Source organism: Paracoccaceae bacterium (assembly GCA_033344815.1).
Lineage (GTDB): Bacteria > Pseudomonadota > Alphaproteobacteria > Rhodobacterales > Rhodobacteraceae > Roseobacter.
The window spans coordinates 2,133,712-2,190,585 of record JAWPMR010000001.1; the positions used below are offsets into that span (position 1 = coordinate 2,133,712).

Here is a 56,874-nt window from a genome sequence, read left to right on the forward strand (position 1 = left end):
GGTCAAACCCGTATTTCCAAAGGTAACTCAAACTGGAGAAGCCGGTTCCAAAGTCATCCATGGCAATTGCGACTCCCATTTCCTTGAGCGTATCAATCTGCATTTCGATAAATGGGCTGTCTTCCAGAAGTAAGGACTCCGTGATTTCAAGTTCCAGGCGGCTGGCCGGAAAATCGGACGCATTCAAAGCATCGCGCACTGTATTTACGAGTTCGCCGCTTGTGAACTGGTCCGTCGACAGGTTGATTGCTAATACTTTGTTATCATCCAAAGCCGCCATTTCACGCGTTGCCGTTTTTATGGTCCAAGCACCAATCTGTTCGATCAAACCCAACTCTTCGGCAAGAGGAATAAATGTGGTAGGAGGAATCGAAGTTCCGTCAGTATCTGCGAGCCTCAATAACGCCTCATAGCCAACCAGATTTTGATTACTACCATCAACAAGAGGTTGGTAATGGATAGAAAAATCGAAGTTTCGGGTAGCATCCCTTAGTCTTTTCTCCAAGGCATGCCGTCTGCGCAGCTCCTGCCCCATTTCCTCTCCATAAACCGCGAAATCGTTTCTGCCGGACGATTTCGCATGATAGAGCGCGAGGTCCGCGTTGCTAAGTGCTTTTTCAAGGGTCTCGCCAGCCTCGACTTTTGCCAAGCCCACACTTATTGAACCGGAAACTTTAGCGTTCCTTACTTCAACCTCAACGCTACATTCAGTCAGGATCTTGCGCATGCGATGAACGGCTGACTCCATGTCGATACCTTGGAACGCAACAACGAATTCGTCGCCGCCAAACCTTGCCAATACATCTTCACCACGGCTGTTTTTACGTATGATCTGAGACACATGAGCCAAAAATGCGTCACCCGCAGAATGGCCGTACGTATCATTGATCGACTTGAAACGATCCAAATCAAGATAGCATACAACCGACAAATTGCCTTGCCTTATCGCGCGCTCGGCCTGAATGACGAACTCACGTCGATTGAGCAGACCGGTAAGAGGATCAAAGTTCGCAAGAAACTCGGCGGTCTTGCGGGAGCGCTCAGCGAAGACACGCTGCAAACAAAAAGCCAGTCCCGGCACAGCAAAAACCAGTGCAAACAAGGCCATGAAAAAAAGACTGAGATCTCTGAAACTTTCTTCAAAATATGTACGCGTCGTCGTCTGATCGACATATACCTCAACTATTGCTCTGACGCTCCCATCAGAACCCATCAAGGGAATGTAGGCTTCCGCATAAAAGTCCGGGCGGTTTGGATTATTTGTACCGTCAAAAACGTCCACGACCGGAGCACCAGTTGAGGCCACCTGAAACGCTTCGAAATCTGCTAAGCTGGCGACCCCTGGAGGACTGGCCAGGTCGGCATCATCGGAGACCATAGAAAGTCGTCCGTCAGACGTGAAGAGTTTGAATCTGAAAATATCGCCAACTTCTCGGACTTCTTGGATCACCTGCTTTTGTTCGCGCGTCGGAATTCCGGTGACCGCAAGTTGCTCCAAATCTGGAATGCGGTTCGCCAGATACATACCCCAATTTTCAGCTTTGTTTGCCGCCTCTCTGACGACCCCGCGCTCTACCGCGTTGTTTATGCTATTCTCCGTAACCGCCCAAATTGCGGCCATTGCGAAAATAACTGGCACGCCAAATTTTATTGCCCGAAAAAATTGTCTCATCACCCATTCCTCACGCTCCAATTACTTGTTTGTCACGAGAGCTTTAAGAATTGATCAATTCTGGTGGTGGCGGTTATCGTTCTGCAAGACGATGCTGCATGTGCACATGAACTAATATCCAGGGCTGGACCTCCGCAGAAAGCCTAGTTCTGCTTTCTATTCAAACTCAAAACAACGGAGAACAGATAGGGCTACGCTCAAACACTGCCCGCGCGAGTCTTGCGGCTGTTCCTCAATCGTTTTCGTTTAAACGCAGACGTCACGTGGCCGTGGTCCCTCCCCCAAATACAAGCCACGACACATACTACCGTCATAGTGTAGGGCGTGAACATACAACACAGTCATTTGGCAGGCGTATTCTTGCGCCTTGTCGCACCCTTTTGTGTGGCAAACTACAAATTTGGCTATTTTCTCTGCACATTACTTGGCTCTGCACGCACAGAGGAATGGCCGTAAAGCCCTAAATCTCTCTGATTGGGTATATGGTTCCTTTTCTTGGGAACTTCCTTCAACGGTCTGCGGGACGCCGGGTATCAACCACATTTCAGGTTCACTGGAAAGGCATCTGCCTTGCAAACAGGCTCACCCAATCGGTCCTACTTCTCTAAACCGGCAACGCTGTTGTCTTGAAAACTGTGCGCAACGCAAAACTTGATTGCATCTGGCCCACCCCCGGCAAACGCGCCAGATATTGGCGGTGAATGCGCGCAAAGTCTTCTGTATTTTCCGCAACAACTTTTAAGAGGTAATCCGCACTGCCCGCCATGAGATGACATTCCAAAACATCCGGTATGCGACGCACTGCTTTTTCGAAGGCGTCAAGAACTTCATCCGCCTGCCCTTGCAGGGTAATCTCTACAAATACTGTCGTTGGGACAGACATTTTTCGCGCATCGAGGAGTGCAACATAATCGCTGATGTAACCGTCCTTTTCCAATCGCTGCACCCGTCGGTGACACGCGGAAGGGGATAAGTTCACGACTTCGCTCAGTTCGGCGTTTGGCATGCGTCCTTTGCGCTGAAGCGCCTTGAGAATCCGTTTATCAGTTGTATCCAAGCTCATATGCGCAATAATTTCCTGACTTTTCTCCGTATCACGACAGTATATTCCACATCTAGCCTATAAGGCGAGCTATCTTTGATACTTAATTGCACAATTAGTGCAGTATTCCTCGCCCGAACTTTTTGGTGGAGGAGACCCCCATGATTATCGGCTGCCCTACAGAGATCAAACCTCAGGAATTTCGCGTGGGCATCACACCCAATGCCGCACAGGAGGCGGTCAATCATGGTCATGACGTGGTTGTACAGTCAGGCGCTGGTGCTGGTGCAGGGTTCGAAGATGCAGATTACGTCGCCGCCGGTGCCCGTATGATCCAGACGGCCAAAGAGATTTTTGAGACCGCAGACATGATCATCAAAGTCAAAGAACCTCAGGCCGGCGAGCGTCAGATGCTGCGCGAAGGGCAGCTGCTGTTTACATACCTGCATCTTGCGCCCGACCCCGAACAGACGCGTGACCTTTTGGCATCAGGCGCAACCTGCATTGCATATGAAACCGTAACGGATGATCGCGGCGGATTGCCCTTGCTCGCGCCAATGTCTGAGGTCGCGGGTCGCCTTGCGCCTCAAGTCGGCGCCTGGACGCTACAAAAAGCCAACGGCGGGCGCGGTGTCCTGATGGGTGGCGTTCCGGGTGTTGGACCCGCCCGCGTCGTGGTGATTGGGGGCGGCGTGGTCGGCACGCATGCCGCCAAAATCGCCGCCGGGATGGGCGCAGACGTTACGGTTCTGGATCGCGCTCTGCCGCGCTTGCGCTATCTCGACGACGTTTTCGGGAAAACCTTCAAAACGTCCTATGCTTCGGCGGGCAATACCATCGAATTGGCTCAAGCGGCGGATATGATCATCGGTGCAGTCTTGATTCCGGGTGCGGCGGCACCAAAATTGATCAGTCGCGCGCAACTCAGCATGCTCAAACCCGGAGCCGCGCTGGTCGATGTTGCGATTGATCAAGGTGGATGTTTTGAAACCTCGAAAGCCACAACGCATCAGGACCCCATTTATGACGTGGACGGGATCATGCACTATTGTGTAGCCAACATGCCGGGTGCCGTTGCCCGCACGTCGACCATCGCCCTTGGCAATGCGACCATGCCTTTCATGTTGGCGCTGGCCGACAAGGGCTGGCGCCAGGCATGTTCCGACGATCCTCATCTCATGAACGGTCTGAACGTACATGCAGGTCAACTGACCTACTATGCCGTCGGCAAGGCTCTCGGGATCGACGTGATCTCACCAACTGTCGCAATCAAGGCTTAGACGGCACCATCCAACCCGCGCCCCTCAAAAAGGGGGCGCATCGTTTGAATTCTGGTGGCGGCGAACTCTGTAAACGCCGTCACCTTTCGCGTATTCCGCAAATCAGCATGGGTCAGGATCCAAATCGGCCGATACGGCAGCAACGCCACCCCGGCCAATCGCTCCATTTCAGGCTCAACATCGCCCAGAAAACAGGGCATCCGGGTTGCTCCGATGTTAGCTCTGACACCCGCCAAGGCCGCGTACATATCATCCACAGTCAGGGTCACGCGGCGATTAGGCCACGCTTCTTTCAATGCCTCCGGTGGGCCTGGCCAGTGCGCAAACCGTATCCAATCCAATGGAACGAGCGGATCCGCCCGAAGGCGAGCGGCCTGTTCCTTACCCACATATACAGCGGCCGATTGTTCCGTCACACGACGTCCTACCAGCGTATCACCGGGCGTCTCTGAAATACGAAACGCGACGTCAGCCTCACGCGCTGCAAGATTGAGTTGGCGATTTGCTGCGATGACTTTCAGGTCAATTTCGGGGTATTTTCCTTTGAAGTCCTTCAGCATCGGCGCCAGAACCCGCTCGACCATCAGTTGAGGTGCCGTGATCGTCAAAGCCCCACTTAATTGCTGATCCCTTGCGCCAAGGCTGCGGCTCAGTTCATGGCTCGCGACCTCCATTCGTTCAGCTATGCGCGCAGCTTCGCGCCCCGCATCCGTCGCGCGGTAACCGCCCGGGGCACGATCGAACAGCCTTGCGCCCATCGCCTGTTCTGCAGCCGCGATCCGGCGCGAAACAGTAGCATGGTTTACTTTCAATGCGCGCGCCGCACCACTCAACCCTCCGTGGCGCACGGTTTCCAAAACATATTTGAGATCGTTCCAATCCATCATGCTGAGCGTTATTGCACATGCATGTTGCAAGCATGAAGTGTTTTCGCACAGGTCCAGTGATCATATTTCCGTGTGACATCAATAGTTCAGGAGTACAGAAAAATGACCACCCATGCCGTCGCCACGTTGACTTTAAAAGACCCCGAAGCCCTTGCCGCCTATCGCGAAAAAGCCGGAGCAGCGCTCGCCCGTCACGGCGGCGCAATTCTCCAGGCCTCCACCGAGCTGACGCGTTTGGAAGGAGATCAGCCGCTGGCAGACGGCGTTGCAATTCTGACATTCCCGGATCGCGGTGCGGCGCAGTCTTGGATTGACGATCCTGATCTCGCTGAAACACATGCGCTTCGCACCAAAGGGGCCCGGACGTTGATCACACTTCTTTAATCACATGGGCCCGCAGCCCAAGGGGCGGCGGGCCTTCTGAAAACCTTTGGGCAGGTCAATCTGTGCGCTTCAGCGAATCCCGGATTTCCAAAAGGACGTCCAACTCAGACGGACCTTTAGGTTCCTCAGGCGCAGCTTCTGCCTCTTTTTCCGCGCCTTCTTTGATGCGGTTCACCATCTTGACCAACAGAAACACGACAAAAGCGACGATGGTGAAATTCATCACAGCCATGACGAACTTGCCTACCGCAAAAACAGGCACACCCGCTTCGGTGGCGGCCTCGATAGAAGGAAAGCTTTCTTCACCCAGTACGTAAAACCAGCCCGAGAAATCGATGCCACCGGTAAAAAGCGCGATGATCGGGTTTATCAGATCACCCACAAGAGAGGTGACAATGGCCGTGAACGCCGCCCCGATGATAATGCCGACGGCCATGTCCATCACATTGCCTTTGGCGATAAAATCCTTGAATTCTTTAATCATTATTGTCCCTCACTCTGTTTGTCGCGGGCATTTTCAATCCGTTCCTGCCCAATGTGCGTTTGTTAACACATTGCTGCGCGCAGACGAGGCTGTTTTTGCGGGGAAATCCGCCTATGTGTTACCCGTAATCTGAAAAAGGAGAAGCCTGATGGGCGACTTGTCAAACTTCAAAATAAACGACAAATGGCCAGCAAAAGACCCACAACTTCTGCAGCTTTACTCCTTTCCGACGCCAAATGGCGTGAAAGTGTCCATTGCGCTGGAAGAAATGGGCATTCGATATGAGGCTCATACTGTGACGCTGTCGGATGCGGATGTAAAAAGTCCAGAATTTCTGTCCCTGAACCCAAACAACAAAATTCCGGCGATTATTGATCCAAACGGTCCGGACGGGTCGCCCCTGAGCTTGTTTGAGAGTGGTGCAATCCTGCTGTATCTTGCGGAGAAATCCGGCAAGCTGATAGGGTCCAACGCGACCGAAAAAGCGCATATCACGCAATGGGTCATGTTCCAGATGGGCGGTCTGGGCCCGATGTTCGGCCAACTCGGCTTCTTTTACAAATTCGCCGGATCGCAGTGGGAAGACAAACGCCCGCAACAGCGCTATATCGATGAGGCCAAGCGCATGCTGAGCATGTTGGATGGTGTCTTGGATGGCAAAACATGGATTGCAGGCGAGTATTCCATCGCCGATATCGCGATCGCGCCCTGGCTTCGTGCCCTTGATTTTTACGGTGCAAAAGAGGCGGTCGGATTTGCAGATTATAAAAACGTTGCGGCCTATCTGGAGCGTTTCCTAACACGGCCAGCAGTTGAAAAAGGCCTGCAGATACCGCCCCGCGAGCCCGCCTGAAGCACTGGCACAGGGCGGCCAAATCGCCCTGTGCCTCTTCCAATTGCCAGTATAATTCAGGCGGCCAGAGATCGTCAGTGTTCTATCCGGGCAAACTGCCTGTCAAAACGTATTTAAGAATTTCGACAACCTGTGCTGGCTCCTGTGCGACAGCCAGAGCGGCGGCATCGACCTCTTTCAACGCGTGTGCGTGATCAGGGCCGTGCAAAATAATCAGTGATTTTCCCAAAGCTGACGCGTACCCCGCATCAAAAGCGGCGTTCCACTGCTTGTATTGATCGCCAAACCGCACGACCACAACATCGGCATCTGCAATCCCCTTGCGGGTGCGGATCGCATTGACCATGGCGCTTTTGTGATCATGCCAATATTTATTGTCTTCCGACCCTAAAATGGCAACGCCGCAATCATCGCTTGCGGCGTGATCTGTCACCGGGCTATCAAATGTCACATCCAGCGACGCTGCACCTGTCATTATCTGGTCGCGCCAATCGGTGTGAATCTCACCCGACAAGTATACTTTCAACGCCATTTTTCTCTCCTTCAGTCTGATCTGCTCAAACGCGCAATTCGCCGCCTGTGGCCTTGGCAATCTTGTCGATCACCTTTGCACTCACGGCTTCGATATCTTCGTCTTTCAGCGTTTGCGTGGTCGGTTGCATTCGCACGGTCAATGCGAGAGATTTCTTGCCCTGACCCAAATTACCACCGATGAATTCGTCAAAAATGCGCACCTCCGAGATCAGTGCCTTATCTGCGCCCATGGCAGCATTCACAAGCGTAAGTGCCTCAACGTGGACGTCCACAACAAAGGCAAAGTCCCGCTCAACCGCCTGCAAATCGCTGATCTCCAACGCGCCGCGGCTGGCACCGGTTTTGCGGGAGACCGGCACCTCGGCTGGCCAAAGCGTGAAGGCCATGACGGGTCCTTTGACATCCATTCCCTGCAACACACGCGGGTGTATTTCTCCAAACACGCCAAGAACTTTCTTGGGGCCCAAGCAAATCATACCATGGCGTCCCGGATGCCACCAATCAGCCGCACCCCGCAGGATCTGCACCTTTGCCGGTGCGCCCATTGCTGACAAGACGGCTTCTGCGTCCGCCTTGACGTCAAAAACATCCACGTCGCGCGATGTGCCATGCACATCTTTCGGGGCCGTGCGACCTACACGCACGCCACTGATCAAAAGATGTTCTTCGCCCGGCTCCCCCCCCTGAAAGGCGGCACCAACTTCAAACAACGCAAGATCTGCAAAACCCCGTGCCTGATTGCGTGCGGCAGCCTGCAACAACCCTGGCAAAAGCGCGGGACGCATATGACTCATGTCGCTGCTGATGGGGTTCTCAAGGCGCGTCGCATCATCGCCACCGCCAAAAAGGCTGGCCGATCGCTGGTCAATGAAGCTGTAGGAAACACATTCATTGTATCCAAGTGCGGCGCAGGTTCTTCGGGCATTGCCTTCGCGGCGCTGCATCGGTGACAGCACCGGCTTGGGCACACCCTCGGTTACAGGCGGCAAGGGTTTCCCCTCAAGTTTGGTCAGCGAGGCAATACGCGCCACTTCTTCGACCAGATCCGCCTCACCTTGAACGTCCGGACGCCAGCTTGGCACATGCGCCAGATTGCCTTCGAGAATGAAGCCCAGCGACGTCAGGGTCTGACGCTGCTCGCTTTCGGGGATGTCCATACCAACCAGAGACTGCACTTTTGCTGCATCCAATTTGTAGGCCCGGTCGGGATCAGGGACCTTACCCGCAACGATAACCTCAGATGCTTCACCGCCCGCATGATCCAGGATCATTTGGGTCGCGTGTTCGATGCCATACGGTGTCCATGCGGGGTCAATACCGCGTTCAAACCTGTAACGCGCGTCGGAGTTTATCTTGAGCGCACGTCCGGTATAGGCTGTCCGAACCGGATCGAAATATGCCGCTTCCAGGAACACAGATGTTGTTTCCTCAGTGCAGCCTGATCCCAACCCGCCCATGACGCCACCAATGCTCTCGACGCCGTCGGCATCTGAAATCAAGGTCATACCTTCGGCAAAAGTGTATTCTTTTTCGTCCAGCCCCATGAGGGTTTCACCGCCTTTGGCCCGGTGTACGCGCAAAGCGTGACCTGCGATCTTATCGACATCAAAGACATGCAATGGCCGGTTGCGGTCATAGGTGAAGAAATTGGTCACATCGACCAAAAATGAAATCGGACGCAATCCGATGGCCCGCAGGTAGTCCTGAAGCCACGCGGGTGAAGGCCCGTTTGTAACCCCGCGGATGACGCGACCATAAAAAACTGGGCATTGATCAAGCGTATCGCCCTCGATGGTAACGCTCACCGGGCAGGGAAATTCACCCGGAACTGCCGGAACATCGCGTTTTTTCAACGTTCCAAGCCCCCGCGCCGCCAGATCACGTGCAATGCCACGTACGCCGAGAGCGTCAGGTCGATTTGGTGTGATCGCGATCTCGATGACAGGATCAACTTTGGCAGGGTCATTTTTTGCCAGCCAGTCGACAAAGGATTGTCCAACTTCTCCAGAGGGCAATTCGATGATGCCGTCATGTTCATCGCTGAGTTCCATCTCACGCTCTGAGGCCATCATCCCAAAGCTTTCGATCCCGCGAATTTTTCCAACGCCGATTGTGGTGTCAATCCCGGGTACGTAGACGCCCGGTTTGGCGATAACCACTGTTATGCCGGTGCGTGCGTTTGGCGCGCCGCAAATGATCTGTTTTTCTCCCTCATCCGTGTCGACCTGACACACGCGCAGACGGTCGGCATCCGGGTGCTTTTCGGCAGATTTGACATATCCGATGGTAAAATCACGTAGTTTTGCGCCACGATCTTCGACAGCTTCGACTTCCAACCCGAGATCAGTCAGCGCATAGACAATTTCATCGAGTGTGGCGGTTGTGTCCAAATGGTCTTTCAACCAGGAGAGCGTGAATTTCATGAGGTATCACCGGCGTCAGTTCTGTTTCGCGCCCTGATAGCCCAAAGAGCGCAGGGGGGAAAGCCATAGGTGGCCCGAAGGCCCACCCTACGGATACGAATCTGCCTGCCCTAGCAATTCATCTATGCGCCGCGCAATCCAGCCATGCGGAATGAAGCAGCAGCCCCGGTAGATGTCCAGACTCACCCTCCCAGACGTGCAGTCCTCCCAGACGGACCACTTCAAAGACGGGAAGGGAACCTGCTGCAATTTTACGGACAATTGACCCGCGCCGCTACAACACCGGGCTGTCCAAATCCTTACTTGCAGCGGTTCCGTCAATTGGGTGCTGTTCGTACGTAATTTTTGGGCCTGTTTTCGGAAGTCGCTTCTAGGTATCCGAGGTGTTTGACGCCCCTGCGACGACAACGATGCGCCAAGCTGGTGGTGTGATCACCACGTTGTGGGAGGAGACGTCCATGGAAGATATTGGCGGGTGTTGTCAGATTAACCGGCCAGATTTGCCGACCATCGCATTTGCTCTTAGGCATATCGGATGAGCACACAATCAATCAGTTACAAGCGCCACCGGTTTCCACCAGCAATCATCACTTATGCGTTCTGGTTACATTGCCGTTTCAATCTCAGCTTCCACGAGATCGAGGGGATGTTTCTGGAACGAGGGATCAATGTTTCGTACGAATCCATTCAACGACGGATCGTGAAGCTTGGTCCATTTATCGTGCGTGGCTTGCGCCGCCGGCAACCTCGATCCTGCGATATTTGGCATCTGGACGAGGTTGTAGCGAAGATCAAAGACAGAAAGTACTGGCTGTCGCGCGACGTCGATCAGAACGGCGTTGTGTTGGATGAAATTCTCCAACGTAGGCGCGACGAGAAGGCGGCGAGGCGTCTGCTGTACCGATTGATGAAGAGGCAAAGGAGACACCAAAGCGCTTCATCACCGACAAGCTGTGATCCTACTGCGTGGCCAAGCGTGAAATTGTTCCAGGCGTCGAACATCGATCCGACAAAGATCTCAACAATCGAGCGGAGAACAGCCACTTGCCATTCCGAAAGCGGGAAAGGGCAATACAGGAATATCGCTCACCGGGAGGTTTGCAGCGGTTTGTATTGATCCCCTCAACCATCCGAAATTGCTTCTCAGTTCCAGCCCGCCGTCGTTCCGCCCTAACAATCAGTTATCACCGCCTCGAAGCATTTGACGCCTGGAAGGCCGTTACACGAGCAGCTTGATATACCAGCATCAGGCGTTCTCTTTGGGAACGCAGTTAATGTGACAACACGATTTCACGAACCCTCAGGTGTCAGAATTGCGATCACGGATCGCGTCGAGCCATTTATCTACAAGCAAGATCGGGACCAGCACGATCGTCCAGCCCGCTGCATTCAGAATTGTGAAAACAATCTTCATGTTGCGCGGCATGTCCGACAACCACATGAAAACATGAGCTACCAAGATAAAACACACCATCACGGCAACCAAAATCACCCGCGGCGCGATTCCTGTAGTTTTTTTCTGTCTGTTCATCGCCGACACGGTAGCACGTCGCACTATGCCCGTCGACGTCTAGCGGCTCAACCCGCCGTGCAGATTGGGTTGATCAAGGCTGGAAAATCCATAGTGACGCAACCAGCGCAGATCAGAGTCAAAGAAGGCCCGCAAATCCGGTACCCCGTATTTCAGCATAGCGATCCGATCGATTCCCATACCAAATGCAAACCCCTGCCAAAGGTCGGGATCAATACCCCCCGCCGTTAACACTTTGGGATGCACCATCCCCGAGCCCAGAATTTCCAGCCAATCATCGCCTTCACCGACTTTCAGCGTCCCGCCTTCCCATGAACAGCGGATATCGACCTCAGCAGAAGGTTCCGTGAAGGGAAAATGCGACGCGCGGAACCGCAAATCGACGCCGTCCACTTCGAAGTAGGATTTTACGAACTCCTCCAGTACCCATTTCAGGTGCGCCATAGAAATATCTTTGTCGATCGCCAGACCCTCTACCTGATGGAACATCGGCGTGTGGGTTTGATCGTAATCGGCACGGTAAACGCCGCCCGGGCAAATGATCCGCAGGGGCGCGCCCATCTTTTCCATCGATCGGATCTGGACCGGGCTGGTATGCGTACGCAACACATGAGGCGGGCGATTATCGCCTTCTGCGCGGTGCATGTAGAACGTGTCCATTTCGGCGCGCGCCGGATGATGACCCGGAATGTTCAGCGCATCAAAATTATACCAATCGGTGTCGATGCGCGGCCCTTCGGCGACCGAAAACCCCATCTGGGCAAAAATCGCCGTGACCTCTTCGCTGACCTGCGAAATCGGGTGGATCGTTCCTTGCGGGCGGTTCCGTCCGGGCAAAGTTACGTCCAGCCACTCGTCGCGCAACCGTGCATCCAATGCCGCATCCGCCAGGCCGGACTTCTTGGCACTGAGTGCTGAATTGATTTCCTCCTTGAGGGCGTTAAGCACCGGGCCAGCGACTTGCCGTTCTTCGGGGGTCATCTTGCCAAGCTCGCGCATCTTTAGCGCCACCTCACCTTTCTTGCCCACCGCCGCCAAGCGGATGGCCTCCAGTGTCGACTCATCCGCGGCATCCGCAATCTGGCCCAGGTATTTTTGCTTGAGATCGTCCATCTCTGCCTCACAGGTTCATGTTGAAGCGGTGCTAGCAGAATGGCAGATGAATGCAAGGCAGGCGCGCCCGTCTGGAGATCAAAAAGGATCCAAAAGGCGCGCTGGTGCGCGGGTGGTGACCTGATTTAACACCCCGTACCGACCCCAGTCATCAGCGAAAAATGTGGACCGAGCATTTTGCGTGGCGCACCACCCGAGAGGCTGTGGAGCCAAGAAAGAAATCCTCAATCCCCGGTCGATGAGATGCCAAAACGATGCAATCTATGTTATGTTCACTGGCATAATCGACGATGGTTTTCCCGGCATGCCCAGAGATCATCGCGATCGTTGCACCTGGCAATGCCTTGGCAGACTTTTCCAATGCCTGCGCTGCAGTCCTATGGGTTTTCTCCAGTATATCATGCGGAATTTCTGATGACGCATAGGCAGGTATTTCTTCGAGCACATGCATCACGATAAATTCGGCCCCTTCGCTGGCCAAGGCACGCGCGGCGGCATAAGAGGCCCCTGTATCATGTCCTTCATCAAAAAGCACCGGGACGAGAATTTTCTTATACATGGTCCTACCTCCAATATGTTTGCTTGGGCGACGTGCTGGACATCTTAGGATGATCGGGAAACCCCGGCTTTGCGCTATGTCAAGGCGAAGGCAACTTTGTTGGCACTGCCCTTATGGTGCTGCCATCCTGTGAAGTGGCCGCATGGAAACAATGGATCAACGCAGAACGGATCGCAAGAATTCCTGCGTGCGCGCCACCTTTGGTGCGCTGAAAATCTGATCTGGGTGGCCTTCCTCGACTATCACGCCACCGTCCATGAAACACACGCGATCCGCCAATTCGCGCGCAAAACCCATTTCATGCGTGGCCAGGACCATGGTCATGCCTGCGTGGCGCAATTGGCGTAGCACATTCAGAACCTCCCCGACCAGTTCGGGATCCAGCGCTGCGGTGATTTCGTCAAACAGCATGATCTCAGGACGCATGGCCAACGCGCGGATCACGGCGACCCGCTGTTGTTGCCCCCCAGAAAGTTGATCGGGGTATTTGTCCATATGGTCCGCCAGCCCAAATCGAGCAAACAGACCCTCAACGCGCGCACGCAAGGCGACGGCATCCTCCTGGAGCACACGACGCGGTGCAAGCAAGACGTTTTCCAGCGCGCTCATATGGGGAAACAGGTTGTAAGACTGAAACACGATCCCGATCCGCCGCCGCACCGGTCCCAGATCCAACCCCGGTTCGGAGATGTCTTGACCATCCAGTAATACGGCGCCGTCATCTATTGGTTCCAGCTGGTTGATACAGCGCAAAAGCGTCGATTTACCTGATCCAGAGGCTCCAATCAGACAAATCATTTCCCCCGCCTGAATTGTCATATCAACGCCGCGCAACACTTCGTTTTCGCCGAATGACTTACGCACGCCGCGCAGGACAAGCTTAGCTTCTGGCATTGCGATCCCGGTTCAAAAGGTAATCGGCATAACGGGTAGCGGGGACCGTCACCATCAGAAAAATAATGGCCGCAACAACATACGGGGTAAAATTCGCGAGCAAGCTCTTGTAAATGCCTGCCTGACGCAAGATCTCCACCGGGCCGATGAAACTCAACAGAGCCACGTCCTTTTGCAACGCCACTAACATGTTCATATTTGCAGGCACCACACGGCGGATCGCCTGAGGCAGGATCACATAGCGCATGGTGTCGCCGGCATTCAGGCCCAGACAGACTGCTGCATTGCGCTGGCTGCTGTGAATACTCTCGATGCCTGAACGCAGGACTTCGGCAACATAGGCCGAATAGGTCAGAACCAGTGCCACAGTGCCCCAGATATACGGACTGTTCCAGGGGCGCGGCAGGCCCAGACCCGGTACGCCAAACCCGATCAGATAGATGGTCAGAACAACCGGAATGCCGCGGAAAACATCCACGTAGACCGCGCCAAAAATCCGCAACGGGAACAAGGCGGGCGTTTGCGCACCACGCGCCAGCGCAATGGCAAGACCCAAGACCAGAATGATCGGTACCGACCACGCAAAGATCATCACGTCGACCAGAAATGCGCGCAGCAAGGTTGGGAAGGTTTGCGCAAAAACCGCACCGTCAAAGAAACTGGTCTTTACCTGCGGCCAACCGGGGGCCAGCGGCACCAACAGAACAATTGCCAAAATCACCGCCAAGGTGCTGATGCCAGCAACAATCAGCGAACGGCGTCGCTCCGCCGCCTCATATGCCTGTCTGCGGTTCATGTACGCCTTACTTTATCAGTGGTACGCCTGTCGCCTCTTGCAACCATTCCGCTTCAATACCAGCGAGCGAGCCTTCCTCCTTCAACGTGGCAAGGGCTGCATCGACACATTCTTTCAAAGGGTTACCTTCGCTCATCAACATGCCGAAATGATCCGGATTGTCGGTTTCATCGGCTGGAAACTGACCCAGCACTTGGCCTCCCTCGAGCACAACAGCGGAGAGATAAAGAGCCGTGGGCAGATCAAAAAGTGCCGCATCAACCTGCCCGGCCTTCATGGCTTCGACAACGTTTGCGGTATCATCATAGACCAGCGGGCTCGAGGTCGGCGCGATCTTTTCCATCACCACGGGCAAGGCTGTCGTAGTGGCAACAACACCCCATTTCAATTCTTTCAACGCCGCGAGGCTTGCCTCGAGCCCGTCGCCCCCACGCACCAGCACCGCCATTGGTGCCGTGTAGTAGGGTTCAGAAAAATCGACGACCTTTTCGCGGTCAGTTGTAATGGAAAACTGCTGCATGTTGAGATCAAAATCCTTGGCACCCGGCTGAATTGCCTGATCGAACGAGGTGCGCGTCCAGACCACATCGGCCGCGTCAAACCCCATTTCCATCGCCAGCGCATAGGCTACCGCTGGTTCAAATCCCTGTCCGGTTTCAGGCATGTCATCAATGGCCCAAGGGTAATACGCCGGATTGCCTGTCGCGATGGTCAGCTTGCCATCCGTCAGTGTTTTACCTGCGGCGCAGCTTTGTGCCGCCGCCCCACCTGCTATCAGGACAGTTCCTAAAGCGGCCGCTGCCAATTTCTTCCACATGGTCATCTCTCCCCGAGGTCGTTTGTTTTATGAGGTGAACTATCCCCGTTGAGCGGGCGGTAGGCAAGCCTGTATCGCGACGCCAGACCTTGGCGTTACTGCGCTTTCCAGCGGCGGTGCACCCAAAGCCATTGCGACATGTTCGCCCGCACCTGCGCTTCGAGGCTGTCGTTCAGAGCCTGCGTCATTTCCTCAGGCGTTGTGTGCGGAATTGGCGGTTCAACGATCATTTCAAAACTCAATCCATCCGGTTGACGAATGCCGTAGCAGGGCACGAGAAGCGCGTCATACCGCAGCGCCAGTTCTGCCGCCGAAAGCGCTGTATAGGCCGTATGGCCAAAAAACGTGAGCGGCGCACCAGACGTCATATGCTGGTCAATCAGCATGGCGATGGCATTCCCCGCTTTGAGAAACTTGAGCATTTCCCCCATACCGCGACGTCCGCGCAGAAACAGCGGCGTGCCTACCTGAGATATGCTTGATACGTAAAAATCGTTGAAGCCTTTATAATTCATGCTGCGATAGAGCCCGCCGACCTTGTGACCACGTTGAATCAGTTTTGAGCGGGCAATATCATAATTGCCAATATGACCGGACACGATGATGATTGGGCGACCCGTCTCGCGCGCAGTATCAACCGCGTCGATCCCGTCGCCTCTGATGGGCGTTTGCTCTGCGGTTGCCACCAGATTTTTAGGCGAAAATAACTCGCACAGCGTCCGCCCAATCTGATCCGGCACATCCCGCGTCATCTGCTCGACGTCTTTTTCGGACATGTCGGGAAAGATGAAATGCAAGTTATCGCGGATCCGATCACGATATCCGATCAGCGGCGCCACAAGGCGCGAAATTACCCACCCCCCGACCGGCACGCGCCTGCGATACGGCAAAAGCGTCAAAGACCGGATAATCCCGATGATAACGGCGCTCACAATCCGATCCTTCAGATCGACGTCTTCATCGCTATTTTGGATATTGGAACTGCTCGTGGCCATCAGGACTTCGCGTTTGTTCGATTGTGGCTTTGTAGCATTTAAATGCGCTTGCTCAATAGGTCAGGCACACCATCTTTGGGCAGCACGAGTCATTAGAAAACGAAAAACCGCCCCACACCCGGAGCGGCCTTCCTAATCTTGTTGCGCAAAGGAGTTTCAGGCTGCCAATGCGTCTTGAGCTTGCTTCACGATCGCGCCAAAAGCATCGGGCTCATGCACGGCCAGATCAGCCAATACTTTGCGGTCGACTTCGATACCGGCCAGGGTCAACCCATTGATAAAACGACTGTATGTCAGCGCGTCATCATGGCTGCGCACGGCAGCGTTGATCCGCTGGATCCAAAGGGCGCGGAAATTGCGCTTGCGATTCTTGCGGTCACGGGTCGCGTATTGATTGGCCTTGTCCACGGCCTGACGGGCAACCTTGAAGGTGCTCTTGCGGCGGCCGTAATAACCTTTGGCGGCCTTTATGACCTTCTTGTGACGGGCGTGGGTGACTGTACCACCTTTAACTCGGGACATATCAGCTCTCCTTAGCGGTCGTAGGGCATGAAGCCCTTGATGATCTTGGCATCGGGTGCAGACAACTCAGTTGTACCCCTTGCGTTACGGATAAATTTGCGGGTCCGCTTGATCATGCCGTGGCGTTTGCCAGCCTGTCCGCCGATGACCTTGCCAGTGGCCGTCACCTTGAAGCGCTTTTTGGCGCTCGATTTCGTCTTCATCTTGGGCATTTCCGTCTCCTATCGTTCAAGTCGGTTTCCAGCGCGACTCGGCATGCCACATGGGCCGGTCCCGCAATGAGAAGCCGCTAGTTAGGGGAAAGCATCTCATTTGACAAGAGGCGAATACCGGACCTAACACGGTGTTGCAACCAAGTAGAAATGTCACCGGTTCTGCAAAGCAGGAATGTCACCAAATGCGCTGAGGGAAGCAAAGCCTGACAGGGCGGAGACCTCAGCTATCGCAGTCCTGGCTGGCTTTGCGGTCTGCGATGCGCTTTTGGTCTGCAAGGCTGTTCCAGCCTGTATTCCGGCGCCCGTTCTTTTTGTAATTGTTCTTTGCGCTGACGGGTTTGACCTTTGGCGGAGACGCGGCTTTCTCCTGCTCTTTCTTGATGTGGGCCAGCACAGCGCTGAGATTCTTGTTCTCGGTGATTGCTGCGTGGGTGACACGCTGTTGGTTCGGATCGAAGATGCTGCAGGGCAGGGCAACGCCTTTGGCACGCACCTGGATGCGTGCATCCGGCATCTCGTAGACATCAACGTATGTGCCAACGAGGCCGCGTGTCAGATCGTTAACCTCCAGCCGGATACGTTTGCGGTCATACTTCAGCGTCAAATCCTTAGTGACATAGCGTTTGTCGCGGAGACAAAAGACTTCCACGAGGCGATCCGGCGCGATGTTCAAAGCACGATGCAGGTTGTCCGGCTTGGCGGGTGCCTTTGCAAACTTCGCGTTATAGCGTTCAACGAAGCCCACCAAGAATGCATTGCCATCTTCCATGTTGGAGATACCCGCAAGGCGCAGCTCCTTGACCAACCTGTCCTGCAACGTTCGGTTCGCGCGTTCGACACGCCCTTTGGCTTGGGATGAATTGGCGCAGATGATCTCGATGTTCAGCTCGGCCAAGGCACGCCCAAACTGAGTCATGCCCGTCATGTGTTCATTGGGTTTAGGAACCCTGAACACCGTGTGTTTGTCGCTGTAAAATGCAACCGGGCGACCGTGCTTCAGCAGGTAGCTTTCTAGGGCTTCAAAGTAGCTGAACGTGCTCTCCGACGTCACAAATAGCAGTTCCATCAACGTGCTGGTCGCATCATCGATGAAGACGAGCAGGGTGCAGGGGTCACCCCGATCCTCGAACCATCGGTGATCTGAGCCGTCGATCTGAATCAATTCTCCAAAGCACTCCCGGCGCAGTCTGGGCTGATGGAATGTGCGTCGTTGTTTGCGGGATAGCCAAATCCCGTCCTCGACCATCCATTTGCGCAATGTCTCGCGCGACATCTTGAGCCCATGATGTTCGGCCAGCATCTCAGCAGCCAATGTCGGCCCGAAATCCGCGTAGTCCTCTTTGATGAGGCTCAGAGCATAGTCCCGCTTGGCATGATGGATGCGATTATTCGGAGGTTTGCCACGCGCCTTATGCCGGATCGCCGATGCGCCATCCTGACGGTATCGCTTCAACAGCCGGAAAATCTGCCGACGCGTCAGGTCCAACATGTTCGCAGCGTTGTCGACGCTCAGACGACCATCATCGACCTGCGCCAGAACCTCTACACGGTTCAGTTCGCGCTCGCTCATAACCACCCATCCCATGTCTGCTCACCCTCAGTAAGTTTTGAGGGTAGAGTGACATTCCTGAATTGCTCATGGGTGACATTTTAGCTTTGCCGCTACACACGGGCGACCCGACAATCGGAGTTATGTATAGCTACCGAAATTCGAGAAACGTCGACTTTGAGCCCATCTTGCAGAATTTCTATAATCCAGAGAATGTCAGGATTCGACGCTGATAAGGAGTCCCCGATGGAAATTATGTGCTTAAACGGTTGGGGTGGAAAGCTACACGAAGACTTGCTGCCTTACATCCAAAGCGCCGCTCCCGAAATTCTATGCTTGCAAGAGGTCGTCCATAGTCCATCGTCAGAAAAAGATTGGCTGACATACCGTGATGGGGATCACATCCTGCCGCAGCGCGCAAATTTCTTCCGCGATGTGTCCAGAGCATTGCCCGATCATGTAGCTATTTTCTGTCCAGCCGCGCAGGGTGTTTTATGGGATAAAGACCAGTCGATCCCTTCACAATGGGGTTTAGCAACCTTTGTGCATAAGTCAGTTCCTATCATTGGTCAGGTTCAAGGCTTCGTCCACAAAACGTTCTCACCGGTTGGCTACGGAGATCACCCTCGATCTCGCAGCGCACATGGCGTGCGGGTGTACGATTACAATTCCAATCGTTCCATCAGTGTTACACATATGCATGGGCTGCGCGACTTAAGTGGAAAGATGGATACACCTGAACGTGCAGAGCAGGCACAACGATTACTTAATCTCTCGCAACGGGTATCAGAGCCAGAAGACTTGACGGTGATCTGTGGAGATTTCAATGTCGAGCCAGATAGTGAGACGCTTCGTATTCTAACAAATGCCGGTCTATCTGAACTGGTGATTGGACGCGGATTTACGAGCACACGAAATTCTCAATACAAAAAGGCGGGAAGGTTCGCCGATTATATGCTGATCAGTGATGCCGACGCGGTGCAGAGATTTGATGTGGTTTACGATCCGGAAGTTTCAGATCATTGTCCGCTCATTTTGAACATTTAGCTTAGGCAAACGATGAATTACCTGATCCCTCCGCAAGCACAGTCCGCGTCCCACCGGTTTTGACACCGTACAGCGAAAGTGAAGTTTGTATTTTACGGAATGGAACCAGATTGAATGACCGAATTGGCGACTTGAACTGTAGCGCAGCGACAGACATACTGCGAGCGCGAGGCCATGCCGAGTCAGCGAAATCAGAAAGGCGAATGGCGGGAAAGTCCGCACAACCGCCAGACAGGCTGTGCTCTATTCCGGATCAGAGTTGAAAATCAAACGCTCGTCACAAGGAGCGACACGCAAGATGTTGGTACTGCCTGGCACGTTGAAGGGCACGCCCGCAGTAACCACAATCATGTCATCTTTATCGGCATAGCCCTGCCGTGTCGCTGCGCGCGCTGATTGGACAACGGCCATCTTGAACCGATCCAGCGGGTCGACGATCACGCAATTGGTGCCCCAATAGAGCGTCAATTGCCGCGCCGTACGAGCCACCGACGTCATCGCAATAATCGGCACACGAGGCCGCTCGCGTGCGACCAGAGCCGCCGTCGTTCCGCTCTGGGAAAAACAGCAAATGGCCTTGATGTTGGTGGTTTCCGCTATTTCGCGGGCCGCGGAAACAATCCCATCCGCGATCGTGGCACCTTTGCTTTCGCGAGAGGCTTCGATGATCTGGGTGTAGGTCGGGTCCTGTTCCACTTCGGTCGCGACGTTGTTCATCGTCGTAACCGCCTCGATGGGATAGGATCCGGCGGCGGATTCCGCCGACAACATCACCGCATCCGCACCCTCATAGATCGCTGTGGCAACATCGGAAACCTCGGCGCGCGTCGGCATTGGGCTGTCGATCATGCTTTCCATCATCTGTGTGGCGACGATGACAGGTTTGGCCGCCGAGCGGCATTTACGCACGAGACGTTTCTGGATGGGTGGCACGTTCTGCACCGGCAATTCAACACCCAGATCGCCACGCGCCACCATGATGCCATCACTGACCTTCAGGATGTCGTCAAAATTTTTCACCGCTGCAGGTTTTTCAATCTTGGACAGAATCGCCGCTCGGCCATTGGCAAGGTCGGAAGCTTCCAACACATCCTCGGGGCGCTGCACAAAACTGAGCGCCAGCCAGTCCACGCCAAGATCGCACACAAAAGCAAGATCCTTGCGATCCTTGTCCGACAAGGCAGCCAGCGGCAAAACCACATCAGGAACATTCACGCCCTTGCGGTTTGAAATCACACCGCCAGCGATCACCGTGCAATCGGCAAAATCAGGACCGCAGGCATCCACTTTCAGCCGGATCTTCCCATCATTCACCAACAGGCTCGACCCGGGCTCAAGCGCTGCAAAAATCTCCGGATGCGGCAAGCAGACACGTGTGGCGTCCCCTTCGGCCTCATCAAGATCCATGCGAAACGCCGCGCCGTCTTCCAACATTTCCCCGTCTTCATTGGCGAATACGCCGACGCGAAGTTTCGGTCCCTGCAAGTCGGCCAGAATACAAATGCTGCCACCGCTCTCTTTTTCAATCTCACGTATGATGGCGTGCTTTTCACGGATTTCTTCGTGGCTGCCGTGGCTCATGTTGAGCCGGAACACATCTGCTCCAGCCGCATGCAGCGCCTGGATCATCTCACGGGTGTCCGAGGCCGGCCCTAGGGTGGCCACGATTTTGACGTTGCGGGTGCGTCTCATCTCAAATGTCGTCCTTATTGGCTTGTTACCGCTAACGGATTGCGCATCTTATGTCGCATGATGACTGCCAGAGCAACCACCGTCACCATGGTTAAATTCCATTACTCTTTGATGACACGGCATATGCACCCGGTGCAAGTAATGCCCGCGCGGTTGACATGCGCGCGCGGCACACCAATCTGGAAGTCATGTAAAAGGAGGCACCCATGCCCACACAGGAAGAGATCGAATTGCAAGCCGCCGCATTTCGCCGGTTGCAAAAACATCTGATGGAAGACCGCACGGACGTTCAAAACATAGATATGATGAACCTCGCCGGGTTTTGCCGCAATTGCCTGAGCCGTTGGTATGCCGAGGCTGCCGCTGAAAAAGGCATTCAGATTGGCAAGGACGAGGCGCGTGAACTTTTTTATGGGATGACAATGGAAACATGGAAAACCCAGTTTCAAACGGACGCCAGCGGGGATCAACAAAAGGCTTTCAAAAAAGCGTTCGCTGAAAATGTAGGCAAAGACTGAAGCTGGAAACCCGTTCTCTTTGGGTCCTTGCCCCAGCCTTGTGCACACAAAGGGAAAAATCAGGACGCTCCGGGGCCGGTCGGCATGTGGCCGCCCGGATCAAGGCGGAAGCCTGCCGTTTTCCCGCATGACGTGTTGACACATATGATCACTGTCTTAAGCCTGACCTCCGAAAAGTGGAGGTTTCTCAATGCGTTTCACAGTGTCTGCACTCCTTTTCCTGCTTCTGCTACTGCCGCATGCGGCGCTTTCGTCTACCTTGAATTTGTCTTTTGCGACCCCGGCTGGAACGTCAAAGACCCAGTTGCAGTTGCTGGCTGAGGCTGAGCGTTTTTGGGAAACATTGCTCCCGGGGTATCAGCCAGGGATCACGATCAATGATGTTGTCATCAACGTCTATGCCTTCGACATTGACGGTGAAGACGGTTTTGTCGCGTTTGGCAGGCCCAACGGCCTCGTAAAGCAGAGCGGTTACACTCTGCCCACGCGCGGGTCAGTTGATTTTGACACCGCCGACCTCAATCGCCTTGAAGCGTCCGGGACCCTCTTTGAGGTGCTTTTGCACGAGGTGGCCCATGTTTTGGGGTTCGGCACATTGTGGGAAGCCAACGGTGTCTATGAAATTGGCAGCGGCCAATACACCGGGACCAATGCCGTTAATGCGTATCGCGCGGAGTTTGATCCGGTCGCTGAATTCGTACCGGCCGAGTTGGATGGCGCGCCGGGAACACGCGATGCGCATTGGGACGAAACATGGGCCGGCGGGCCGAACGAGCTGATGACCGGATATGTTGAGCCACCTCTATTTCTGAGCGAGACAACAATCGCGTCCTTCCGAGACCTGGGTTATGAAACTCGTGCGGTGGTCACAGCCATCCCGCTCCCGTCCGGGATATGGTTGACCATTGGCGGATTCGGGTTGCTGATGGTGCCGCGGCTGACAAAACGCCGGCTTCGCACCGGTTGAGCATTCGCTCAACGCTCTTTGAGGCGATGGGGGAGACAAGACACCGCGCATAAGCATGGATCACACCTTTGTGGCAATGCCAGATATGATTGCCACTTCAAGTGGCACTTTGCGAAACACGTCTCCATCCTGCATCGAGCTGAGCACTCCCGATCCTCGGTCTGACCGTTCCTGCCATCATTCTGCGCGATACTTGGCGAAAAGGGCTGCGTCAGGGTCTTGTCTCCCCCCCGGCTCAACTCCAGAGCACGCAGCACTCTTTTGGCGCTGAAAACCTGTCGAGTCAGGCAAACGTGTAGAGAATGCGCCAATCCGCCATCAGCACGGCCCGCGCCGCACCTTCAACACGAACAGTCACACCAGTGAGCACCATCAGGGAACCATCTGGTCTGGACTCCAAAGACCGCAGAGTAAACGTTGCCAGCATCCGGGCACCCGCCGGCACCGGTCCGGTAAACCTGACCCGGTCAAAACCATAGTTGAGCGATGCAACCTGTCCCTCAATCTGGGGCACACCGCTGTAGGCCATGGCCGACAACATCGACAGCGTCAAAAACCCATGCGCCACCGTGCCATCAAATCCCGCAGCACTACCAACGGACGGATCCAGGTGGATGGCCTGCCAATCCTCGGTTACATCGGCAAAGGCATCAATGCGCGCCTGTGAGATTTCCACCCAATCGGAACGGCCAATTTCCTGCCCTTCCATCGCTTTCAGAGCAGACAGTGAAAGAGACGCAGGTACGGACACCGCGTCAGATCGCAGCTTTCAGGCTTTCCTCAAGGTATATCTCACGTAAACGCGGTGCCACGCGGCCGGGCACACCTTCTCCCAATGCCACCCCATCGATTTCAACGACCGGCATTACAAATGTGCTGGCGGAGGTGATAAACGCCTCATCCGCGTCCTTAGCCTCATCAATGGTGAAATTGCGCTCCTCAACTTCCATCTGCGCCTCTTGCGCAAACCGCAACACCGCGGCCCGGGTGATCCCATGCAGAATATCATTGCTCAGTGCCCGCGTGATGATCTTGTTGCCCTTGACGATATAGGCGTTGTTGCTGGTGCCCTCGGTCACGAACCCATCCTCGATCATCCAGGCATCATCGGCGCCGGCTTTCTTGGCCATCATCTTGCCCATTGACGGATAAAGCAGTTGCACCGTCTTGATGTCACGCCGTCCCCACCGAATGTCCTCAATACTGATGACTTTCATGCCTTTTTGCGCCGCCGGGCTGTTGGCAAGGCCGGGCTTGGACTGGGTAAACAACACGATCGTTGGATCGGTTGTCTCAGGGTCGGGGAAGACAAAATCACGATCTCCGGGTGCGCCACGCGTGATCTGAAGGTAAATCATGCCCTCATCAATCTCGTTCACCCGTACCAGCTCCCGGTGAACTTCAAGAAGGTCTTCCAGGCTGATCGGATTGCGCATGTCCAGCGCCTCCAGAGAGCGCTGCAATCGCACTGCGTGGCCGTCAAAATCAATCAGTTTCCCGCCCAGAACAGAGGTGACCTCATAGACGCCATCCGCCATCAGAAAGCCCCGGTCAAAGATTGAAACAGATGCCTCGTTTTCGGGCAGGTAGTCGCCATTCAGATAAACCGTGCGCATGTCATTCTCCTTCTGCGGGGTCCTTCCCCACACGTTCACAAACCCAGATATCCGGTGACGCCTATCCCCACAACCCGGCTTCGGGCGGGTGCACGCCCATTTCGTCGAAAACCAACGCGTTATCGCGGTCTTCGGCCAACAACAACGGCCCGTCCAGATCCGTCACACGTGCACCTTGCGCCAAAATCGTCGCCGGGGCCATGGCGAGACTGGAACCCACCATGCAGCCCACCATCACATCATATCCAAGCGCCAGACCCTCGCGCCGCAAGGCCAGCGCCTCTGTCAGCCCACCAGCCTTGTCCAGCTTGATGTTGATCATGTCGTATTTGCCCCTGAGACCCGGCAAGCTGGCGCGATCATGGCAGCTTTCATCAGCACAAACCGGCACCGGACGCTCCAGCCCGATCAGCGCATCATCCTCCCCGGCAGGCAGAGGTTGCTCAACCAATTGCACACCCAATCGTACCAAATGCGGCGCCAAATCGGCATAGATTTCCGCGCTCCAGCCTTCATTAGCGTCAATAATGATCCGCGATTTGGGCGCACCTGCACGAACCGCTTCAAGCCGGGGCATGTCATCCGGCGTGCCCAGCTTGATCTTTAACAAGGGCCGATGCGCATGTTCACGCGCCTGCATGCGCATCTTCTCAGGTGCATCCAACGACAGCGTATAAGCGGTGATTTCAGGCTGCGGCGCAGGCAGTCCGGCCAACTCCCACGCGCGTTTGCCTGCGCGTTTCGCCTCCAGATCCCACAGCGCACAATCCACAGCATTGCGCGCGGCCCCGGCAGGCAGCGCATCAAAAAGCGCTGGCCGCGTCAAATCTCCAGACAGGCTTTCAATCTGCGCCGTTACACTTTCCAACGTTTCATCATAGCGCGCATAGGGAACGCATTCGCCCCACCCCTCACAGGTGCCGTCCTTGATCCGAACGCTTAAAACCCTGGCCTCTGATCGCGACCCGCGACTGATCGTAAAGACCTGCGCAAGACGAAACACATCCCAGCTAACAGCGATTTCCATGCTCACCCTTTCTTTTGGCGACAAATACTCCCGCCGGAGGCTCCGACGCAAAAAACACCCGACACTCTAAAGATCAGCAAGCGCCTCCGCCAATCGCGCCGCACCGTGGCGAAAAGGATCAACCGTGGGCACACCAAGCCGTGCTTCAACCTCGGCACAATAATCCGTGGCCTCCTGCTCGCTCAGATGTTGCGTGTTGATCGACACACCAACGACCTTGCAATCAGGGTTTGCCACATGCGCAAACTGCAGCGCCGTATCGCGCACCGCTTCGATGCTGGGCAGTGGATACCCCGGCAAGCCGCGCATGTGTTTGCGCGTCGGCTCATGGCAAATGATCAGAGCGTCCGGCTGACCGCCATGGATCAACGCAAGTGTCACCCCGGAATAAGACACATGGAACAAGCTCCCCTGCCCCTCGATGATATCCCAGTGATCCTCTTCATTGTCCGGCGTCAGGTATTCAACGGCCCCTGCCATGAAATCCGCAATCACCGCATCCAGGGGCACGCCATGACCCGTGATCAAGATGCCGGTCTGGCCCGTGGCGCGGAACGTGCTTTTCATATCCTTCTCACGCATCGACGCATCCAGCGCCAAAGCGGTATACATCTTGCCCGCCGAACAATCGGTCCCCACGGCCAGAACGCGCTTTCCGGCCCGCTTGACACCGTTTGCAATCGGATAAGCGTCCGTGGGCACGCGCACGTCATGCAAGGTACCGCCATGCACCTGAGCCGCCGCCATCAGTTCAGATTCATCGCGCAACAGGTTATGCAACCCGCTGGCCAGATCAAACCCCATCTCCAACGCTTCCACCAGCACGCGACGCCATTCCTTGCTGATGTACCCGCCACGATTGGCCACGCCGATGACAACGGTTTTTGCCCCCGCGTCCCTGGCCTCTTGCAAGGACATGTCCTGCAATCCCACGTCCGCCTTGCAACCTTCCATGCGGAACTGGCCCACGGCGTTTTCAGGACGCCAGTCCTTGATGCCTTGCGCAACTTTTGCGGCCAATTGATCGGGCGCATCGCCCAGGAACAAAAGATATGGTGTTTCGATCATGGTATATCCCCCGAGTCGGTGTTTGCTCGCAATCTCGCGGAATTCTGGCGCAATGACATCTCGGAATCACATGTTTGACGTCTGAATTGAGAACTTTCTTCGAATAATTCGGGAAAAATGGCAATAATTAAGCGCATCTACACCATGCGCCGCAGAATGCTGCAACTGCAAAATCCCCTTGCGAGCACGCGCGCAATTTAATAACTGCTGAGGCGATCAGATCGACATTTTATTACACCGAGGTCCGCCATGAGTTTCAAGATCCAGCCCGCCGCCCCTGCCCGTCCAAACCGATGTCAGCTCTTCGGGCCCGGCTCACGCCCTGCGATTTTTGAAAAAATGGCCGCCTCGGCTGCGGATGTGATCAACCTTGACCTCGAAGACAGCGTGGCCCCCTCGGACAAGGACAGCGCACGCGCCAATGTCATCGCGGCGGTATCGGATGTCGACTGGGGCAATAAAACCCTGTCAGTCCGCATCAATGGGCTGGACACACCGTTCTGGTATCGCGACGTAGTTGATCTGTTGGAACAAGCCGGGGACCGGCTGGACCAGATCATGATCCCCAAGGTGGGCTGCGCAGGCGACATCTATGCCGTGGACGCGCTGGTCACATCCGTGGAGGCCGCAAAAGGGCGCGACAAGAAAATCAGCTTTGAGGTGATCATCGAATCCGCCGCTGGCATCGCCCATGTTGAAGAAATCGCAGCCAGTTCGCCACGATTGCAGGCGATGAGCCTCGGAGCCGCCGATTTCGCCGCCTCCATGGGCATGCAAACAACAGGCATCGGCGGGACACAGGAAAACTATTACATGCACTATCAGGGCCAGAAACACTGGTCCGATCCATGGCACTGGGCACAGGCAGCCATTGTCGCGGCCTGCCGCACCCATGGCGTTCTACCTGTTGACGGCCCGTTTGGTGACTTTTCCGATGATGATGGTTTCCGCGCGCAGGCGCGCCGTTCTGCGACCCTGGGTATGGTCGGCAAATGGGCGATCCACCCCAAACAGGTTGCCATCGCAAATGAGGTCTTCACCCCCTCAGACGCAGCCGTCGCCGAGGCCCGCGAAATCCTTGCAGCCATGGCAGACGCCAAGGCCAAAGGCGAAGGCGCGACGGTCTACAAGGGCCGCCTCGTCGACATTGCCTCCATCAAGCAGGCCGAGGTGATCGTGCGACAATCGGAAATGATCAACGGTTGACGCAAGTTTGATTTGGTTTTTGCGCCTGCGCATGTCTGGATCAGCGCGAAGGAGTCCGCCATGTACCGCATCTTTGCCACCATCCTTGCCGCAGTGTGGATCTCATCCGCCCAGGCGCAATATATTGACCTGCGCGAGGGTTGGGTGGTGATCCCCACACAAAAGACCCACGCCAACTTGCTGGCTGACCTGAAAAAAGCCGTAAAGTCGCATAAAATGGGCGTCGTGACGCAGGCAGGTCCAACCGATACGGCACGCAATCGCGGCATCACCATTCCCGAAAACCGCGTCGTGGGCGTGTTCAACAATGACTTCGCTGTCAAGATCCTGAACCTTTCCACTGCCGCAATGATCGAAGCGCCTGTCCGCTTCTACGTCACGGAAAACACCGACGGTACCGCAACCCTCTCCTATAAAACACCTGGATTTGTCTTTGCACCCTATCAGGATGAGGGCGGCGCAGCCCTTAAAGCCCTCACCGATGAACTCGACCAACGTTTTGAAACCATTGCCGATGCCGCGACGCGTTAGACTTCTTTTGGCCAAAAATACTCATATCCCGCCCTTAACTGCCCTCACGCCCGCTCATCTTTGGGCGAGCCCATGACCACATAGGACGTGATCGAAGTGACCTGTGGCAAGGCGCCCAGTTTGTCAGTGTGAAACATCTTGTAACTGGGCAAATCGGCGCATTCGATGCGCAACAGATACTCAATGGATCCGGTGATATTGTGACATTCCACCACCTCCGGCGCGCGCGAAATCGCCCGCTCGAAAGCTTCCTGCGAGGCCTTGGAATGATCACCCAACCCGACACCGATGTACGCGACAAACCCAATGCCCAAAGGAGTCGGATCCAACACCACGCGGTACCCTTTGATCACACCACTGCGTTCAAGCTCCTGCACCCGGCGCAGACAGGCCGAGGGCGACAGTCCCACGCGCTCCGCCAGTTCCAGATTGCTGACACGCCCATCGCGTTTCAGCTCACGCAATATTTGACCGCTTTTCTCATCAATGCTAGCCATAAGTTGCGAAATTACCGCACGCCCGCGCAAGAACGCAACTAAAAATCCGATAAACCGGCTGATGATTGCAACTATGACACTTGAAATCCTCTCCGCCTTGATCCTCTTTGCTTTCGTCAGCTCCGCCACTCCGGGGCCAAACAACCTGATGCTGATGGCCTCAGGCGCAAATTACGGTTTCATCCGCTCAATCCCACATATGCTGGGGATTTCCATCGGATTCACCGTCATGATCATCTTGGTCGGGGCGGGTCTGTCGCAGATCTTTGACAGTTACCCGATCAGCCACAGGATCCTGAAAATCATATCCGTGGGCTATCTGGCCTATCTCGCATGGAAAATAGCCACTGCTGCCGCGATCAAAAAGGACAGCGCGCAGGGCACACCGATGACCTTCCTTCAGGCCGCTGCTTTCCAATGGGTCAACCCCAAAGCCTGGGCGATGGCGCTGACCGCCCTGTCGGTCTATGCGCCGGGCCAGACCCTGGCCGCCTTTGCGTTGGTGGCTCTGGTATTTGGTCTTGTGAACCTGCCCTCGATCACACTCTGGACCATGATGGGCCAGCAAATGGCGCGTCTGCTGACTAATCCTTTTCGCTTGCAAATCTTCAACTGGAGCATGGCCGCGATGCTCATTGCGTCGCTTTATCCGGTGCTCTGGCCCGCCTGACACCCGTTGCAATGCCCTGCAATGCCCGCCATATAAAGGTCGAGCAACAAAAGACAGGCGCCCCATGACTCAATACATGGATTTCGAGAAACCGCTGGCTGAAATCGAAGGCAAAGCGGAAGAACTGCGTGCGCTGGCCCGCGCCAGTGAGGAAATGGACGTCACGGACGAGGCCGCCGCATTGGACGCCAAGGCCAGCACGATGCTGGTGGATCTTTACAAATCGCTGACGCCCTGGCGCAAATGTCAGGTCGCGCGTCACCCCGAGCGCCCGCATTGCCATGATTACATCAAGGCGCTCTTCACCGATTACACGCCCTTGGCCGGCGACCGTAACTTTGCCGATGATCATGCGGTGATGGGCGGATTGGCCCGGTTCAACGACCAGCCGGTCATTGTGATCGGTCATGAAAAGGGACATGATACCAAATCTCGCATCGAACGTAATTTCGGCATGGCGCGCCCCGAAGGATACCGCAAGGCAATCCGCCTGATGGACATTGCCCACCGTTTTAATCTGCCCGTGATCACGCTGGTGGACACGCCGGGCGCCTATCCCGGCAAGGGGGCTGAGGAACGCGGCCAGTCTGAGGCTATCGCGCGCGCCACTGAGAAATGCCTGCAGATCGGTGTACCACTGGTTTCGGTGATCATCGGCGAGGGCGGCTCAGGCGGCGCTGTCGCCTTTGCGACGGCCAACCGTGTGGCAATGCTGGAGCATTCGGTTTATTCGGTAATCAGCCCGGAGGGCTGTGCCTCGATCTTGTGGAAAGACGCCGAAAAGATGCGCGAAGCCGCAGAGGCGTTGCGCCTGACGGCGGATGATCTGAAACAACTGGGCGTCATTGACCGGATCATTCCCGAACCGACAGGCGGCGCGCACAGAAACGCAGGGCACGCCATTGCCGCCGTCGGGCGCGCAATCGAAGGTATGCTCAAGGATCTCAAGACCAAAGACGCGGCCGAGCTTGTCAAAGATCGCCGTACCAAATTCATCGAAATCGGAGCGAAAGGGCTCGCCGCCTGAGGTTCAGGACGCAGGTTTCAGCGTGATACTGAAACGGGGCCCGGGCGCGTCCAGTCGATCAAACCCGAGGGCAGGATATATTGCATGCACCAGGGTATTCTCCGGATGGGTGCCCACGGCGAGATATCGGCACCCTTGCTGCTCCGCAACTGTTTGACTGGCCTCAATCAACGCTTTGGCGACACCGGTTCTGCGCGCTTCCGGCACGACGTAAAGGTGATGCAGATCCATACCCCGCATCCCATACTGCACCCTTGCCAGGGGACAGAGCGCTGCATAGCCGACGCATGTCCCCCGCAATTCCGCCAGCAGGACCCGAACCCAGGGGTTTGGCCCAAGAATGTCACGCGCCAGTTCCTCGCGCGTGACGGTGGCCACATCGCCGTGATGCGTGGCCAGTTTCGCCACCATCCCTGCCACGACCGACAGGTCCGCCGCTGACGCAGGCCTGATTTGTCCACAGAATTTTAGTTTTTCTTTTTCCATTACAAATATTTACTCGTCAAAAACAAACGTGTGACCCCTACACCACGCGCTAAATACAACGTAAAATTGTGTCTAATTAAGGGCAACATTCTGTTAAAATTCTACATATAGTAGAATTTTTCAAGGGCAAACGTCGCGTAAATCCGCTGGTTCAGCTCGCCAGCATCCGCAATCCCTGGGTCACATCAGAGCGTACCGCAAGGCGCAGACCCGGCTCATCCCCGGCGCGCAGGGCTGCGATGATCAAACGGTGGAACTGCGGCGGTTCAGTCTTGCGCAAACGCCCGTACAGCGCACGCATCGTCGGCCCCATCTGCAGCCAGACAGTTTCAGCCATCGCCAGCATCGCAGGTGCCTGAGCCCTGAGATAGAGCGTGCGATGGAACTCCAGATTGGTGCGCAGATAACTGACAGCGTCCCGATGCGCGACGGCCTCCGCGATGGAGGCATTGATCGTTTGCATGCGCTCGATCAGCGCCATATGGGCACGCGGCAAGGCGCGGCTGGCCAGTTCCACCTCGATGAGCGCGCGCAGGGCCGCCAGTTCCTCGATCCGCTCATTGCTGAGTTCGGGCGTTGCCACCCGGCCTGACGAGGACATGGTCAGCGCCCCTTCAGCCACCAGACGACGCACGGCTTCGCGTGCCGGCGTCATCGAAACCTCATATTCCTTGCCTATTCCACGCAGCGTGAGCCCCTGACCCGGATGCAGATCACCCTGCATAATGCGGCTGCGCAGTGCGCGGTAAACGCGGTCATGTGCGACCGGGGCGGCATCAGCGGGGCGGGGACTGAGGATCATATGCGTTTTGTGATCACAAATAGACCGCGCGTCAAGAGCTGCGTCTCAGGTGTCAAACCGGTAGCGGTGCAGATCCCCGCCCTGTTTGCGCAGCCACGCTCTGGGCGCTTTGTAATCCCCGTAAATGCGTTGCACGTGCTCCCAGAATGCCGGTGCGTGGTTCATTTCAAGCAGATGGGCGACCTCATGCGCGGCGACGTAATCCAGCACCTCAGGCGGTGCAAGGATCAAACGCCATGAATACATCAAGCGCCCCTCCGACGTGCAGGACCCCCAACGCGAGCGCGTGTCGCGCAGGGTCAAGGCTGTGTAGGGCCGCCCCAGTTTGGCCGCATAATGATCAGACGCCTCCGCCAGCCGCGCGCGCGCAATGGTCTTGAGGTAACCCGCCAGCCGCCGCCCCGCCCGCTCCGGTTTTCCGGGCACAGCCACCCGCCCCGCTTCAAAACGGACCTTGCGACCAGACCCTGCCACCACTTCGTGCATCAACCCACCCACGGGCACAACCGCGCCAAGACCCACGGCCACATCCGCGCCGCGCGCAGCCAGATGCTTGCGAATCCAGCTCTCTTTTTCCCGCGCAAAACCCATCGCTTCGCGTTCCGACACACGTTTGGGCAAGGTCAGGGTGACCCGCCCATCGAGCTGCGAAATACGCAGGGAAATCCGTTGCGCCCGGGCAGAACGCCGCAGGATCAGGGCAATGGGCGGGTCACCGGCTAGGAACATTTGAGACATGGGCGGGCTCTTATGGGGTGGCCTTGTGCGCAGCAGGCCTTTACAGCCTCCGTTGCATATGGCAATTGGCCGGAATCATCTACACCAGAATCGCAATTTAAAAGGGGGATTTCATGCCCAACGAAGAATGGGGAACGAAACGCCTCTGCCCCACAAGCGGCAAACGTTTTTATGATCTGAATAAAAATCCGATCATCAGCCCCTATACTGGCGAAGTCGTCGAGATTGACCTGAGCAAATCGCGCATGATTGCGGCAGATGCCGAGGATGCAGCCTCAGCGAAGGCCAAAGCCAAAGCCTCTGAGGAAGAGGATGAAACCGTATTGGATGATGATGACGACGTCGATGTGGATCTGGGTGATGATATCCTGGATGATGACGAAGATGACGATGACACCGTTCCGCTCGAAGAAATCGCGGATGTGGCATCAGAAGACGACGACAGCTAGATAACAAATCGCGCAGGGCGGCAGGTTTTTGACTTGATCCCGCCCCGCGTTGCGCCTATTCAGCGGCGCATCGGGTCGATGATCCATCCCGTGGGGCCCTGAGGGTCGCACATCGGGGCCTTAGCTCAGCTGGGAGAGCGCCTGCATGGCATGCAGGAGGTCAGCGGTTCGATCCCGCTAGGCTCCACCAAAAACCCATACCCGTGATGGTTCACGCAGTGCTGGTCAGAATGCGCGTCACCCCGCCCTGCGCCTGACACAAGCACCACGTTAAATTCGAAACCCCAATGTCATCCTTTTCAGGGTTTCGCTTGTGGCACGCTCAAAGATCCGCGTCCAAGAACCCGCATCAGTTTCACCGCCTGATGCGCCGGTATGGACAAGTATTGCACGCGTTCCTTGTCAACCACCACTGTCGTTCCCGACCATGTCGTGGGCGCGCCGGGCAAAAACAGGACGCTGCGTCCGGCGTCGCGTTCGATTTCAAAGGCGATCTGATCATAATCGTCAAACTTCACCATTACAGGCGTCAGCAAAGAGGCGATTTCGTCCTCTTTTGCCACGGACCCGATCATGCCCTTGGCCACCGCATAACCCGGCAAGGCATCAATCAGAAATCCTTCGAGTTTTTCCATCTTTGTGGACAGAAACCCGCGCCGCGCGGCCAGACCGGCGAGATAACACACCAGCACAATCAGCAGCAAAGCCAGTATATTGGCAAAAGCCACCCCGGCAACGTGGGATACGGGGATGTATTTATCCAAGGCTGTCGCCACAACAATACTGACCTGATAGGCCTTTCCGAAAACCACGAGGATGACCGCAAAAGGCACCAAAAATAGCAGACCGCCGAGGATTGTTGTCTTCATCTGATGTTCCTTTTACGACAGATTGGTTTGCCCAAGAACTATGCGGTTGCGTCGCCCGAGACCAGCCGCGATTTCTGGCACAGCCAGGATCAACCGTGCTGAACGCTCCGGGCGGCTTTTGTGACAAATGAAAAGAACTGCCTGACACGCACGGGTGGAAAATCCCGTTCTGGCAGATCTCTTTGCCGCGGAACTGCAAATTGTCGCCATATTGTCGCGGTATGCGTCGTAAATCCCCATCGACTCTTGGCCCTCAAAGGCATAACGACGCCGCAACTCGACCGCACGTCATGCGGTTTTGTGGCCGCGTGCCACGCAAGATACAGGTAAACTCCGTGATACAGACCCTTTCTGATGCCTTGGCCAAACAAGGCTACGACACGCTCACCCCTGTGCAGGAAGCTGTGACCGATCCCGCGCTGTCACATGCTGACCTGCTGGTCTCCGCCCAGACCGGCTCGGGCAAAACCGTTGGTTTTGGCCTTGCGATCGCTCCCACGCTTCTGGGTGAAGATCTGCACTTTGGTCCGGCCGGCGCGCCGCTGGCGCTGATCATCGCGCCCACGCGCGAGCTGGCGATGCAGGTCAACCGCGAGCTGACCTGGCTTTATGGTCCGGCAGGTGCGGTTGTCACCTCCTGTGTGGGCGGCATGGACACACGTACTGAACGGCGGGCGCTGGATCGTGGCGCGCATGTGGTCGTGGCCACACCAGGGCGTTTGTGTGACCACATCAAGCGCAACAACATAGACCTGTCTGCGCTCCGTGCGGTGGTATTGGATGAGGCCGATGAAATGCTCGATCTGGGCTTTCGCGAAGAGTTGGAATTCATCCTCTCCGAAGCCCCCGAAGACCGTCGCACGCTGATGTTTTCCGCGACAGTCCCGGCTGCCATTGCCAAGCTGGCGAAAAGCTATCAGCGCGATGCACAGCGCGTCGCCACCGCCGGGGACACACGGCAACACTCAGACATCGAATACCGCGCGATGGCCACAAATCCGCGCGATATCGACAATGCGATCATCAATGTTTTGCGGTTCTATGAGGCCAAGAACGCCATCGTTTTCTGCAACACCCGCGCCGCTGTCGCGCGGATGACGTCGCGCCTGACAAACCGGAATTTTTCCGTTGTGGCGTTGTCGGGTGAATTGACGCAATCTGAACGCACCAACGCCCTGCAATCTTTGCGCGACGGTCGCGCGCGGGTCTGTGTGGCAACGGATGTGGCCGCGCGGGGGATCGATTTGCCAAACCTCGAACTGGTGATCCACGCGGATCTGCCGTCCAATTCCGATACCCTGCTGCACCGGTCTGGCCGCACCGGTCGTGCCGGGCGCAAGGGGGTGTCGGCGCTCATTGTGCCGCCCAAGCTGCGCTCCAAGGCAAACCGCCTGATTGGCGGGGCCAAGCTGAAAGTGGAATGGGCCGAACCGCCTTCTGCCGCGGCCGTGAACGCCGCCGATGAATCCCGTCTGTTGGAAGACACATCTTGGTCCGAACCTGTCCCTGAAAACGCGCAGGACATCGTCAACCGTCTGGTGGGTGAATTCACCCCAGAACAGTTGGCGGCAGCCTTTGTGAACCTGATGCGCGCGCGTCAATCCGCACCGGAGGAGCTTTCCGAACCCGGTGTGCGCGATGATGGACCGCGCAAGGCGTTTGGCCCCTCGGTTTGGTTTTCGATCTCGCAAGGACGTCAGGACGGCGCGGAACCGCGCACCCTGCTGCCGATGGTGTGCAACAAGGGCAACCTGACCAAGGATGACATCGGCGCAATCCGCGTTCAACCAAGCCATAGTTTTGTTGAAGTGCTGGCGGCGCGCGCAGATGCATTTGTGGCCGCTGTAGGTCCGGATATGGTGCTGGAAGCCGGCGCGAAACTGACCCGTCTGGACAAGGCCCCCAATCTGGAACGCGGTCCCAGACCGGATCGCGCACCACGCGGGCCAAAGCCGGATTTCAAGAAACCACGTCGCGACAAACCGCGCTATGACCCGATGGATGCAGCACCCCCTGCAGAAGCCCCGCGCAAACGCGACAAACCGCGCACAGAAGTCTCGGACAAACCTTATAAACCTGCTGCAGCGCCCAAAGGGAAAAAGCCTCCCAAGTCACATAAGACTGAACGTTCCCCGATGAAGCCCGGGGCCAAACCCAAGGCCAAGGCAAATGCCGAAAGTACGCGCGGGCCGCGTGCCAAACCGGTCTGGACCAAGGAAAATCGGGAGGCGGCCAAGGCAGAGCGCACGGTGCGCGACGCGGGCGAAACACGTCAGGATCGTGCAGCAGGTGGCAAAGGCGGCGCGGCGCGCGACAAGAGCGCCATGAAGAAACGCGCCTCAGATACGTCCAAACGGTTTGTTCCGCCCAACAAGCGTGGCAAGGCACCCGCCAAAGGGCCAAATGCCACGCCCCGGCGCAAACCCCAGGGCTGACAACACATCACGCACACCGCAGCAGGACCCGCGCAACGGCGATCCGCAAAGTGACGGGAACCTAAGCATGTCGAACAGCCGGTGCAGCCTCCCCATGAGGGCCTGCACAAAGCGATCCTTGCTGGGTCGGCGCAGATAAGTCGCGCAGATCCACGGCGGTAGTTGGCCAGCCGTTTCACCTGTCAGAAATGAGATCAGCGCCAGCCCGCGCCCCGCACAGCTCAAAAGGCAACGATTGAACCCGCAGATTCGATCCGGTCCATGGGCGCTTCTACCGGGACTTCATCAGGGAACGCGGCGTGTGAAACTCTTTGTGGATGCCCTCAAGGCCCTCACGGCCCTCAGATCACGCCGTATGCGGCGCGCATCTGGCGGAAAGACAACAGGCGGCGCTCTTTCTCATCCCACAGATGCAAGCGCGCGCAGGCAAGGCTTTCTGCAATGCTCAAACGCTGTGCTTCGGCCAGTTCGCTGTGATCCCGCAGCACTTCTTTCAGGCGGTAAAACGGGATCCGGCTATACAGATGATGCACGTGGTGAATGCCGATATTGGCCGTGAACCACTGCAAAATACCGGGCATCACGTAATGCGACGAACCATGCAACGCCGCTTCGTGCAGGGCCCAGTCCTCAGGTTGGTTCCAATGGGTTTCCTCAAACTGGTGCTGGACGTAAAACAACCAGACCCCCAAGGTCGCCGCCACCAGCGTCGTCGGAACAAAAACCACCAGAAGCGGCATCAACCCGCCAAAATACACGATCAAAGCGACCGTGATCGCAACCCCCAGATTGGTCCCCATCGAACTCAGCCAGATGCGCCAGCCAGCGCTCATTTGACCCACCGGCACGCGGTTTTCGAGATAAAAGATATAGGCCGGGCCCAGCACGAACAAAATCAACGGGTTGCGATAGGTGCGGTATTTCACCCGTCCCAGCCAGTTGCGCGCTCTGTATTCGGCCACGGTCAACGTGATCACATCACCAATACCGCGCTTTTCAAGGTTGCCCGCACCCGCGTGATGGATGGAATGGCTGCGCCTCCACGTGTCATAGGGCGTCAGGGTCAGCACCCCCAGCCCACGACCAATCCAGTCGCTCAGCCTCCTGCTGGCAAAAAACGACCCATGTCCGCAATCATGTTGAATGCAAAACAGACGCACCAGAAACAGCCCATTGACGCAGGCCAGCACAAAGGCGGCGAAGGGGTTGATCGACAACAGCCACCACGCCACCGCCCAGATCGCCAGAAACGGGATCAGGCTGACCGCGATTTCAAAGGCAGATCGTGCCGGATTGGGGTCGCGATATTTGGCAAGAATCTTTACCCAGGCGGAGGCAGGCTTGGGCGCTGGATCCACCGGGATCGCGCCCTCAAACGGGGTTTCGGATGTCATGAAAGCCTGCCCTTTTGTCGATCGTTTCCACAGGGATACTGATGATCCACAATTACACAAGCTTATTGAGCAATTCTGAACCGTTTTAGGGTGATATGACGCAGTTGTGTTTCGGTTTGTAATGGAACGTGCCACCGAGCCGCGTCAAAATCGTCAAGAAACGGATGCAGAATCCCCAAACAGATCGCAGGCGATGTTTGACTTTTGCATCAGGGTGCTGTCCGGGATCAGGTGGAACTGGTTGATTGCGGCTGAGATGCAAACCTGCCGGAGACACGATCTGGCCTGACTTGATTGCCGTGGGGTCGCCTGATAGGCGTGACAGACGCCCGGCATGCACGCCCGGCGCTGGAGTTTTTATGTTTACGATTGCGGGTAACCGCTAAGTCCTGACTGTCAGGACGATCAGACCCACAATCGCCTGCGCAATCGCGTGAGGCTTCTTATTTGTGCGCGTCTCGCAATCGTTCGAAACAACTCCTGTTTCACTGGAAAAAGATGCGAGCGTCACGGCCGCCGTGTTGAGTGAAGACCTCGCATGGCAAGACTGAGAAAGACATAAAACCAATGAAAATACGACCAACACAGCATGATGACATTGCCCCCTTGCAAGAGGTGCTGGATGGCACCGAGCTGTTTCCAAGTGAGATGTTACCAGACATTGTGAACGGCTTTCTGTCAGATGCGGAAACCTCTGACATTTGGCTCACATGCGAGGTGAACGGGAAACCCATCGGGTTATGCTATGCCGTCCCAGAAGAGCTTGCGGAGGGGGCGTGGAATATGCGCGCCCTCGCAGTGCTGCCCCGCGCGCAAGGGGGTGGCTTTGGCAGTGCTCTCACGACACATCTCGAAGCGGAGCTGAAAGCGTGCGGACATCGGATCCTGATTGCGGAGACATCTGGCACGGATGATTTTGCACAGACCCGCGCGTTTTACCGCAAGAACGGCTATGCGGAAGAGGCCCGCATCAGAGATTTCTGGGGCGCAGGGGACGACAAAGTCATCTTTTGGAAATCGCTGATATAGCCCTGTAAACATGGCGCTGGCCATCGCCGGATGGGCCAGTTGCTTTTTATGTGGCATCTTTTGCGTCCCGCCAGGCAAATGCGGATGAAACTCTCGCGTTGATTGGAAGATGGGCAGGGTTTGAATGCCAGCGCCAATTGGTAACGCATAAGCTGTGCTGCCCCCGGGGTGCCCAACGACAAAGGCTGGAAAGGTTCCTCAACCTGCGCTCAAGAACACCAGACCCCTGGGCTCCGCCCGTAAAGGCTGGAAAAGATCAGGCGGGCCTGTTCTGGGTCGGCCGGCCCCTGGGCTCCGCCCGCACAGTCCGGAAAAGGTCAGGTAAACCTGTTCTGGGTCAGCCGGCCCCTGGGCTCCGCCCGTAAAGGCTTCGAAGGCTCCACTGGAGCCTTCGCCGAGCAAGCTCGGATCAGCCTTTACCCTTCCACGGCACGAGGATGCGTTCGGCCCAGCGCATCAGCATGTCGATGCCAAAGCCGATCACTCCGATCAGGATGATGCCCATGATCACGATATCAGTGTTCTGGAACTTGGAGGCGGTCATGATCATCATACCCGCGCCCTGTTCCGCCGCGACCAGTTCAGCGGCCACAACCGTGCCCCAGCACACACCCATCGCCACCCGCGCACCGGTAAAGATCTCCGGCAAGGAGTTGGGCACAATGACGTGGCGCATGATCTGCCACTTGCTTGCGCCCAGCGAATAGGCCGCGTGGACCTTGGAAATCTTGACACCCGACACGCCGGAACGCGCCGCAATCGCCATGATCCATAAGGCGGCCAGGAACAGTAGGATGATCTTGCCAGCCTCCCCGATCCCGGCCCAGATGATCACCAGCGGGATCAGCGCCAAGGGCGGCACCGGGCGCATGAATTCCACGATGGGATCAAACCAGCCCCGGAACCAATCGCTCAGCCCCATGGCATAACCCAGTGGAATGCCGACAATCGCGCCCAGTACAAAGCCGACGACGACGCGGAACAGTGAATACCCAAGGTGCTCGAGCAGGGTAAAGTTGCGAAACCCCTCGCTGGCAATGGCAATGGAGCGGGTCCAGACCTGTTCCGGTGCGGGCAGATACAAGGGCTCCATCTGCCAACCACGTGTCGGCTCGAAGTTGGGCGTGCCCTTGTCGGACAGGGTCACGGCCCCGCCGTCAACCTTGACCGTTTCGCCGGGCGCAATTTTCTCGCCGTTGATGGCAATGACCTTTGCACCATCGCTCTTGGTGATGTCATCGTTACGGTCCACGTTGATCAGACCTGTGCGCCATTGCGCGATCGCTGCGGAATCGTTTTTGGCAAAACCATCGCCCGGTTCCACCTCGGGCGCGTCCGTGTCGATCTCGCGCGGATGCACCACAACCGTCACCGTGGCATCATCAGGGGGCTGCCCTTCCGCTTGCGAGGTATAGGTAAAGCTTGTGGTTCCCTCAAACGGGCCCGGCGCATGCAGAAAACCCGGCAACAGGCTGGAGCCTGTGAAAATCCCCCACATCAAAAAGATCGTCAGGATCGAAATAATCCCGGCGGCGCGGTTGGGACGTACAGCGCTTTCATCGCCGAATGTCACCGTCTTGAGCGACGTGTAATCGCTCATACCCGCACCCTGCACCACTTTGGTCACAATGAAAAACGCCGCTATGAAGATGATGATGTATATCAGCAGAGGTATCATGCCGCGTCCTCCTTTCCGCCCATAATTTCTTCTTCCATATCCCAGATCATGTTCAGGATTTCTTCGCGTTTGGGGCCGAAGTCGGGATGTTTTTTCACTTCGCGCAGATCTGCATCAACGCCGAGGTCGGCAAAGGGCAGACGGTATTCCTTGTGGATGCGTCCGGGGCGGGGCGCCATCACGATCAAGCGTTCGCCCAAAAGCAGCGCTTCCTCAACTGAGTGCGTGATCAGAATGATCGTCTTGCCGGTTTCTTTCCACAGCTTCAGCACGAGGCTCTGCATTTTTTCCCGCGTCAAGGCATCCAGCGCGCCCAGGGGTTCATCCATCAGGATCACATCCGGGTCGTTGGCCAGACAGCGCGCCAGCGCCACACGCTGCTGCATGCCGCCCGACAATTCGTAAACCGCCTTCTCTTTGAAATCCTGAAGGCCAACCACGTCCAGCAGATGATCCACTGTCTCGTCCTTGTCGCGCTTGGGCGTGCCCTTCATCGACGGGCCAAAGCCAACATTTTCACGCACCGACATCCACTCAAACAACGCACCTTGTTGAAACACCATGCCGCGTTCCGCGTCCGGCCCGGTAACCTTGTGCCCGTTCAGGATCAACTCGCCGCTGGTCGGGGCCAGAAAGCCCGCCACAATGTTCAAAAGCGTTGTCTTGCCGCACCCTGAGGGGCCCAGCACGCTCAGCAACTCGCCAGCTTTCAGGTCAATTGAAACGTCCTGCAAAGCCTGCACATGATCACCGTTGGGCAATTCAAAGCGCATGGATAGATTTTCTATGGATAGTCCGGTCATGAGGTCCCCACCTGTTGTCCGCGCACCGCGGGTGTTCGGGCAGGGTTGACCCCGCCTCTGGTCGTTAGAGTGTTCCGGCGCAAGGCATTATCCCCGCGCCGGAACCCGTTCTTTTACAAGCCTTGGGCAGCTGTCAGCGGCGCTGTGTTGACCGCATCCTCATAGCTGTCCAATGCAGAATCAATCGAACCTGCTTCGACGAACACATCCGCAACACCCTTCATGAAGGTCGCCGCATTGCCGCCCAACCAAGTCTCAGAAAGCTGATCCTCGACGCCTGGGAATTTCATCGTGGAAATCGCGGATTTCGCCGCATCCAGATCCATACCCGCTTGCTCCGCAATCACGGTCAGCATCTCGTCTGTCGGGTTGGTATTCCATTCCTCGTTGGCGGCCGCTGTCACTGCCAGAAACTTGGAAACCGTGTCACCGTTTTCAGCGATGAAGGACGCTGGCGCAGATGTCACGTCAAACACCAGAATGCCCAGCTCTTCTTTTTCGTCGCCCGTCAAAAGGACGTTACCGTATTCCTTCATGCGGCCCAAACCACCGCCGTAACCACAGGCGAAATCAACCGCGCCCTGGCTCAGAGCCGCCGCCCCTTCCGGTGGCGCCATGTCCACAACCTGCAGGCTGTCGAGTGGGATGCCGAAATGGTCCATCTGACGCAGGAAACCATAATGCGCCGCAGTCCCCAAAGGCACGGCAACTTTCTTGCCGGCCAATTCGCCCGCGGACTCCTTGTCGATCTCCAGACCTGCAGACACAACGCAGTTGTCATTGTCCGAATAGCTCACGGCCACATCCACGACCTGAATGTCCTGACCGCCTGAGGCTGCGACCACGAACGGCGGAACACCCTGAGACACGGAAAGTTGCACATCACCTGAGGCCATTGCCGCGCTCATCGCCGTGCCGGTTTCAAAAGAAACCCAGTTTACCTTCATGCCCAGCGCTTCATCGTAAGCGCCGGAAGCCTTGGCCGCCATCATCGGCATGGGCCATTCTAGGAAATATCCCACGGTGATTTCCGCAGAGGCGGATTGTGCGCCCATCGCCATGACGGCGCCCGCAATAAATCCGCATGTTGTCTTTTTGATCATTCTAATTCTCCCGTTGATCTTGTTGCGACCCATTGTGGGCCGGGGTGTTATGGTGCGTCGCGGCTTTCTACCGCTTGTCTTTCTTCCTGTGCACGGCAATATCCAACGTCAGAATTTCGCCGCCCGCAAGGGCGTTTCAGCGACAAATGATGTATTTTAATGCATCTGCTCGAAAAATGCGCCCTCTCATTTCAATCGAGGCGGGTGCCCCCGGACCGCTGATATCAGCGCCCCTGTCCCGTCCTTCGACCGCGGCTATAGTGATGTTGTGAGCACAGCTGTGAAAACGTCCACTTTGCACCCCTGCATGAGTCCAGTTTGGCTTCATCGGTCGCTTTTCCATTTCAGCCGCACGCGAAGACGCAATACGGTCATGGCCGCAGCCCGCCCCGCGCCTGCGACACACGCCCTACCTGTCACCGCAAATACTGGCCACAGCTTGGTCCGGCGGCACAAAACCTCCCCTGCGGCGGCGCGGTGGGCTACCACTTCTGACGGGCTTCCCATCGCGCTGACCGCCCTCAAACAAGTCATGCCAGGGCTCCGCAGAGCGCAAAGGCATGTCCGTATAACAATTGATCTCTTCAAGGCACATAAATCAGGCACAGATCGGATTTGCCCGGATTTCCCCATGGATATAGTATGCTGGCGCGAGAATCACTTGAGGTCGGGGTGATTCTGGCCTTAGCTTTGATAGCAATCTGGCCCTACTTGTGTGCCTATAAAAACAGTCAATTTGGCGAAATCCGGCACCTGATGCCATCCGATTTCACCTGATTCTACGAAACCAAATGAAAGGTCTGCACCATGGACGGCAATTTCAATGAAAACGACATCAGCCGCATTGTCGAGGCAGACCGCGCCCACATCTGGCATCACCTGAGCCAGCACAAACCCTATGAAACCACCGACCCACGCATCATCGTCGAGGGCAAGGGCATGAAAGTCTGGGATCAGAAGGGCAAGGAGCATCTGGATGCGGTGTCCGGCGGTGTCTGGACCGTCAACGTCGGCTATGGCCGTGAACGGATCGCCAATGCGGTGCGCGATCAGCTGATCAAGCTGAACTATTTTGCCGGGTCCGCAGGCTCCATTCCGGGCTCGATCTTCGCCGAAAAGCTGATTGCCAAAATGCCCGGCATGAGCCGGGTGTATTATGCCAACTCCGGGTCTGAGGCGAATGAGAAAGCCTTCAAGATGATCCGCCAGATCGCCCATAAACGCTATGGCGGCAAGAAGCACAAAATTCTCTACCGCGACCGCGACTACCACGGCACGACCATTTCAACCCTCTCCGCCGGGGGTCAGGACGAACGCAACGCCCAATATGGCCCTTTCACGCCGGGCTTTATCCGCGTGCCCCATTGTCTGGAATACCGGTCCTTTGAACAAGACGGCGCACCGCAGGAAAACTACGGTGTCTGGGCGGCGGATCAGATCGAAAAGATCATCCTCGCAGAAGGTCCCGAAACGGTTGGGGGCTTGTGCCTTGAGCCGGTCACGGCGGGCGGCGGTGTGATCACCCCTCCAGACGGATATTGGGAGCGGGTGCAGGAGATCTGCACCAAATACGATATCCTGCTGCACATCGACGAGGTCGTTTGCGGCTTGGGCCGCACCGGCACGTGGTTTGGCTATCAGAACTACGGCATCCAACCCGACATGGTGACCATGGCCAAGGGTGTGGCCTCCGGATACGCCGCGATCTCCTGCCTGGTGACCACCGAGGCCGTGTTTGATATGTTCAAGGACGACCACACCGATCCGATGAACTATTTCCGCGACATCTCCACCTTTGGCGGTTGTGCGGCCGGTCCCACGGCGGCGATCGAAAACATGGGCATCATCGAGGATGAGGGCCTGTTGGAAAATACCGTGACGCAAGGCCACTATATGGTCGAAAAACTGAACGAACTGGCGGAAAAATACCCCTGCATCGGTCAGGTGCGCGGCAAGGGTCTGTTTATTGGCGCCGAGCTGGTCGAGGATCGCGACACCCGCGCGCCCGTGGCCGAAAAGATCGTACAGGCCGTGGTCGGGGATTGCATGCAACAGGGCGTGATCATTGGCGCGACCAACCGGTCCCTGCCGGGTAAAAACAACACCCTGTGTTTTTCGCCTGCGCTGATCGCGAAAAAGGACGATATCGACCACATCTGTGCGGCGGTTGATGCCGCTTTGGGCCGCGTTTTCGCCTGAACACCCCCGCAGTGACCTTTGAAAAGCCCCGGCACCCCGCGCGGGGCTTTTTTCATGCCGCAAGCCACGGCGAAGGTCGACTTCACGACCGCAATTGGTCACACTCCAGGGGCGAACAGCAAGAAGGGGCACCATATGATCTGGGCTGCGGCGTCAAAAATCGTCACGAAACTCGCTGAAACCAAAGGCGACGAAACGCCCTTGCGGGACGGGCTGATCAAACGCACCATTGGCCTTGCCGACACCGGCATCCCCATCGCGCGCGAAATCGAGCCGGGCGATTATGTCCGCTGGGACACACAGGACAACGACGCGCATACCTCCGGCGTCGTCAAGGGCGCGGACGGCGGTGATGTCAAATGGCGCGACTACCTCTGGACCGGCCCGGCCACTATTGATGAATGCCACTGGGGGGCGGTGCGCTGGCGGTTTTACAACAACGGTCTGGTCTGTTTTGACGCGCAAATGGCCAACGAAAGCGGCCAGCTCGATCACGGCGACGTACAGGGCCACCGCATTGAGCTGCGCGAGAAAAACGGCCTGTTGCTAGGCGTCTGGATTGCCGGTTTCTTCGTGCGCCGCGACCTGCCCCAACGCGGATTTGCCTCCTCCTTTGTGGACACGCATGAACCGCTGAAACTGCATTTCGACGAGATGGACGACCAACAGCACGGCGCCTGGCTCTGTCTTTGACGATGGCACTGCCACACAAAAGGTCATGACCGCACCGTTTGCACTGGCAATGCGGGATTTGTCTGCCGCGCGGCGTGGAGCAAAGCGAGGCAGCAGACTGCTCAACGGTGCTTCTGTCCGACATCGGGTTGATTTGGTGCTGACGAAAATTAGCGGTATCAGTTGAGAGGCGTATTCGATTTTGATTCCAAAGGTTACTTGCTTTTCCAAGGACACAGATTGCAGTTACAGCCCCACAGAGACGCCTTGGCCTCGGCCACAGCATCGGTCTTTCTCATCAATACGAAAGGCGCCGCTGGCACCGCCGCCACGCGGGACTTTAAAGGGTAAGCGCACTGGAATACGCGGGGCTTCCAAGCGACTTCGGCACGGTTCTTCTTCTATTCTCATTCGTGTTGGTGATTTCTCCATTTCTGGCCGGGTGCGACTTCGGATTTCTCAAAGTGCCGCCCTTTTCAACGAAAACAAGGAAATCTCTTTTATATCTGACGCCGGTATGCGCGATGTTTTCCGTCGCAGTGCACATCCCAATCATAAATGCACGGGAAGGCGAGCTTGTTCCGGAGAAGCAACTGGCCGCCCTGGAGGCAGCAATCGAAGCGCTTGAACGTCAAGTGAATGGCTCCACGCAGCAATCGACGGAGCAGAAGGAGCATCTGGCAGATCTACGAGACGTGAAACTCGTTTTTGATCAAGATGGTGCATACGGCGCAATGAACTTCTCGCTATTTTGGAGCGGGCCCGGTGATCTGGACCTCTCCCTCGTCTGTCCAAGCGGCGAAATAGTCGCCTACATGAATAAAATTAACTGTGGCGCGAGTCTCGACATCGATAGTGGTTTTTGGTCGTCGTCTACTGAACACGTTGAAAACATCTATCTCAGTGAAAGTGCTCCCAATGGTCAATATTCGGTAAATGTGACTCACTACGTATCCACGAACGAGGCCAAAGACGCCAGTGTCCGTTTCTCCTTAATGGTGTACCGCGTAGGAAACGATGACATACACGTAATTTCAAAGATCGCTGATGACATTCAGCCGCGTGAGGCGCAAAGAGTGTTTGTTTTCTCACTCCCAGAAATGTTGGCGCACTAGGCTCCAAAGCCAAAAAGCATATTTTCACCCAGACTGACCGGGGCGGCAGAGACGCATCGGCAAAGCGACCAGAGCGCCCAAAAATTCAGGCGGCTCAACTGTCTGGACCTTCGACGCATCCTAACAAATGGGCGGATGCACAGAGGGCCGGCGTCCCTCCAGGTCGTACTGATCGCAAGATCCCGGGTTTTAAAGTTCAAAACCAGTCAGCGCCGCGCCTCACACTCCTCCCGATCTCTTCTTGTACACAGCGGCGCGGCCCAGTGCTGGCTTCGGGACATGCCTTCGCCTGCTCCGGGACCAGCGCCACCGAGTACATGCGCAGCCTTGGCTCTGCGCGTCTGGCACCCAACGTCCCGCGCGCAAAACCACTGCGCCAGGTCACCCCGCCGCAGCTAACGCGCGCAGGGTGAGGTGGCGTCTAGTTCACCGTGATCGTGATCACTTCGCTCATGACCGGCGGATCATGCGGCACGTGGCTCCAATCCCCAAGAAGCAGTTGCAGCGTATGCGTGCCGGTCGGAAGCTCTTTGGTGACCTGTGTCTGACCGCCCCCGAAATGAACGATCTCATCGGTCGCGGGCAGGCCGGAATCAAGGTCCAGCGTTTGCGGGTCGGTGTTGATCAACAGGTGGTGATGACCGGTGTTTTCCTGCTCGGTACCAGCCGGGGCAACGCCCATGCCTACCAGCCCGAATACAACCGTGACCGGGTTCGAAACTGTCGCGCCATCCGCCGGTGAAATAATATAGGCCTGCGCGTTCTGCGGCGCCGGGCTGCGATGCCCATCGGCAAAGGCCGCTCCCGCGAGCATGAGTCCGGCGGTTGCTGTTAGAATGAAGTGCTTCATGGTGTCCTCCCTGAAAACGGGCAAAATTCCCGTTCCAGGAGATAATTAGGCCTTCGATCCGGTAAGACAACACAGATCACGGGCTTGTGGCCCCTCAGACCCGCGCGCCTAATTCGATGGTCAGGACCCGCATGGCGTCATTGCGTTCCCCGATCCCGCGCGATCTCCTCCTGAACCCGTCGGGCTTCGGCGGCAAGGCGGGGCACCGTGTTGTCCTCGGGGAACCCTTTTACATAGCCTGACATCAGCGCCATCCAGTAGATTCGCAACACCCGGTTCATCCGCGTCTGATACCCCGGACCCAGACTGCGAAACCAACGCACCATATCCGCATCCAGCCGGATCGTGACGCGGGTCGTCTTGCGCGCCACTTCGCCTTCCCAGTCCAGACCGGACCAATAGGTTGGCAGGCTTTGGTCCAGCCAGGCGGTGCTTAAATCCTGCTCTAGTCGTTCCAGCTCATACATCATCTGCGTTTTCATGCTGCGTTCCACCTTGGTGCTCATATTGTCCCCCTGTCTGTTTGGATGTGCCAATTCTGTCGGGATCGCGTTAAAAGGGTCTCTGTACACCGCCCGGTGTACAGCTTGTGTACAGCCTGTGTACCGGTTGTGCGCCGCATATCAGCGGAATTTCTTGCCATATCCATTCATTAATGATACCAGAAGTTTCAATAATACGCTTTTTGGTCAAAATGACTGCGCGCAAGGGGGGACTAAACCGCATCTTTTCGGGTGCGGTTAATACCAGATTGAAGGCGGTCTATATCCAGTGTAGGCTTTCTTTATGGCGCTGCCCGTCGAAACCTTTTTTCTGCATCCTGACGCTCAGGGGACTCTGCAATCGCAGATCCAGCAGATGATTGCGCAGGGCATTCTGTCGGGTCGGTTTCAGCGCGGGGAGAAGCTCCCCTCAACACGCAAACTGGCGATCCATCTCGGTATAAGCCGCATTACCGTGACCATCGCCTACACCGAACTTCTGGCCAATGATTACCTGACATCGCGGGGCCGCTCGGGGTATTACGTTTCCGACAATGCGCCCGTGCCGCCCGCGTTTGCCCCCAGCGAGGCAGGCCCGGATGCGGTGGATTGGAGCCGTGCGATTGGTCAGCGGTTTTCCGGGGGTGACACAGTGCGCAAGCCTGCGGATTGGGCCGGGTATCGCTATCCGTTCATTTACGGGCAGGCGGATCCTGAGCTGTTTGATCACGCCAACTGGCGGCTTTGTGCGCTCAAGGCGCTGGGGCAGAAGGATTTCACGGCGCTCACCACGGATTACTATGATCAGGATGACCCGCAGCTGATCGAATTCATCGCCCGCCACACCCTGCCCCGGCGCGGGATTACGGCCCGCCCCGAACAGATTCTGATCACGCTGGGCGCGCAGAACGCGCTCTGGCTGACAACGCAGGTTCTGTTGACGCAGCGGCGGCGTGCAGCGCTCGAAGACCCTTGTTATCATGCGCTTAGGGACATTTTGTCGCAATCGCGCTGCCATGTGACACCCGTGCGTGTGGATGCCGACGGCATGCCACCTGATGCGATTCCGCCCGACACGGACGTGATCTTTACAACGCCCAGCCATCAGTGCCCAACCACCAATACCATGCCCATGCACCGGCGCCACGAATTGCTGCAACGGGCCTCTGAGATGGATGCGCTGATCGTGGAGGACGATTATGAATTTGAGATGTCCTTTCTCAAAAGCCCCTCGCCAGCGCTCAAAAGTCTCGATGCAGATGGGCGCGTGATATACGTCGGCAGCTTTTCAAAATCGCTGTTTCCGGGGCTGCGGCTGGGGTATCTGGTGGGGTCGGAACCCTTCATCCGCGAGGCGCGTGCGTTGCGCGCCTCGGTGCTGCGTCACCCGCCAGGGCATGTGCAGCGCACTGCCGCGTATTTCCTGTCGCTGGGCCATCATGATGCCCTGATCCGCCGGATGGGCAGTGCGCTGCATGAACGCCGCCAGGTCATGACCACGGCCATTGCCGATCACGGCCTGCAAATTGCCGGACAAGGCGCTTATGGTGGCTCGTCTTTCTGGATGCGTGCGCACGCGGGCGTTGATACCTGCGATCTGGCGCGTCGCCTTCAGGCGCGTGGCGTGCTGATCGAGCCCGGACACTCGTTTTTCTGCGGCCCTGCGCAACCGAAAGGCTACTATCGACTGGCCTATTCCTCAATCCCCGCAAGCCGGATCGCAAAAGGTGTTGCAATTGTCGCAGACGAATTGCGCTCTGCAAGCCAACTGGAATTAAGTGAAGCAAACATCTGGCCCTAACTGTCCCCGCCGGGACGCTCTAGATAACCCTCAACCAAGATTCGAAACTCTTCATCCAAGGACCCTCGCCATGAAAATGACAACTGAAGAAGCCTTTGTGAAAACCCTGCAAATGCACGGGATCGACAACGCATTTGGCATCATCGGCTCCGCTATGATGCCGATCTCCGACATCTTCCCGGATGCAGGGATCAAGTTCTGGGACTGTGCCCATGAAACATCGGGCGGCATGATGGCTGATGGCTTCACCCGCGCCACCGGCAAGATGTGCATGATGATCGCGCAAAACGGCCCGGGCATCACGAATTTTGTAACGGCTGTCAAAACTGCTTACTGGAACCACACACCGGTTTTGCTGGTCACGCCACAGGCTGCCAACAAGACCATCGGTCAAGGTGGCTTTCAGGAAATGGAACAGATGAACCTGTTCGCGGATTGCGTCGCCTACCAGGAAGAAGTGCGCGACCCCTCCCGGATCGCCGAGACACTCAACCGCGTGATCATGCAGGCCAAACGCGCTTCCGGTCCAGCGCAGATCAACATCCCACGTGACTTCTGGACGCAAGTGATCGACATCGAACTGCCGATGATCGTTGACTTTGAATTGCCACAGGGCGGCGAATCCGCTGTACAGAATGCTGCTGACCTGCTGTCTTCCGCGAAATTCCCCGTCATTCTGAATGGTGCCGGCGCGGTTCTGTCCAAAGGGGGTATTGAAGCTTCCCAAGTGTTGGCCGAAACACTGGATGCACCTGTTTGTGTGGGCTACCAGCATAACGATGCTTTCCCCGGCAATCATCCGTTGTTCGCCGGTCCCTTGGGCTACAATGGCTCCAAGGCCGGTATGGAGTTGATCTCCAAAGCCGACGTCGTGCTGTGTCTTGGAACACGCCTCAATCCCTTCTCCACCCTGCCCGGTTACGGCATCGACTACTGGCCCACGGATGCCAAGATCATCCAGGTGGACATTAATGCGGATCGTATCGGTCTGACCAAAAAGGTCACTGTTGGTATCGTCGGCGATGCCGCCAAGGTCGCCACTTCAATCTGCGCCAAACTGGCAGATGATGCGGGGGATGCCGGGCGCGCGGATCGCAAAAACCTGATTGCCACCACCAAGTCTTCCTGGGCACAGGAACTCACCTCCATGACGGACGAGCAGGACGATCCCGGGACAGACTGGAATGTGCGCGCCCGTGCGGCCAAGCCTGACTGGATGTCGCCTCGTATGGCATGGCGCGCGATCCAGGCCGCTTTGCCGGTAGAGGCAATCATTTCCTCTGATATCGGCAACAATTGCGCAATCGGTAACGCCTACCCGTCCTTCAACGAAAGCCGTAAATATCTCGCACCTGGTTTGTTTGGTCCCTGTGGATATGGATTGCCGTCGATTGTGGGTGCGAAAATCGGTCAGCCTGATGTGCCGGTTGTGGGTTTCGCAGGCGACGGTGCGTTTGGCATCTCCGTCAACGAACTGACGGCGATCGGGCGCGGTGACTGGCCCGCAATTACACAGATTGTGTTCCGCAACTACCAGTGGGGTGCTGAAAAGCGGAACTCGACGCTGTGGTTCGAAGACAACTTCGTAGGCACCGAGCTGGACGAAGAGGTCTCCTATGCGGGGATCGCCACTGCCTGTGGCCTCAAGGGCGTCATTGCCCGCACACAGGACGAGCTGACAGCGGCTCTGGCACAGGCCATCAAGGACCAGATGGAAAATGGTGTGACCACCCTGATCGAAGCAATGATCAATCAGGAACTTGGTGATCCGTTCCGCCGTGACGCAATGAAGAAACCCGTCGCAGTGGCTGGCATCAGCGCTGCGGACATGCGTCCGCAGGCCGTATAAACTCAGGTGCACACCAGCATCTGCATAAACCATGGGAGCAGGCCATGAATGTGCTGCGCGATCTTACCAGACGCGCCGCCGCCCGGCCTGCCCATATCGTCATGAGCGAAGGCCACGATCCCCGGGTCGTGGCCGGCGCCATCGCTGCCGTGAAAACCGGCACCGCCCGCATTACGCTCCTTGGGGCGCGTGACACGGTCGCCGCCCAGCTTGTCGCTGCGGGCGCCACCGAAAGCCCGACCCTCAAGATCGAAGACCCAGCCCATTCCACTCTGACCAAAGAATTCGCCGAGGCCTACTTCGCGTTGCGCAAGCACAAGGGCGTCAGCCATGAGGTCGCCGAAACGCAAGCCCATGATCCCTTGGTCTTTGCTGCCATGATGGTGCGTCTGGGTTACGCGGATGGTACGGTCGGCGGCGCGGTCGCAACGACGGGCGACACGGTCCGCGCCGCATTGCAGGTCATTGGCAAAGCCGAAGAGGCACCGCTTGTCTCCAGTTTCTTCCTGATGGCCTTGCCCGAAAACCACCCCTCCGGACGCGACGGGATGATCTTTGGTGATTGTGGTCTGGTCATTGAACCGACTTCCGAAGAACTCGCCGCGATCGCGGTGGCCTCCGCGGCCTCCTGTCGCCAATTGCTGGAAGTCGAACCTCGTGTGGCACTGTTATCCTTTTCCACAATGGGCTCGGCCCGCCACGCAAACGTCAACAAAGTCAGCGACGCAGCCGCACTGCTCAAGGCCAATCATCCCGACTTGAAAGCGGACGGCGAATTGCAATTTGACGCGGCCTTTTCGCCAGAAGTTGCCGCCACCAAAGCAAAAGGGTCCACCGTCGCGGGCCATGCCAATGTAATGATTTTTCCCAACCTTGATGCAGGCAACATCGGTTACAAGATCGCGCAACGCATTGGCGGCGCGGAGGCGATTGGCCCAGTCCTGCAAGGCCTCGCTAAACCCGCCAATGATCTGTCTCGCGGATGCGTGGCACAAGACGTGACCAACATGATTGCTGTCACTGTTCTACAGGCGAAAGGGACCGCATGATGGTGCACAGCCTCTTTGATCATGAGGCACAGGCGCCATCCACGTTGCACCGGTTGGTATCGTGACATGACTACACGTATGCCGTCAGCAACCGAACCCTTCACCGATGTTCCTAAAAGAACCCTTGCCGGGTTCCCCACTATCGCCACAGCGGTGATTGTCGCAATCACGGCGCCGTTTCTTGCGGATCAATCCGAAGCCCCTGCCATCTTTATGACTATGCTGCTGGGCATCACTGTGGTGGCTTTGGGCAATGAAGGCAAAACCGCCACGGGCATTTCCTTTGCCGCGCGTATTCTCCAGCGGATTGGCATTGCCTCTCCGGGCGCGCGCATTTCCATGGTTCTGAGGCGAGGGCATGGCGTCAATCTGATCACCCTTGTTGCCTCCTTTTTGCCTGCGACAATCAGATTTGGCCGACTGATTTCGCGGCGGTTCAGGCACGGGTGGCGGTTTGCGTTCCCGGCTGCCGGATCGGTGGCAATCTGCGGTGCCTCTGCGGCCATGGCGATCAGCGCAATTCTATCCGAAGATATCGTAGCGTGGGAGAAACTGGTCTGTGTGTTGATCTTGGCCCTGATCGTTTTGATTGCTGGCCTTTTATTCCGCACGCATGGCGAAGCGACCGATGACAGTGAACGCAGGCCTTTGTTGCTTGTCATTACCATCAGCTTTCTGATGCTTGCCACGCTGAACTCATTCGGTGTGATCGCTGTTGCCCTTGCTGATTTTATGAGCCAGTCGTCGTGTTGGCTTCTGCTTGTTGCTATTCTCGCAGTCAGCATGAAAACCAAATTCATCAGGGTGCTGGCGGTCGAAGGTCCCGCCATCACTCTTTTAATTACTGAAACACTATTCATCGCAGGACTGATCCTGCTGGGGATAAATTACATATCCTGAACAACAGCAGTCAGGTAGGAGGCCAGATGACATACCAGCAACCGAACGTAGACACCTCACCACACGTCTCGGACGAGGTGCGCAAGACCACCTGCTACATGTGCGCCTGCCGCTGCGGGATCAACGTCCATATGAAGGATGGAAAGGTCGCCTATATCGAGGGTAACAAGGATCACCCGGTTAATCAGGGTGTGCTCTGCGCCAAAGGCTCTGCCGGGATCATGCAGGTCAATGCACCCTCGCGCCTACGCAAACCGCTGAAACGCGTCGGTCCGCGCGGATCAGGCGAATTCGAAGAGATCGAATGGGATGAAGCCTTGCAGATCGCCACCGACTGGCTGGAGCCGGTGCGCAAGGACAACCCTGAAAAGCTCGCCTTCTTCACCGGGCGCGATCAGTCACAAAGCTTCACCAGCCTGTGGGCGCAGGGGTTTGGCACGCCGAACTATGCAGCCCACGGCGGGTTCTGTTCCGTCAACATGGCAGCGGCGGGCATCTACACCATGGGCGGTGCGTTCTGGGAATTTGGCCAACCCGATTGGGACCACACAAAGCTGTTCATGCTGTTCGGGGTCGCCGAAGACCACGATAGCAACCCGATCAAAATGGGCATCGGCAAAATCAAGAAACGCGGTGCCCGTGTCATTGGCGTGAACCCGATCCGCACCGGCTATAATGCTGTGGCAGATGATTGGGTTGGGATTACACCGGGCACCGACGGTCTGTTTATCCTCGCGATGATCCATTGCCTGATGAAGGCCGGAAAAATCGATCTGAACTACCTTGCGCAATATACCAACGCCCCGGTTCTGGTGATAAATAATCCGGGCGGGGATGATCATGGCCTGCTCATGCGCAACGAAGATGGCAAGGAACTGGTGATTGACCGTAAGACGGGCAAACTGACCGCATTCGATCAACCGGGCGTGCAACCAGACCTCGCCGCGACCCATGAGGCAAACGGTCAGGTCCACCGCCCTGTGTTCCACCAGATGGCGGATATGTATCTGGACGACCAATACGCGCCTGAAAACGTGGCTGATCGTTGTGGCATCCCGGCCAAACGCATCCGCGCGATTGCAGCGGAACTGGCCCGTGTCGCGTTCGAAGAAGCCTTTGAGCTGGATCAGGAATGGACCGACTTTCGCGGTGTAAAGCATACCAAAATGGTAGGGCGGCCGGTGTCTTTCCATTCCATGCGCGGAATTTCCGCCCATGCCAATGGCTTTCAGACCTGCCGTGCGCTGCATGTCTTGCAGATCATCCTTGGTACGGTTGAGGTCCCGGGCGGATTTCGTTTCAAACCGCCCTATCCAAAACCGGCGACAGCGCACCCCAAACCGCATGTGGGCGTAACACCGGGTGCCGCACTGAATGGCCCGCACCTTGGGTTTGTGCATGGTCCCGAAGATCTGGCCCTCAAAGACGACGGAACAGCCGCCCGTATCGACAAGGCATTCACATGGGAAAACCCGATGTCCAGCCATGGGTTGATGCATATGGTGATCTCAAACGCCTATGCCGGAGATCCCTATAAGATCGACGTTTTGTTCATGTATATGGCCAATATGTCGTGGAACTCGTCGATGAACACGCGCGGCGTGATCGACATGCTGACGGACAAGGACGAAAACGGCGACTATGTGATCCCCAAGATCATCTATTCTGATGCCTATTCCTCAGAGATGGTCGCTTACTCTGATCTGATCCTGCCAGACACGACGTATCTCGAACGCCACGATTGCATCTCGTTGCTCGATCGCCCGATCTGCGAGGCGGATGCTGCAGCGGATGCCATTCGTTGGCCCGTGATCGAACCGGATCGCGATGTCAAAGGGTTCCAATCCGCGCTGTGTGAACTGGGGGGCATGCTTGGCCTGCCCGGCTTCGTCAACGAGGACGGCAGCCAGAAATACAAGGATTATGGCGACTACATCGTGAATCACGAACGCCGTCCGGGCATTGGTCCCTTGGCCGGGTTCCGGGGCATTGATGGCGACAAATCGGGTCGCGGTGAGGTCAATCCGAACCAGTTGGATCAATATATCGAAAACGGCGGGTTCTTTGTCGAACACATCCCCGAAGGGTCGAATTATTACAAACCATGGAATACCGCCTATCAGGATTGGGCCGTCGGCATGGGGCTTTATGACAAGCCGATGCCCTATCTGTTTTCGCTTTATGTCGAACCGATGCGCAAATTCCAGCTGGCCGCCGAAGGACATGGAGACCGCCAACCTCCTGACCATCTGCGTGCACGCATCAAGGAGAAGATGTCCCCCCTGCCAATCTGGTATTCCTCCGAAGAGGAAAACAAGGCGGACGAATTCCCCATTACGGCCCTGACTCAACGGCCAATGGCAATGTATCATTCATGGGGGTCGCAAAACGCATGGCTGCGCCAATTGCATGGTCACAACCCGCTCTATATGCCGACCAATCTGATGCGCGACAATGATCTGTCTGATGGGGATTGGGCGCGGGTGACGTCACCGCACGGCGAGATCACAGTGCCTGTGCTGGAAATGGCGGCCTTGAATGAAAACACCATCTGGACGTGGAATGCCATCGGTAAACGCAAGGGCGCATGGGCCCTCGAAGAAGACGCGCCAGAGGCCACGCGGGGCTTCTTGCTCAACCACCTGATCCACGAGTTGCTACCTCCCAAAGGCGACGGCCTGCGGTGGGCGAACTCAGACCCGATCACAGGTCAGGCCGCATGGTTTGATCTGAAGGTTCGGGTCACAAAAGCTGCACCACCTGAAGAATCCCAACCCGGATTTGACCCGATCAAATCTCCGGTTGGCCGAGGTCCCAAAGATCTGAAATGGAAGGTCGGCAAATGATGTATTGCTTTCTTTTGGCCGTAATCACTCCGGGGGAGCGCCCTAGGGGCGCGGGGGCAGCGCCCCCTGGACGCCGCGTTCCTTATTGCGCAACAATCGATCCCCAAGAAGGGAACCAGCCATGACAACCCTGCCCACCCATACCGAAAAGAAACTTGGACTCGTTATCGATCTTGATACCTGTGTGGGCTGCCACGCCTGTGTCATTTCCTGCAAGGGATGGAACACCGAAAACTATGGCGCGCCCCTGTCGGATCAGAACGCGTATGGCGATGACAACAGCGGCACCTTCCTGAACCGGGTACACAGCTACGAGGTCCAGCCCGAGCAGGGCGAAGCACAGCTCATCCACTTCCCCAAATCCTGTCTGCATTGTGAGGATGCGCCTTGCGTGACCGTCTGCCCGACCGGGGCCAGCTACAAGCGGGTCGAGGACGGGATCGTTCTGGTGAACGAAAGCGATTGCATTGGCTGCGGGCTTTGCGCATGGGCGTGTCCTTACGGCGCGCGTGAATTGGATCAGGCGGCAGGTGTGATGAAGAAATGTACGCTTTGCGTTGATCGGATTTACAACGAGAACCTGCCCGAAGAAGACCGCCAGCCCGCCTGTGTGCGCACCTGCCCGTCCAATGCCCGCCATTTCGGAGATCTGGGCGATCCTGACAGTGACGTCAGCAAATTGGTGGCGGAACGTGGGGGGATGGACCTGATGCCCGAACAAGGCACCAAGCCGGTCAATCAATACCTCCCGCCGCGGCCCAAAGACGCCCTGCCCGAATTTGATGTTCTCGCCCCTTTCCTTGAACCCATTGCGCAGGAACCAAAAGGGTTCCTGGGCTGGCTCGACAAGACCTTGGAGAAACTCTGATGCATCCGGCTCCTTCTGTCATTTTCTTCACCACCTTCAGC

The 56,874-nt window shown here is 56.5% G+C and carries 56 protein-coding genes and 1 tRNA gene (2 of these 57 cut by a window edge); 25 read left to right on the plus strand and 32 right to left on the minus strand.

Annotation, left to right across the window (positions count from 1 at the left end):
- On the minus strand, positions 1-1,672 hold the 5' portion of the coding sequence (locus tag R8G34_09925; protein MDW3223186.1) for an EAL domain-containing protein. It extends 281 nt beyond the left edge of the window; 1,672 of the gene's 1,953 nt are visible here — the first part of the coding sequence; it begins with the start codon at positions 1,670-1,672; its stop codon lies beyond the left edge, outside the window.
- Between the two features lie 604 nt (positions 1,673-2,276).
- Positions 2,277-2,735, minus strand: coding sequence for an Lrp/AsnC family transcriptional regulator (locus R8G34_09930; GenBank protein ID MDW3223187.1), 459 nt, complete (start codon positions 2,733-2,735; stop codon positions 2,277-2,279).
- Positions 2,736-2,875: 140 nt separating this feature from the next.
- Here R8G34_09930 and ald point away from each other — a divergent pair, with 140 nt between their 5' ends.
- Complete coding sequence (gene ald, locus R8G34_09935; protein MDW3223188.1) at positions 2,876-3,994, plus strand: alanine dehydrogenase; 1,119 nt, start codon at positions 2,876-2,878, stop codon at positions 3,992-3,994.
- On the opposite strand, the gene R8G34_09940 is transcribed toward ald, so the two are convergent.
- Positions 3,991-4,881 (minus strand): LysR family transcriptional regulator, encoded by an 891-nt coding sequence (locus tag R8G34_09940; protein ID MDW3223189.1) that lies wholly within the window; start codon positions 4,879-4,881, stop codon positions 3,991-3,993. The two genes, ald and R8G34_09940, sit on opposite strands and share 4 nt — an antisense overlap.
- A 102-nt stretch (positions 4,882-4,983) precedes the next feature.
- On the opposite strand from R8G34_09940, the gene R8G34_09945 reads away from it, so the two are divergent.
- Entirely contained in the window at positions 4,984-5,265 is a 282-nt protein-coding gene (locus tag R8G34_09945) for a DUF1330 domain-containing protein (protein MDW3223190.1), read from the plus strand.
- 55 nt (positions 5,266-5,320) lie between these two features.
- Here R8G34_09945 and mscL read toward each other — a convergent pair whose 3' ends face one another.
- On the minus strand, positions 5,321-5,749 hold the full coding sequence (gene mscL, locus R8G34_09950) for a large conductance mechanosensitive channel protein MscL (GenBank protein ID MDW3223191.1): 429 nt from the start codon (positions 5,747-5,749) through the stop codon (positions 5,321-5,323).
- A gap of 148 nt (positions 5,750-5,897) precedes the next feature.
- Here mscL and R8G34_09955 point away from each other — a divergent pair, with 148 nt between their 5' ends.
- Positions 5,898-6,602, plus strand: coding sequence for a glutathione S-transferase N-terminal domain-containing protein (locus R8G34_09955; GenBank protein MDW3223192.1), 705 nt, complete (start codon positions 5,898-5,900; stop codon positions 6,600-6,602).
- 82 nt (positions 6,603-6,684) lie between these two features.
- Here R8G34_09955 and R8G34_09960 read toward each other — a convergent pair whose 3' ends face one another.
- Both R8G34_09960 and pheT read right to left on the minus strand, forming a co-directional pair.
- Positions 6,685-7,134, minus strand: a complete 450-nt coding sequence (locus tag R8G34_09960; protein MDW3223193.1) for a YtoQ family protein — start codon at positions 7,132-7,134, stop codon at positions 6,685-6,687.
- A gap of 25 nt (positions 7,135-7,159) precedes the next feature.
- Entirely contained in the window at positions 7,160-9,559 is a 2,400-nt protein-coding gene (pheT, locus tag R8G34_09965) for a phenylalanine--tRNA ligase subunit beta (protein MDW3223194.1), read from the minus strand.
- Between the two features lie 535 nt (positions 9,560-10,094).
- Between pheT and R8G34_09970 the strand changes: the two genes are divergently transcribed.
- Positions 10,095-10,676 carry a DDE-type integrase/transposase/recombinase gene (locus tag R8G34_09970; GenBank protein ID MDW3223195.1) on the plus strand — a complete coding sequence of 194 codons (582 nt, stop codon included), beginning with the start codon at positions 10,095-10,097 and terminating at the stop codon, positions 10,674-10,676.
- Between the two features lie 183 nt (positions 10,677-10,859).
- Here the strand turns inward: R8G34_09970 and R8G34_09975 are convergent, their stop codons facing one another.
- The 10 genes from R8G34_09975 to R8G34_10020 all read right to left on the minus strand — a co-directional run bounded on the left by R8G34_09975 (position 10,860) and on the right by R8G34_10020 (position 18,586).
- A complete protein-coding gene (locus R8G34_09975; protein MDW3223196.1) occupies positions 10,860-11,090 on the minus strand; it encodes a phenylalanyl-tRNA synthetase subunit beta in 231 nt (76 codons plus the stop codon).
- A gap of 39 nt (positions 11,091-11,129) precedes the next feature.
- On the minus strand, positions 11,130-12,203 hold the full coding sequence (pheS, locus tag R8G34_09980; GenBank protein ID MDW3223197.1) for a phenylalanine--tRNA ligase subunit alpha: 1,074 nt from the start codon (positions 12,201-12,203) through the stop codon (positions 11,130-11,132).
- A 151-nt stretch (positions 12,204-12,354) separates the two neighbouring features.
- Positions 12,355-12,762 (minus strand): universal stress protein, encoded by a 408-nt coding sequence (locus R8G34_09985; GenBank protein ID MDW3223198.1) that lies wholly within the window; start codon positions 12,760-12,762, stop codon positions 12,355-12,357.
- 156 nt (positions 12,763-12,918) lie between these two features.
- On the minus strand, positions 12,919-13,656 hold the full coding sequence (locus R8G34_09990) for an amino acid ABC transporter ATP-binding protein (GenBank protein ID MDW3223199.1): 738 nt from the start codon (positions 13,654-13,656) through the stop codon (positions 12,919-12,921).
- On the minus strand, positions 13,643-14,452 hold the full coding sequence (locus tag R8G34_09995; protein ID MDW3223200.1) for an amino acid ABC transporter permease: 810 nt from the start codon (positions 14,450-14,452) through the stop codon (positions 13,643-13,645). The genes R8G34_09990 and R8G34_09995 overlap by 14 nt, the downstream gene beginning before the upstream one ends.
- A gap of 7 nt (positions 14,453-14,459) precedes the next feature.
- Positions 14,460-15,269 carry an ABC transporter substrate-binding protein gene (locus R8G34_10000; GenBank protein MDW3223201.1) on the minus strand — a complete coding sequence of 270 codons (810 nt, stop codon included), beginning with the start codon at positions 15,267-15,269 and terminating at the stop codon, positions 14,460-14,462.
- A 95-nt stretch (positions 15,270-15,364) separates the two neighbouring features.
- On the minus strand, positions 15,365-16,264 hold the full coding sequence (locus R8G34_10005) for a lysophospholipid acyltransferase family protein (GenBank protein ID MDW3223202.1): 900 nt from the start codon (positions 16,262-16,264) through the stop codon (positions 15,365-15,367).
- Between the two features lie 156 nt (positions 16,265-16,420).
- Positions 16,421-16,786, minus strand: coding sequence for a 50S ribosomal protein L20 (rplT, locus tag R8G34_10010; protein MDW3223203.1), 366 nt, complete (start codon positions 16,784-16,786; stop codon positions 16,421-16,423).
- An 11-nt stretch (positions 16,787-16,797) separates the two neighbouring features.
- Positions 16,798-16,998: a 50S ribosomal protein L35 gene (gene rpmI, locus R8G34_10015; GenBank protein ID MDW3223204.1), complete on the minus strand. Its 201-nt coding sequence runs from the start codon at positions 16,996-16,998 to the stop codon at positions 16,798-16,800.
- A gap of 223 nt (positions 16,999-17,221) precedes the next feature.
- Positions 17,222-18,586, minus strand: coding sequence for an ISNCY family transposase (locus tag R8G34_10020; GenBank protein MDW3223205.1), 1,365 nt, complete (start codon positions 18,584-18,586; stop codon positions 17,222-17,224).
- A 210-nt stretch (positions 18,587-18,796) separates the two neighbouring features.
- Between R8G34_10020 and R8G34_10025 the strand changes: the two genes are divergently transcribed.
- The gene (locus R8G34_10025) at positions 18,797-19,597 is read left to right on the plus strand and encodes an endonuclease/exonuclease/phosphatase family protein (GenBank protein MDW3223206.1); all 801 of its coding nucleotides are present in this window, start codon (positions 18,797-18,799) and stop codon (positions 19,595-19,597) included.
- A 243-nt stretch (positions 19,598-19,840) separates the two neighbouring features.
- Here R8G34_10025 and pyk read toward each other — a convergent pair whose 3' ends face one another.
- Positions 19,841-21,289 (minus strand): pyruvate kinase, encoded by a 1,449-nt coding sequence (pyk, locus tag R8G34_10030; GenBank protein ID MDW3223207.1) that lies wholly within the window; start codon positions 21,287-21,289, stop codon positions 19,841-19,843.
- 206 nt (positions 21,290-21,495) lie between these two features.
- Between pyk and R8G34_10035 the strand changes: the two genes are divergently transcribed.
- Together R8G34_10035 and R8G34_10040 are read left to right on the plus strand one after the other, a co-directional pair.
- Positions 21,496-21,807: a DUF1244 domain-containing protein gene (locus tag R8G34_10035; protein ID MDW3223208.1), complete on the plus strand. Its 312-nt coding sequence runs from the start codon at positions 21,496-21,498 to the stop codon at positions 21,805-21,807.
- Positions 21,808-21,997: 190 nt separating this feature from the next.
- Positions 21,998-22,774, plus strand: coding sequence for a leishmanolysin-related zinc metalloendopeptidase (locus R8G34_10040; GenBank protein MDW3223209.1), 777 nt, complete (start codon positions 21,998-22,000; stop codon positions 22,772-22,774).
- 283 nt (positions 22,775-23,057) lie between these two features.
- Here the strand turns inward: R8G34_10040 and R8G34_10045 are convergent, their stop codons facing one another.
- The 4 genes from R8G34_10045 to dgcN form a co-directional block, all read right to left on the minus strand.
- On the minus strand, positions 23,058-23,525 hold the full coding sequence (locus R8G34_10045) for a MaoC family dehydratase (GenBank protein ID MDW3223210.1): 468 nt from the start codon (positions 23,523-23,525) through the stop codon (positions 23,058-23,060).
- Positions 23,526-23,529: 4 nt separating this feature from the next.
- Positions 23,530-24,390, minus strand: a complete 861-nt coding sequence (locus tag R8G34_10050; GenBank protein ID MDW3223211.1) for a D-amino-acid transaminase — start codon at positions 24,388-24,390, stop codon at positions 23,530-23,532.
- Positions 24,391-24,451: 61 nt separating this feature from the next.
- Entirely contained in the window at positions 24,452-25,417 is a 966-nt protein-coding gene (gene dgcA / locus R8G34_10055; GenBank protein MDW3223212.1) for an N-acetyl-D-Glu racemase DgcA, read from the minus strand.
- Positions 25,418-25,483: 66 nt separating this feature from the next.
- On the minus strand, positions 25,484-26,485 hold the full coding sequence (gene dgcN / locus R8G34_10060) for an N-acetyltransferase DgcN (protein MDW3223213.1): 1,002 nt from the start codon (positions 26,483-26,485) through the stop codon (positions 25,484-25,486).
- Between the two features lie 249 nt (positions 26,486-26,734).
- On the opposite strand from dgcN, the gene R8G34_10065 reads away from it, so the two are divergent.
- A complete protein-coding gene (locus R8G34_10065; protein MDW3223214.1) occupies positions 26,735-27,691 on the plus strand; it encodes an L-malyl-CoA/beta-methylmalyl-CoA lyase in 957 nt (318 codons plus the stop codon).
- 60 nt (positions 27,692-27,751) lie between these two features.
- Positions 27,752-28,222 carry a DUF302 domain-containing protein gene (locus tag R8G34_10070; protein MDW3223215.1) on the plus strand — a complete coding sequence of 157 codons (471 nt, stop codon included), beginning with the start codon at positions 27,752-27,754 and terminating at the stop codon, positions 28,220-28,222.
- Positions 28,223-28,266: 44 nt separating this feature from the next.
- Here the strand turns inward: R8G34_10070 and R8G34_10075 are convergent, their stop codons facing one another.
- Complete coding sequence (locus R8G34_10075; GenBank protein MDW3223216.1) at positions 28,267-28,719, minus strand: Lrp/AsnC family transcriptional regulator; 453 nt, start codon at positions 28,717-28,719, stop codon at positions 28,267-28,269.
- A 73-nt stretch (positions 28,720-28,792) separates the two neighbouring features.
- Here R8G34_10075 and R8G34_10080 point away from each other — a divergent pair, with 73 nt between their 5' ends.
- Both R8G34_10080 and R8G34_10085 read left to right on the plus strand, forming a co-directional pair.
- Positions 28,793-29,389, plus strand: coding sequence for a LysE family translocator (locus tag R8G34_10080; GenBank protein MDW3223217.1), 597 nt, complete (start codon positions 28,793-28,795; stop codon positions 29,387-29,389).
- A gap of 64 nt (positions 29,390-29,453) precedes the next feature.
- The gene (locus R8G34_10085) at positions 29,454-30,416 is read left to right on the plus strand and encodes an acetyl-CoA carboxylase carboxyltransferase subunit alpha (protein MDW3223218.1); all 963 of its coding nucleotides are present in this window, start codon (positions 29,454-29,456) and stop codon (positions 30,414-30,416) included.
- Between the two features lie 3 nt (positions 30,417-30,419).
- Here R8G34_10085 and R8G34_10090 read toward each other — a convergent pair whose 3' ends face one another.
- The 3 genes from R8G34_10090 to R8G34_10100 form a co-directional block, all read right to left on the minus strand.
- Positions 30,420-30,902, minus strand: coding sequence for a GNAT family N-acetyltransferase (locus R8G34_10090; protein MDW3223219.1), 483 nt, complete (start codon positions 30,900-30,902; stop codon positions 30,420-30,422).
- A 151-nt stretch (positions 30,903-31,053) separates the two neighbouring features.
- Positions 31,054-31,704, minus strand: a complete 651-nt coding sequence (locus R8G34_10095) for a GntR family transcriptional regulator (protein MDW3223220.1) — start codon at positions 31,702-31,704, stop codon at positions 31,054-31,056.
- A gap of 45 nt (positions 31,705-31,749) precedes the next feature.
- Positions 31,750-32,442, minus strand: a complete 693-nt coding sequence (locus R8G34_10100) for a SprT family zinc-dependent metalloprotease (GenBank protein MDW3223221.1) — start codon at positions 32,440-32,442, stop codon at positions 31,750-31,752.
- 113 nt (positions 32,443-32,555) lie between these two features.
- Between R8G34_10100 and R8G34_10105 the strand changes: the two genes are divergently transcribed.
- Both R8G34_10105 and R8G34_10110 read left to right on the plus strand, forming a co-directional pair.
- Positions 32,556-32,891 carry a TIGR02300 family protein gene (locus R8G34_10105; protein ID MDW3223222.1) on the plus strand — a complete coding sequence of 112 codons (336 nt, stop codon included), beginning with the start codon at positions 32,556-32,558 and terminating at the stop codon, positions 32,889-32,891.
- Positions 32,892-33,005: 114 nt separating this feature from the next.
- A tRNA-Ala gene (locus R8G34_10110) sits at positions 33,006-33,081 on the plus strand.
- 109 nt (positions 33,082-33,190) lie between these two features.
- Here the strand turns inward: R8G34_10110 and R8G34_10115 are convergent.
- On the minus strand, positions 33,191-33,760 hold the full coding sequence (locus R8G34_10115; GenBank protein ID MDW3223223.1) for a hypothetical protein: 570 nt from the start codon (positions 33,758-33,760) through the stop codon (positions 33,191-33,193).
- 335 nt (positions 33,761-34,095) lie between these two features.
- Between R8G34_10115 and R8G34_10120 the strand changes: the two genes are divergently transcribed.
- The gene (locus R8G34_10120; GenBank protein MDW3223224.1) at positions 34,096-36,195 is read left to right on the plus strand and encodes a DEAD/DEAH box helicase; all 2,100 of its coding nucleotides are present in this window, start codon (positions 34,096-34,098) and stop codon (positions 36,193-36,195) included.
- A 341-nt stretch (positions 36,196-36,536) separates the two neighbouring features.
- Here the strand turns inward: R8G34_10120 and R8G34_10125 are convergent, their stop codons facing one another.
- Positions 36,537-37,589, minus strand: coding sequence for a fatty acid desaturase (locus tag R8G34_10125; GenBank protein ID MDW3223225.1), 1,053 nt, complete (start codon positions 37,587-37,589; stop codon positions 36,537-36,539).
- A gap of 567 nt (positions 37,590-38,156) precedes the next feature.
- On the opposite strand from R8G34_10125, the gene R8G34_10130 reads away from it, so the two are divergent.
- Positions 38,157-38,618, plus strand: coding sequence for a GNAT family N-acetyltransferase (locus tag R8G34_10130; protein ID MDW3223226.1), 462 nt, complete (start codon positions 38,157-38,159; stop codon positions 38,616-38,618).
- 409 nt (positions 38,619-39,027) lie between these two features.
- On the opposite strand, the gene R8G34_10135 is transcribed toward R8G34_10130, so the two are convergent.
- The 3 genes from R8G34_10135 to R8G34_10145 form a co-directional block, all read right to left on the minus strand.
- Complete coding sequence (locus tag R8G34_10135) at positions 39,028-40,296, minus strand: ABC transporter permease (protein ID MDW3223227.1); 1,269 nt, start codon at positions 40,294-40,296, stop codon at positions 39,028-39,030.
- Entirely contained in the window at positions 40,293-41,099 is an 807-nt protein-coding gene (locus tag R8G34_10140) for an ABC transporter ATP-binding protein (protein ID MDW3223228.1), read from the minus strand. The genes R8G34_10135 and R8G34_10140 overlap by 4 nt, the downstream gene beginning before the upstream one ends.
- Positions 41,100-41,212: 113 nt before the next feature.
- Positions 41,213-42,202, minus strand: a complete 990-nt coding sequence (locus R8G34_10145; protein ID MDW3223229.1) for an ABC transporter substrate-binding protein — start codon at positions 42,200-42,202, stop codon at positions 41,213-41,215.
- Positions 42,203-43,009: 807 nt separating this feature from the next.
- Between R8G34_10145 and R8G34_10150 the strand changes: the two genes are divergently transcribed.
- The 3 genes from R8G34_10150 (at position 43,010) to R8G34_10160 (ending at position 46,188) form a co-directional block, all read left to right on the plus strand.
- Complete coding sequence (locus R8G34_10150) at positions 43,010-44,401, plus strand: aminotransferase class III-fold pyridoxal phosphate-dependent enzyme (protein MDW3223230.1); 1,392 nt, start codon at positions 43,010-43,012, stop codon at positions 44,399-44,401.
- A gap of 54 nt (positions 44,402-44,455) precedes the next feature.
- A complete protein-coding gene (locus R8G34_10155) occupies positions 44,456-45,094 on the plus strand; it encodes a hypothetical protein (protein ID MDW3223231.1) in 639 nt (212 codons plus the stop codon).
- A gap of 392 nt (positions 45,095-45,486) precedes the next feature.
- On the plus strand, positions 45,487-46,188 hold the full coding sequence (locus R8G34_10160; GenBank protein ID MDW3223232.1) for a hypothetical protein: 702 nt from the start codon (positions 45,487-45,489) through the stop codon (positions 46,186-46,188).
- A 421-nt stretch (positions 46,189-46,609) separates the two neighbouring features.
- On the opposite strand, the gene R8G34_10165 is transcribed toward R8G34_10160, so the two are convergent.
- A complete protein-coding gene (locus R8G34_10165; GenBank protein ID MDW3223233.1) occupies positions 46,610-47,038 on the minus strand; it encodes a DUF4399 domain-containing protein in 429 nt (142 codons plus the stop codon).
- 137 nt (positions 47,039-47,175) lie between these two features.
- A complete protein-coding gene (locus R8G34_10170; GenBank protein ID MDW3223234.1) occupies positions 47,176-47,544 on the minus strand; it encodes a BrnA antitoxin family protein in 369 nt (122 codons plus the stop codon).
- A gap of 280 nt (positions 47,545-47,824) precedes the next feature.
- Between R8G34_10170 and R8G34_10175 the strand changes: the two genes are divergently transcribed.
- The 7 genes from R8G34_10175 to R8G34_10205 form a co-directional block, all read left to right on the plus strand.
- Positions 47,825-49,321 carry a PLP-dependent aminotransferase family protein gene (locus tag R8G34_10175; protein ID MDW3223235.1) on the plus strand — a complete coding sequence of 499 codons (1,497 nt, stop codon included), beginning with the start codon at positions 47,825-47,827 and terminating at the stop codon, positions 49,319-49,321.
- A gap of 70 nt (positions 49,322-49,391) precedes the next feature.
- Entirely contained in the window at positions 49,392-51,170 is a 1,779-nt protein-coding gene (xsc, locus tag R8G34_10180; GenBank protein MDW3223236.1) for a sulfoacetaldehyde acetyltransferase, read from the plus strand.
- Positions 51,171-51,214: 44 nt separating this feature from the next.
- Positions 51,215-52,219, plus strand: a complete 1,005-nt coding sequence (pta, locus tag R8G34_10185) for a phosphate acetyltransferase (protein ID MDW3223237.1) — start codon at positions 51,215-51,217, stop codon at positions 52,217-52,219.
- Positions 52,220-52,285: 66 nt separating this feature from the next.
- Positions 52,286-53,119, plus strand: a complete 834-nt coding sequence (locus tag R8G34_10190; protein ID MDW3223238.1) for a putative sulfate exporter family transporter — start codon at positions 52,286-52,288, stop codon at positions 53,117-53,119.
- 26 nt (positions 53,120-53,145) lie between these two features.
- On the plus strand, positions 53,146-55,965 hold the full coding sequence (locus tag R8G34_10195) for a molybdopterin oxidoreductase family protein (protein MDW3223239.1): 2,820 nt from the start codon (positions 53,146-53,148) through the stop codon (positions 55,963-55,965).
- A 121-nt stretch (positions 55,966-56,086) separates the two neighbouring features.
- Complete coding sequence (locus R8G34_10200; protein MDW3223240.1) at positions 56,087-56,833, plus strand: 4Fe-4S dicluster domain-containing protein; 747 nt, start codon at positions 56,087-56,089, stop codon at positions 56,831-56,833.
- On the plus strand, positions 56,833-56,874 hold the 5' end (the start) of the coding sequence (locus R8G34_10205) for a DmsC/YnfH family molybdoenzyme membrane anchor subunit (GenBank protein ID MDW3223241.1). Its footprint extends 831 nt past the window's final position; 42 of the gene's 873 nt are visible here — the first part of the coding sequence; the start codon lies at positions 56,833-56,835; the stop codon falls past the right edge of the window. Before R8G34_10200 ends, R8G34_10205 begins: the two co-directional genes overlap by 1 nt.

What these genes read in the sequence shown, in the direction of transcription:
- R8G34_09930 (MDW3223187.1), bottom strand. Translation starts at nt 2,735, where the DNA reads ATGAGCTTGGATACAACTGATAAACGGATTCTCAAGGCGCTTCAGCGC.
- ald (MDW3223188.1), top strand. Translation starts at nt 2,876, where the DNA reads ATGATTATCGGCTGCCCTACAGAGATCAAACCTCAGGAATTTCGCGTG.
- R8G34_09940 (MDW3223189.1), bottom strand. Translation starts at nt 4,881, where the DNA reads ATGATGGATTGGAACGATCTCAAATATGTTTTGGAAACCGTGCGCCAC.
- R8G34_09945 (MDW3223190.1), top strand. Translation starts at nt 4,984, where the DNA reads ATGACCACCCATGCCGTCGCCACGTTGACTTTAAAAGACCCCGAAGCC.
- mscL (MDW3223191.1), bottom strand. Translation starts at nt 5,749, where the DNA reads ATGATTAAAGAATTCAAGGATTTTATCGCCAAAGGCAATGTGATGGAC.
- R8G34_09955 (MDW3223192.1), top strand. Translation starts at nt 5,898, where the DNA reads ATGGGCGACTTGTCAAACTTCAAAATAAACGACAAATGGCCAGCAAAA.
- R8G34_09960 (MDW3223193.1), bottom strand. Translation starts at nt 7,134, where the DNA reads ATGGCGTTGAAAGTATACTTGTCGGGTGAGATTCACACCGATTGGCGC.
- pheT (MDW3223194.1), bottom strand. Translation starts at nt 9,559, where the DNA reads ATGAAATTCACGCTCTCCTGGTTGAAAGACCATTTGGACACAACCGCC.
- R8G34_09970 (MDW3223195.1), top strand. Translation starts at nt 10,095, where the DNA reads ATGAGCACACAATCAATCAGTTACAAGCGCCACCGGTTTCCACCAGCA.
- R8G34_09975 (MDW3223196.1), bottom strand. Translation starts at nt 11,090, where the DNA reads ATGAACAGACAGAAAAAAACTACAGGAATCGCGCCGCGGGTGATTTTG.
- pheS (MDW3223197.1), bottom strand. Translation starts at nt 12,203, where the DNA reads ATGGACGATCTCAAGCAAAAATACCTGGGCCAGATTGCGGATGCCGCG.
- R8G34_09985 (MDW3223198.1), bottom strand. Translation starts at nt 12,762, where the DNA reads ATGTATAAGAAAATTCTCGTCCCGGTGCTTTTTGATGAAGGACATGAT.
- R8G34_09990 (MDW3223199.1), bottom strand. Translation starts at nt 13,656, where the DNA reads ATGCCAGAAGCTAAGCTTGTCCTGCGCGGCGTGCGTAAGTCATTCGGC.
- R8G34_09995 (MDW3223200.1), bottom strand. Translation starts at nt 14,452, where the DNA reads ATGAACCGCAGACAGGCATATGAGGCGGCGGAGCGACGCCGTTCGCTG.
- R8G34_10000 (MDW3223201.1), bottom strand. Translation starts at nt 15,269, where the DNA reads ATGTGGAAGAAATTGGCAGCGGCCGCTTTAGGAACTGTCCTGATAGCA.
- R8G34_10005 (MDW3223202.1), bottom strand. Translation starts at nt 16,264, where the DNA reads ATGGCCACGAGCAGTTCCAATATCCAAAATAGCGATGAAGACGTCGAT.
- rplT (MDW3223203.1), bottom strand. Translation starts at nt 16,786, where the DNA reads ATGTCCCGAGTTAAAGGTGGTACAGTCACCCACGCCCGTCACAAGAAG.
- rpmI (MDW3223204.1), bottom strand. Translation starts at nt 16,998, where the DNA reads ATGCCCAAGATGAAGACGAAATCGAGCGCCAAAAAGCGCTTCAAGGTG.
- R8G34_10020 (MDW3223205.1), bottom strand. Translation starts at nt 18,586, where the DNA reads ATGGGATGGGTGGTTATGAGCGAGCGCGAACTGAACCGTGTAGAGGTT.
- R8G34_10025 (MDW3223206.1), top strand. Translation starts at nt 18,797, where the DNA reads ATGGAAATTATGTGCTTAAACGGTTGGGGTGGAAAGCTACACGAAGAC.
- pyk (MDW3223207.1), bottom strand. Translation starts at nt 21,289, where the DNA reads ATGAGACGCACCCGCAACGTCAAAATCGTGGCCACCCTAGGGCCGGCC.
- R8G34_10035 (MDW3223208.1), top strand. Translation starts at nt 21,496, where the DNA reads ATGCCCACACAGGAAGAGATCGAATTGCAAGCCGCCGCATTTCGCCGG.
- R8G34_10040 (MDW3223209.1), top strand. Translation starts at nt 21,998, where the DNA reads ATGCGTTTCACAGTGTCTGCACTCCTTTTCCTGCTTCTGCTACTGCCG.
- R8G34_10050 (MDW3223211.1), bottom strand. Translation starts at nt 24,390, where the DNA reads ATGCGCACGGTTTATCTGAATGGCGACTACCTGCCCGAAAACGAGGCA.
- dgcA (MDW3223212.1), bottom strand. Translation starts at nt 25,417, where the DNA reads ATGGAAATCGCTGTTAGCTGGGATGTGTTTCGTCTTGCGCAGGTCTTT.
- dgcN (MDW3223213.1), bottom strand. Translation starts at nt 26,485, where the DNA reads ATGATCGAAACACCATATCTTTTGTTCCTGGGCGATGCGCCCGATCAA.
- R8G34_10065 (MDW3223214.1), top strand. Translation starts at nt 26,735, where the DNA reads ATGAGTTTCAAGATCCAGCCCGCCGCCCCTGCCCGTCCAAACCGATGT.
- R8G34_10070 (MDW3223215.1), top strand. Translation starts at nt 27,752, where the DNA reads ATGTACCGCATCTTTGCCACCATCCTTGCCGCAGTGTGGATCTCATCC.
- R8G34_10075 (MDW3223216.1), bottom strand. Translation starts at nt 28,719, where the DNA reads ATGGCTAGCATTGATGAGAAAAGCGGTCAAATATTGCGTGAGCTGAAA.
- R8G34_10080 (MDW3223217.1), top strand. Translation starts at nt 28,793, where the DNA reads ATGACACTTGAAATCCTCTCCGCCTTGATCCTCTTTGCTTTCGTCAGC.
- R8G34_10085 (MDW3223218.1), top strand. Translation starts at nt 29,454, where the DNA reads ATGACTCAATACATGGATTTCGAGAAACCGCTGGCTGAAATCGAAGGC.
- R8G34_10090 (MDW3223219.1), bottom strand. Translation starts at nt 30,902, where the DNA reads ATGGAAAAAGAAAAACTAAAATTCTGTGGACAAATCAGGCCTGCGTCA.
- R8G34_10095 (MDW3223220.1), bottom strand. Translation starts at nt 31,704, where the DNA reads ATGATCCTCAGTCCCCGCCCCGCTGATGCCGCCCCGGTCGCACATGAC.
- R8G34_10100 (MDW3223221.1), bottom strand. Translation starts at nt 32,442, where the DNA reads ATGTCTCAAATGTTCCTAGCCGGTGACCCGCCCATTGCCCTGATCCTG.
- R8G34_10105 (MDW3223222.1), top strand. Translation starts at nt 32,556, where the DNA reads ATGCCCAACGAAGAATGGGGAACGAAACGCCTCTGCCCCACAAGCGGC.
- R8G34_10115 (MDW3223223.1), bottom strand. Translation starts at nt 33,760, where the DNA reads ATGAAGACAACAATCCTCGGCGGTCTGCTATTTTTGGTGCCTTTTGCG.
- R8G34_10125 (MDW3223225.1), bottom strand. Translation starts at nt 37,589, where the DNA reads ATGACATCCGAAACCCCGTTTGAGGGCGCGATCCCGGTGGATCCAGCG.
- R8G34_10130 (MDW3223226.1), top strand. Translation starts at nt 38,157, where the DNA reads ATGAAAATACGACCAACACAGCATGATGACATTGCCCCCTTGCAAGAG.
- R8G34_10135 (MDW3223227.1), bottom strand. Translation starts at nt 40,296, where the DNA reads ATGATACCTCTGCTGATATACATCATCATCTTCATAGCGGCGTTTTTC.
- R8G34_10140 (MDW3223228.1), bottom strand. Translation starts at nt 41,099, where the DNA reads ATGACCGGACTATCCATAGAAAATCTATCCATGCGCTTTGAATTGCCC.
- R8G34_10145 (MDW3223229.1), bottom strand. Translation starts at nt 42,202, where the DNA reads ATGATCAAAAAGACAACATGCGGATTTATTGCGGGCGCCGTCATGGCG.
- R8G34_10150 (MDW3223230.1), top strand. Translation starts at nt 43,010, where the DNA reads ATGGACGGCAATTTCAATGAAAACGACATCAGCCGCATTGTCGAGGCA.
- R8G34_10155 (MDW3223231.1), top strand. Translation starts at nt 44,456, where the DNA reads ATGCCGCAAGCCACGGCGAAGGTCGACTTCACGACCGCAATTGGTCAC.
- R8G34_10165 (MDW3223233.1), bottom strand. Translation starts at nt 47,038, where the DNA reads ATGAAGCACTTCATTCTAACAGCAACCGCCGGACTCATGCTCGCGGGA.
- R8G34_10170 (MDW3223234.1), bottom strand. Translation starts at nt 47,544, where the DNA reads ATGAGCACCAAGGTGGAACGCAGCATGAAAACGCAGATGATGTATGAG.
- R8G34_10175 (MDW3223235.1), top strand. Translation starts at nt 47,825, where the DNA reads ATGGCGCTGCCCGTCGAAACCTTTTTTCTGCATCCTGACGCTCAGGGG.
- xsc (MDW3223236.1), top strand. Translation starts at nt 49,392, where the DNA reads ATGAAAATGACAACTGAAGAAGCCTTTGTGAAAACCCTGCAAATGCAC.
- pta (MDW3223237.1), top strand. Translation starts at nt 51,215, where the DNA reads ATGAATGTGCTGCGCGATCTTACCAGACGCGCCGCCGCCCGGCCTGCC.
- R8G34_10190 (MDW3223238.1), top strand. Translation starts at nt 52,286, where the DNA reads ATGACTACACGTATGCCGTCAGCAACCGAACCCTTCACCGATGTTCCT.
- R8G34_10195 (MDW3223239.1), top strand. Translation starts at nt 53,146, where the DNA reads ATGACATACCAGCAACCGAACGTAGACACCTCACCACACGTCTCGGAC.
- R8G34_10200 (MDW3223240.1), top strand. Translation starts at nt 56,087, where the DNA reads ATGACAACCCTGCCCACCCATACCGAAAAGAAACTTGGACTCGTTATC.